The sequence below is a fragment of the Vreelandella lionensis genome (assembly GCF_044543515.1).
Classification (GTDB): Bacteria; Pseudomonadota; Gammaproteobacteria; order Pseudomonadales; family Halomonadaceae; genus Vreelandella; species Vreelandella lionensis.
In genome coordinates this window covers 1-55,840 of sequence record NZ_JBITWC010000025.1, presented here as the reverse complement: position 1 = coordinate 55,840, position 55,840 = coordinate 1, and the positions used below count along the sequence as shown (strand labels likewise).

54 protein-coding genes, 1 tRNA gene and 3 pseudogenes (1 of these 58 cut by a window edge) are annotated in these 55,840 nt (G+C 51.2%); 27 read left to right on the top strand and 31 right to left on the bottom strand.

What is annotated here, in order from left to right; genetic code table 11:
* Window positions 1-1,118: pseudogene (gene tnpC / locus ACIGG6_RS15030) on the bottom strand (IS66 family transposase) (it extends 431 nt beyond the left edge of the window).
* Window positions 1,119-1,163: 45 nt separating this feature from the next.
* Window positions 1,164-1,520 (bottom strand): IS66 family insertion sequence element accessory protein TnpB, encoded by a 357-nt coding sequence (gene tnpB, locus ACIGG6_RS15025; protein WP_399845469.1) that lies wholly within the window; start codon window positions 1,518-1,520, stop codon window positions 1,164-1,166.
* A 222-nt stretch (window positions 1,521-1,742) separates the two neighbouring features.
* Here tnpB and ACIGG6_RS15020 point away from each other — a divergent pair, with 222 nt between their 5' ends.
* Together ACIGG6_RS15020 and ACIGG6_RS15015 are read left to right on the top strand one after the other, a co-directional pair.
* Window positions 1,743-2,054: a transposase gene (locus ACIGG6_RS15020; RefSeq protein ID WP_399845468.1), complete on the top strand. Its 312-nt coding sequence runs from the start codon at window positions 1,743-1,745 to the stop codon at window positions 2,052-2,054.
* Window positions 2,018-2,869 carry an IS3 family transposase gene (locus tag ACIGG6_RS15015; protein WP_335598339.1) on the top strand — a complete coding sequence of 284 codons (852 nt, stop codon included), beginning with the start codon at window positions 2,018-2,020 and terminating at the stop codon, window positions 2,867-2,869. Before ACIGG6_RS15020 ends, ACIGG6_RS15015 begins: the two co-directional genes overlap by 37 nt.
* Window positions 2,870-3,213: 344 nt before the next feature.
* Here ACIGG6_RS15015 and ACIGG6_RS15010 read toward each other — a convergent pair whose 3' ends face one another.
* The 12 genes from ACIGG6_RS15010 to ACIGG6_RS14955 form a co-directional block, all read right to left on the bottom strand.
* Window positions 3,214-4,008, bottom strand: coding sequence for an IclR family transcriptional regulator domain-containing protein (locus tag ACIGG6_RS15010; RefSeq protein ID WP_399845466.1), 795 nt, complete (start codon window positions 4,006-4,008; stop codon window positions 3,214-3,216).
* A 428-nt stretch (window positions 4,009-4,436) separates the two neighbouring features.
* Entirely contained in the window at window positions 4,437-5,573 is a 1,137-nt protein-coding gene (locus ACIGG6_RS15005) for an alpha/beta fold hydrolase (protein WP_399845464.1), read from the bottom strand.
* The gene (locus ACIGG6_RS15000) at window positions 5,551-6,495 is read right to left on the bottom strand and encodes an IS5 family transposase (protein ID WP_399845462.1); all 945 of its coding nucleotides are present in this window, start codon (window positions 6,493-6,495) and stop codon (window positions 5,551-5,553) included. The genes ACIGG6_RS15005 and ACIGG6_RS15000 overlap by 23 nt, the downstream gene beginning before the upstream one ends.
* 658 nt (window positions 6,496-7,153) lie before the next feature.
* Entirely contained in the window at window positions 7,154-8,464 is a 1,311-nt protein-coding gene (locus ACIGG6_RS14995) for a TRAP transporter large permease subunit (protein ID WP_399845460.1), read from the bottom strand.
* 1 nt (window position 8,465) lies between these two features.
* A complete protein-coding gene (locus tag ACIGG6_RS14990; RefSeq protein ID WP_083023968.1) occupies window positions 8,466-8,963 on the bottom strand; it encodes a TRAP transporter small permease in 498 nt (165 codons plus the stop codon).
* Window positions 8,964-9,015: 52 nt separating this feature from the next.
* Window positions 9,016-10,020, bottom strand: a complete 1,005-nt coding sequence (gene dctP / locus ACIGG6_RS14985) for a TRAP transporter substrate-binding protein DctP (protein WP_399845458.1) — start codon at window positions 10,018-10,020, stop codon at window positions 9,016-9,018.
* 23 nt (window positions 10,021-10,043) lie between these two features.
* The gene (gene accC / locus ACIGG6_RS14980) at window positions 10,044-11,378 is read right to left on the bottom strand and encodes an acetyl-CoA carboxylase biotin carboxylase subunit (protein WP_399845484.1); all 1,335 of its coding nucleotides are present in this window, start codon (window positions 11,376-11,378) and stop codon (window positions 10,044-10,046) included.
* A 50-nt stretch (window positions 11,379-11,428) separates the two neighbouring features.
* On the bottom strand, window positions 11,429-11,953 hold the full coding sequence (gene accB, locus ACIGG6_RS14975; RefSeq protein WP_399845456.1) for an acetyl-CoA carboxylase biotin carboxyl carrier protein: 525 nt from the start codon (window positions 11,951-11,953) through the stop codon (window positions 11,429-11,431).
* A 26-nt stretch (window positions 11,954-11,979) separates the two neighbouring features.
* A complete protein-coding gene (locus tag ACIGG6_RS14970; RefSeq protein ID WP_399845455.1) occupies window positions 11,980-13,497 on the bottom strand; it encodes a pyruvate carboxylase subunit B in 1,518 nt (505 codons plus the stop codon).
* A gap of 128 nt (window positions 13,498-13,625) precedes the next feature.
* Window positions 13,626-14,828 carry a 3-oxoadipyl-CoA thiolase gene (gene pcaF, locus ACIGG6_RS14965; protein ID WP_399845453.1) on the bottom strand — a complete coding sequence of 401 codons (1,203 nt, stop codon included), beginning with the start codon at window positions 14,826-14,828 and terminating at the stop codon, window positions 13,626-13,628.
* 10 nt (window positions 14,829-14,838) lie between these two features.
* Window positions 14,839-15,612, bottom strand: coding sequence for a CoA-transferase subunit beta (locus tag ACIGG6_RS14960; protein WP_058577220.1), 774 nt, complete (start codon window positions 15,610-15,612; stop codon window positions 14,839-14,841).
* Window positions 15,612-16,472 (bottom strand): CoA transferase subunit A, encoded by an 861-nt coding sequence (locus ACIGG6_RS14955; RefSeq protein ID WP_058577219.1) that lies wholly within the window; start codon window positions 16,470-16,472, stop codon window positions 15,612-15,614. Before ACIGG6_RS14955 ends, ACIGG6_RS14960 begins: the two co-directional genes overlap by 1 nt.
* Before the next feature lie 349 nt (window positions 16,473-16,821).
* On the opposite strand from ACIGG6_RS14955, the gene ACIGG6_RS14950 reads away from it, so the two are divergent.
* Both ACIGG6_RS14950 and ACIGG6_RS14945 read left to right on the top strand, forming a co-directional pair.
* Entirely contained in the window at window positions 16,822-17,355 is a 534-nt protein-coding gene (locus ACIGG6_RS14950; RefSeq protein WP_058577218.1) for a 2,4'-dihydroxyacetophenone dioxygenase family protein, read from the top strand.
* A 16-nt stretch (window positions 17,356-17,371) separates the two neighbouring features.
* Window positions 17,372-18,547 carry an amidohydrolase gene (locus ACIGG6_RS14945; protein ID WP_399845450.1) on the top strand — a complete coding sequence of 392 codons (1,176 nt, stop codon included), beginning with the start codon at window positions 17,372-17,374 and terminating at the stop codon, window positions 18,545-18,547.
* A 142-nt stretch (window positions 18,548-18,689) separates the two neighbouring features.
* Here ACIGG6_RS14945 and ACIGG6_RS14940 read toward each other — a convergent pair whose 3' ends face one another.
* Both ACIGG6_RS14940 and ACIGG6_RS14935 read right to left on the bottom strand, forming a co-directional pair.
* Entirely contained in the window at window positions 18,690-18,941 is a 252-nt protein-coding gene (locus ACIGG6_RS14940) for an adenylyl-sulfate kinase (RefSeq protein WP_340638683.1), read from the bottom strand.
* An 855-nt stretch (window positions 18,942-19,796) separates the two neighbouring features.
* Window positions 19,797-20,828 (bottom strand): annotated as a pseudogene (locus ACIGG6_RS14935) (IS256 family transposase); the annotation flags it as partial.
* Between the two features lie 458 nt (window positions 20,829-21,286).
* Between ACIGG6_RS14935 and ACIGG6_RS14930 the strand changes: the two are divergent.
* The 4 genes from ACIGG6_RS14930 to ACIGG6_RS14915 all read left to right on the top strand — a co-directional run bounded on the left by ACIGG6_RS14930 (window position 21,287) and on the right by ACIGG6_RS14915 (window position 27,418).
* Complete coding sequence (locus ACIGG6_RS14930; RefSeq protein ID WP_399845448.1) at window positions 21,287-21,802, top strand: hypothetical protein; 516 nt, start codon at window positions 21,287-21,289, stop codon at window positions 21,800-21,802.
* Between the two features lie 14 nt (window positions 21,803-21,816).
* Complete coding sequence (locus ACIGG6_RS14925) at window positions 21,817-22,776, top strand: hypothetical protein (protein ID WP_399845446.1); 960 nt, start codon at window positions 21,817-21,819, stop codon at window positions 22,774-22,776.
* A 503-nt stretch (window positions 22,777-23,279) separates the two neighbouring features.
* A complete protein-coding gene (locus tag ACIGG6_RS14920) occupies window positions 23,280-24,206 on the top strand; it encodes a hypothetical protein (RefSeq protein ID WP_399845445.1) in 927 nt (308 codons plus the stop codon).
* A complete protein-coding gene (locus tag ACIGG6_RS14915; protein ID WP_399845443.1) occupies window positions 24,203-27,418 on the top strand; it encodes a site-specific integrase in 3,216 nt (1,071 codons plus the stop codon). The genes ACIGG6_RS14920 and ACIGG6_RS14915 overlap by 4 nt, the downstream gene beginning before the upstream one ends.
* Window positions 27,419-27,460: 42 nt before the next feature.
* On the opposite strand, the gene ACIGG6_RS14910 is transcribed toward ACIGG6_RS14915, so the two are convergent.
* The 3 genes from ACIGG6_RS14910 to ACIGG6_RS14900 are packed head-to-tail and all read right to left on the bottom strand — an operon-like array spanning window position 27,461 to window position 30,184.
* Window positions 27,461-28,750: an ISL3-like element ISPpu12 family transposase gene (locus tag ACIGG6_RS14910; RefSeq protein ID WP_301720752.1), complete on the bottom strand. Its 1,290-nt coding sequence runs from the start codon at window positions 28,748-28,750 to the stop codon at window positions 27,461-27,463.
* Window positions 28,751-28,771: 21 nt separating this feature from the next.
* On the bottom strand, window positions 28,772-29,284 hold the full coding sequence (gene lspA, locus ACIGG6_RS14905; protein WP_004863699.1) for a signal peptidase II: 513 nt from the start codon (window positions 29,282-29,284) through the stop codon (window positions 28,772-28,774).
* 3 nt (window positions 29,285-29,287) lie between these two features.
* Window positions 29,288-30,184: a cation transporter gene (locus tag ACIGG6_RS14900; protein WP_004574643.1), complete on the bottom strand. Its 897-nt coding sequence runs from the start codon at window positions 30,182-30,184 to the stop codon at window positions 29,288-29,290.
* Window positions 30,185-30,279: 95 nt separating this feature from the next.
* On the opposite strand from ACIGG6_RS14900, the gene cadR reads away from it, so the two are divergent.
* A complete protein-coding gene (cadR, locus tag ACIGG6_RS14895) occupies window positions 30,280-30,687 on the top strand; it encodes a Cd(II)/Pb(II)-responsive transcriptional regulator (protein WP_004364961.1) in 408 nt (135 codons plus the stop codon).
* A 303-nt stretch (window positions 30,688-30,990) separates the two neighbouring features.
* Here the strand turns inward: cadR and ACIGG6_RS14890 are convergent, their stop codons facing one another.
* Genes ACIGG6_RS14890 through ACIGG6_RS14875 form a run of 4 tightly spaced genes read right to left on the bottom strand, consistent with a single transcriptional unit; the run spans window position 30,991 to window position 32,988 of the window.
* Window positions 30,991-31,275: a hypothetical protein gene (locus ACIGG6_RS14890; RefSeq protein ID WP_399845440.1), complete on the bottom strand. Its 285-nt coding sequence runs from the start codon at window positions 31,273-31,275 to the stop codon at window positions 30,991-30,993.
* Entirely contained in the window at window positions 31,266-31,586 is a 321-nt protein-coding gene (locus ACIGG6_RS14885) for a hypothetical protein (protein ID WP_253504767.1), read from the bottom strand. Before ACIGG6_RS14885 ends, ACIGG6_RS14890 begins: the two co-directional genes overlap by 10 nt.
* A 9-nt stretch (window positions 31,587-31,595) precedes the next feature.
* Window positions 31,596-32,759, bottom strand: a complete 1,164-nt coding sequence (locus tag ACIGG6_RS14880; protein WP_399845437.1) for an Arm DNA-binding domain-containing protein — start codon at window positions 32,757-32,759, stop codon at window positions 31,596-31,598.
* Window positions 32,752-32,988: a hypothetical protein gene (locus ACIGG6_RS14875; protein WP_399845436.1), complete on the bottom strand. Its 237-nt coding sequence runs from the start codon at window positions 32,986-32,988 to the stop codon at window positions 32,752-32,754. The genes ACIGG6_RS14880 and ACIGG6_RS14875 overlap by 8 nt, the downstream gene beginning before the upstream one ends.
* A 147-nt stretch (window positions 32,989-33,135) precedes the next feature.
* Between ACIGG6_RS14875 and ACIGG6_RS14870 the strand changes: the two genes are divergently transcribed.
* Both ACIGG6_RS14870 and ACIGG6_RS14865 read left to right on the top strand, forming a co-directional pair.
* Window positions 33,136-33,348 carry a helix-turn-helix domain-containing protein gene (locus ACIGG6_RS14870; RefSeq protein WP_273423762.1) on the top strand — a complete coding sequence of 71 codons (213 nt, stop codon included), beginning with the start codon at window positions 33,136-33,138 and terminating at the stop codon, window positions 33,346-33,348.
* Between the two features lie 119 nt (window positions 33,349-33,467).
* On the top strand, window positions 33,468-33,794 hold the full coding sequence (locus ACIGG6_RS14865; RefSeq protein ID WP_399845434.1) for a hypothetical protein: 327 nt from the start codon (window positions 33,468-33,470) through the stop codon (window positions 33,792-33,794).
* Between the two features lie 598 nt (window positions 33,795-34,392).
* Here ACIGG6_RS14865 and ACIGG6_RS14860 read toward each other — a convergent pair.
* The 5 genes from ACIGG6_RS14860 to hsdR all read right to left on the bottom strand — a co-directional run bounded on the left by ACIGG6_RS14860 (window position 34,393) and on the right by hsdR (window position 41,366).
* Window positions 34,393-34,881, bottom strand: coding sequence for a hypothetical protein (locus tag ACIGG6_RS14860; RefSeq protein ID WP_399845432.1), 489 nt, complete (start codon window positions 34,879-34,881; stop codon window positions 34,393-34,395).
* A gap of 2 nt (window positions 34,882-34,883) precedes the next feature.
* Complete coding sequence (locus ACIGG6_RS14855; RefSeq protein WP_399845431.1) at window positions 34,884-35,585, bottom strand: DUF3800 domain-containing protein; 702 nt, start codon at window positions 35,583-35,585, stop codon at window positions 34,884-34,886.
* Window positions 35,582-37,333 carry a restriction endonuclease subunit S gene (locus ACIGG6_RS14850; protein WP_399845429.1) on the bottom strand — a complete coding sequence of 584 codons (1,752 nt, stop codon included), beginning with the start codon at window positions 37,331-37,333 and terminating at the stop codon, window positions 35,582-35,584. Before ACIGG6_RS14850 ends, ACIGG6_RS14855 begins: the two co-directional genes overlap by 4 nt.
* Window positions 37,330-38,826: a type I restriction-modification system subunit M gene (locus ACIGG6_RS14845; RefSeq protein ID WP_399845427.1), complete on the bottom strand. Its 1,497-nt coding sequence runs from the start codon at window positions 38,824-38,826 to the stop codon at window positions 37,330-37,332. The genes ACIGG6_RS14850 and ACIGG6_RS14845 overlap by 4 nt, the downstream gene beginning before the upstream one ends.
* Before the next feature lie 89 nt (window positions 38,827-38,915).
* Window positions 38,916-41,366, bottom strand: coding sequence for an EcoAI/FtnUII family type I restriction enzme subunit R (gene hsdR / locus ACIGG6_RS14840; protein ID WP_399845426.1), 2,451 nt, complete (start codon window positions 41,364-41,366; stop codon window positions 38,916-38,918).
* 499 nt (window positions 41,367-41,865) lie between these two features.
* Here hsdR and ACIGG6_RS14835 point away from each other — a divergent pair, with 499 nt between their 5' ends.
* From ACIGG6_RS14835 to ACIGG6_RS14775, 13 genes are all read left to right on the top strand, one after another.
* Window positions 41,866-43,164 (top strand): tyrosine-type recombinase/integrase, encoded by a 1,299-nt coding sequence (locus tag ACIGG6_RS14835; RefSeq protein WP_399845425.1) that lies wholly within the window; start codon window positions 41,866-41,868, stop codon window positions 43,162-43,164.
* 670 nt (window positions 43,165-43,834) lie between these two features.
* A complete protein-coding gene (locus tag ACIGG6_RS14830; RefSeq protein WP_399845424.1) occupies window positions 43,835-44,047 on the top strand; it encodes a helix-turn-helix transcriptional regulator in 213 nt (70 codons plus the stop codon).
* A complete protein-coding gene (locus ACIGG6_RS14825; RefSeq protein ID WP_399845421.1) occupies window positions 44,044-44,187 on the top strand; it encodes a hypothetical protein in 144 nt (47 codons plus the stop codon). Before ACIGG6_RS14830 ends, ACIGG6_RS14825 begins: the two co-directional genes overlap by 4 nt.
* Entirely contained in the window at window positions 44,184-44,432 is a 249-nt protein-coding gene (locus ACIGG6_RS14820) for a hypothetical protein (RefSeq protein WP_399845420.1), read from the top strand. The genes ACIGG6_RS14825 and ACIGG6_RS14820 overlap by 4 nt, the downstream gene beginning before the upstream one ends.
* Entirely contained in the window at window positions 44,429-44,605 is a 177-nt protein-coding gene (locus tag ACIGG6_RS14815; protein WP_399845417.1) for a hypothetical protein, read from the top strand. The genes ACIGG6_RS14820 and ACIGG6_RS14815 overlap by 4 nt, the downstream gene beginning before the upstream one ends.
* Entirely contained in the window at window positions 44,602-44,832 is a 231-nt protein-coding gene (locus ACIGG6_RS14810; RefSeq protein WP_399845416.1) for a hypothetical protein, read from the top strand. Before ACIGG6_RS14815 ends, ACIGG6_RS14810 begins: the two co-directional genes overlap by 4 nt.
* On the top strand, window positions 44,817-45,323 hold the full coding sequence (locus ACIGG6_RS14805) for a CHC2 zinc finger domain-containing protein (RefSeq protein WP_399845414.1): 507 nt from the start codon (window positions 44,817-44,819) through the stop codon (window positions 45,321-45,323). Before ACIGG6_RS14810 ends, ACIGG6_RS14805 begins: the two co-directional genes overlap by 16 nt.
* The gene (locus tag ACIGG6_RS14800; RefSeq protein WP_399845411.1) at window positions 45,316-46,821 is read left to right on the top strand and encodes a YfjI family protein; all 1,506 of its coding nucleotides are present in this window, start codon (window positions 45,316-45,318) and stop codon (window positions 46,819-46,821) included. Before ACIGG6_RS14805 ends, ACIGG6_RS14800 begins: the two co-directional genes overlap by 8 nt.
* Window positions 46,821-47,201: a hypothetical protein gene (locus ACIGG6_RS14795; RefSeq protein ID WP_399845408.1), complete on the top strand. Its 381-nt coding sequence runs from the start codon at window positions 46,821-46,823 to the stop codon at window positions 47,199-47,201. The genes ACIGG6_RS14800 and ACIGG6_RS14795 overlap by 1 nt, the downstream gene beginning before the upstream one ends.
* Window positions 47,194-47,772, top strand: coding sequence for a hypothetical protein (locus ACIGG6_RS14790; protein ID WP_399845405.1), 579 nt, complete (start codon window positions 47,194-47,196; stop codon window positions 47,770-47,772). Before ACIGG6_RS14795 ends, ACIGG6_RS14790 begins: the two co-directional genes overlap by 8 nt.
* A 154-nt stretch (window positions 47,773-47,926) precedes the next feature.
* On the top strand, window positions 47,927-48,916 hold the full coding sequence (locus ACIGG6_RS14785) for a hypothetical protein (RefSeq protein ID WP_198348821.1): 990 nt from the start codon (window positions 47,927-47,929) through the stop codon (window positions 48,914-48,916).
* Between the two features lie 40 nt (window positions 48,917-48,956).
* Window positions 48,957-49,361, top strand: a complete 405-nt coding sequence (locus ACIGG6_RS14780; RefSeq protein WP_399845403.1) for a hypothetical protein — start codon at window positions 48,957-48,959, stop codon at window positions 49,359-49,361.
* A complete protein-coding gene (locus tag ACIGG6_RS14775; RefSeq protein WP_399845401.1) occupies window positions 49,348-50,721 on the top strand; it encodes a phage terminase large subunit in 1,374 nt (457 codons plus the stop codon). The genes ACIGG6_RS14780 and ACIGG6_RS14775 overlap by 14 nt, the downstream gene beginning before the upstream one ends.
* 570 nt (window positions 50,722-51,291) lie before the next feature.
* Here ACIGG6_RS14775 and ACIGG6_RS14770 read toward each other — a convergent pair.
* A tRNA-Arg gene (locus ACIGG6_RS14770) sits at window positions 51,292-51,368 on the bottom strand.
* A gap of 155 nt (window positions 51,369-51,523) precedes the next feature.
* Here ACIGG6_RS14770 and ACIGG6_RS14765 point away from each other — a divergent pair.
* Genes ACIGG6_RS14765 through ACIGG6_RS14755 form a run of 3 tightly spaced genes read left to right on the top strand, consistent with a single transcriptional unit; the run spans window position 51,524 to window position 54,302 of the window.
* Window positions 51,524-52,522 carry a TRAP transporter substrate-binding protein gene (locus tag ACIGG6_RS14765; protein ID WP_399845399.1) on the top strand — a complete coding sequence of 333 codons (999 nt, stop codon included), beginning with the start codon at window positions 51,524-51,526 and terminating at the stop codon, window positions 52,520-52,522.
* A complete protein-coding gene (locus ACIGG6_RS14760; protein WP_399845398.1) occupies window positions 52,522-53,046 on the top strand; it encodes a TRAP transporter small permease in 525 nt (174 codons plus the stop codon). Before ACIGG6_RS14765 ends, ACIGG6_RS14760 begins: the two co-directional genes overlap by 1 nt.
* Window positions 53,043-54,302, top strand: a complete 1,260-nt coding sequence (locus ACIGG6_RS14755; RefSeq protein WP_399845397.1) for a TRAP transporter large permease — start codon at window positions 53,043-53,045, stop codon at window positions 54,300-54,302. Before ACIGG6_RS14760 ends, ACIGG6_RS14755 begins: the two co-directional genes overlap by 4 nt.
* Here ACIGG6_RS14755 and ACIGG6_RS14750 read toward each other — a convergent pair.
* Window positions 54,269-54,718 (bottom strand): carboxymuconolactone decarboxylase family protein, encoded by a 450-nt coding sequence (locus tag ACIGG6_RS14750; protein ID WP_399845396.1) that lies wholly within the window; start codon window positions 54,716-54,718, stop codon window positions 54,269-54,271. The two genes, ACIGG6_RS14755 and ACIGG6_RS14750, sit on opposite strands and share 34 nt — an antisense overlap.
* A 3-nt stretch (window positions 54,719-54,721) precedes the next feature.
* Window positions 54,722-55,610 (bottom strand): annotated as a pseudogene (locus tag ACIGG6_RS14745) (D-2-hydroxyacid dehydrogenase family protein).
* Window positions 55,611-55,840 lie beyond the last annotated feature (230 nt).

The following is a 55,840-nucleotide window of genomic DNA, read 5'->3' as shown; positions in this document are numbered from 1 at the left end:
CAAGAGCCTTCGCCTGTTTTCCACACCATACAGCTTACGGATCTGGTTCAGTGCCCAGTCTGCTTTGCCGGTTTTGCCTTTGGGCTGTACTTTCTGGGCGTCCACGAACTTACGCCGGGCATGCGCCCAGCAGCCTGCATGGGTGATTCCATTACGGCGAACGATCTCGGCATAGCCTTCATAGCCATCGGTGAGTAAGCGACCCGCATAGTCGCCCAACAGATCAACGGGCACCCGTCCGGCGCGGCTGGCGGCGTAGTCGAACAAGACGACTTGCTGGCCCGGTGGGCCACCGCGCTGCACCCACATGTACGAGGTGGCACTGGCAGAACGGTCCGTTTCTTGGTTGACCTGGAGCGTTGTCTCATCCATGTGGATCAGCGGGGCATTTAAGCGGTGTTGACGCAACGTATCGATCAGCGGGGTGATCCGTTCTCCCACCTGCACCATCCAGCGTGCCAGGGTATTACGGGGGATCTCGGCGCCATGGCGGGCAAAGATCTGGCTTTGCCGATACAGCGGTAGCGCGTCCTGGTATTTGGCCGTCGCGATATAGGCGAGCAGCGTGGCGCTGGCATTGCTCTTGGGCAACAGCTTGGCCGGCGCTGGGGCCGTGTTGACGCCCTCTTCGCAACACGGGCAGGCACCACGTGCAGTTCCTCACTAACCTCTTCACCGATCACCTTGAGCGCGGTGCCGTCCTCGTGGCAGTGGCGAGCATGATCGGGTAATTCATGCACCACCTCGACGCGCGGCAGCTCCGGTGGTAGCGCCACCCGCCCGCCGCGCGGGCGACGCTTAACAGGCATGGTGGTGTCGGTCGTCGCGTCATCAGCCGTGGTGTCGCACGCCGATGCATCGCCGTCTTCCTCGTCAACCGCCACTTCAGCTTCATTGATCAGAAGATCCTGCTGGTCGACACGGTACTTCTCGGTAGAGGGGCCGAACTGACGTTCCAGGGCAAGCCGGAACTGTTCAAACAGCGACTGTTTGGTGGCCTCCCACTGCGCTTCTTTTTTCTCCATCAACGCCAACAGCCGCGCATTTTCAGCGTCAGCAGCAGCCAGCTTGCGCTCAAGCTGGGTGACCGTCGGTGAGGAAGCGTTGGTGTTTTTCATACTGCCTAGTGTACCAAAAACGTCACCAACATAGGAGCGTTACGGCTATCCAACCCGCTGAAAATTCAACGCTTTGTGAGGTTGCATAGCCTTCAGGTTATAGCCATCCAGCAACCAGTTAAGTTCTTGACCGGTTAACGTCACGGTCTCGTCCTTCAGGTGGGTGGGCCATTTAAACCGCTCACGTTCCAAGCGCTTGTACCACACCACAAAGCCCTTACGTTCCCAGAATAGCAGCTTCACTTTATCGCGCTGTCGATTACCGAACACGAACAGCGCTTGATCAAACGGGTTCAAGGCCATGGCTTCCTGCACCAACAGCGCCAAGCCATCGATTTGCTTTCGCATATCGACGGGCTCTGGGCACAGGTAGATCTTTAGGTCAGTGCCTGGACGAATCATGTGACGACCTCCACCGCGACAAACCGTGCGGGACGACAACGCGGAGGCACGGGGAAGCCTTGCACGATTAACCGTTTTTCCCACGCCATCAGGTCGGCGAACGTCACGGCTTGCGCTTGAGCATACGCACTTAACGGCAGCGGCAACGCGGCGGCATAAGACAGGTTGAAGTGACCCCCTCCAAAGCTGCACAGGCTATAGTGCAGCTATCAGGAGGACGAGATGAGCAACGAACCCACCGTCAAACGCTGGACCGCCAAGCGTAAAGCCGCCGTGGTCATGGATATCTTCAAGGGCAAGACCACCGTCGCTGAGGTGGCTCGACAGCATGACCTCACCGTCTCCGAAGTCGAGGGCTGGATCGAAGAGGCCAAACGCAACATGGAGAACGGGTTCCGAGCCCGGCCCAAGGATATCCGTGAGCAGTACGAATCCGATCTGCGGGAAACCAAGGAGGCGCTGGGCGAGGCTCACCTGCAGATCTATGCATTAAAAAAGTGGCGCCGCCTGCTCGACGAGGACGACAACTCGTAGTGTCGTTGCAGGCGGAATTGGCCAACGAGGGCCATTCGGTATCGCTATCCAAGCTCTGTCGCTGGCTAGGTGTACCCAGGCGGAGCGTCTATTACCGGCCCAGGAGACGGCAGCGCTTGATCAATACAGAGCTGGAAGCGCGCGTAAAGCTGACCTTGGAACGCTTCCCTACGTATGGTTATCGACGATTGGCCTGTGTCCTGGGCGAGAATCGCAAACCCGTACAGCGCATCCTGCAGCTCAAGGGCTGGCAGGTGCGCAAGCGTCCCCAAGGTTTTCGGCCTCGTGCCAAGAGCTTGCCATCAGTGACCACGCAGCCTGATGAGCGCTGGGCCACTGACCTTACTCACGTCTGGTGCGGCAAGGATCGACGGGCCAGCCTGGCAGTCATTATTGACTGCTGCACGCGGGAGATCCTCGGTTGGCGATTATCGGACAATGGCAGCAGCAATACAGCGGAAGCCGCCCTGGAAGAGGCCCTGATCCAGCGACTCGGCGCTCTGGGACGAGTCCATCAGCCTCTGGCGCTACGCTCGGATAACGGGCTGGTTTTCAGCAGCCGGCACTACACGGCGACGGTGAAGGCGTATGGCCTGAGCCAGGAGTTCACGACGCCGTACACGCCAGAGCAGAATGGCCTCGTAGAACGCTTCTTCCGTTCATTGAAGGAAGAATGCATCTGGCTTCATCGCTTCGAGTCACTAGGCCAGGCAAGAGCCGTCATCGGTCGCTGGATCCGGTATTACAATGAAGAGCGGCCGCATCAGTCCCTGGGCTATGTGGCACCCAAAGCTCACCCGGCATTAGTCGCTTGAGGTGAGCAAAAACCAGGGGGTCATTACAAGGTGGCCTAACCAAAACGCTTGAGTGGAATTGAGTTCGCGGCTCATGATGATCTCCAAAATCAAAGAGACCATCAGTGTGATCAGCCAACGTTAAGGTGGGTAGATGGGTTTTATGGCGCGCTTACGGAAGAGCTGGACGCTATTGCCTTGGAGCTGAATATGCGGCCTCGAAAATGCTTTGATTTTAAATGTCCAATAGAAGTGATGAGCGAGCTGATGGCTAAGTACCGTGAAAGCTCATCAACCATCAATGAGTGTGTTGCACTCAGAGTCTGCATCCGCCATTGTATATCCTGATAACTTTTAAACACCATTTAAGAAGTAATTGAAGTACAGATTTCTGATGCAGTCTCTTGTAAAATTGGTAAGTAGGTTTTTAGTAAGGTGGAAATATTGACACGAACAGCGTTAGTACTGATATTAATTGCGCCAAGCAGTTTTCCGTTAGCATCAAAAGCTGGCACGGCTAGTGAGCGAAGCCCTGAATCCAGCTCTTGGTCTACAATGGCGTAACCCTGCTTACGTACTTTTTTGATGCAGTTCTTGAGAGTGAGAGTGTCAATTATAGTTTTATCGGTATAGCGCTTTAAGGGTAAATTATTAAGATATGTGTCGAGTTCCTGGTTAGATAACTGTGCAAGTAGTACACGACCCATTGATGTATGTGCGGCAGGTAAGCGCGTGCCTACTGATAGCGTAATTGCCATCAATCGGTGCGGAGCTGAAGAGCGAGCCAGATAAATCACTTCATCGCCGTCTAGCACACCGAGTGAGGATGACTCCCCACACTGGGCAGTAATCCTTTCTAGGAACTTCTGAATAACGCTACGATGATTATTGCTCGCTAGATAAGAGTACCCTAACTGCAATACCTTAGGTGCCAGTTCAAAGTAACGCTGTTCTTTATATACATAACCAAGAGCATGAAGTGTGAGTAGAAAACGGCGTGCTTTGGCGCGGTTCATCCCTGTGCGTTCGGCTACTTCGCTAAGGGTCATACGCGGATGGGCATTATCAAATGCCATAATGATATCAAGCCCACTAGCGAGAGCTGATACATAGTCGCGATCAGCTGGTTGTAACGGATTACCCTGTGAAGTGCTGTCCATGTTTTACCTGCAAACTTTAGCTTTGATTAATTTAATTAGCACTAACTAGAATGATGAAATCAATATAGTTCGAATAGCGAACAAAATAATATCCTCTCTACGCTACATCTTGCAATGGATATGTGTGATTATGTATCACTGCGTTACGATTTGAACTGAGAAAACGGTAGCCATCAACATCAGCGATGGCGGGAATGATCACTGATCCTCTTTAATTAGGCAATGATTCAGAACTATAAAACATTGGCACTAAGCCAATAAATTTTGAGTTTTATAGGAAATCTAGGGCAATACCTCGCAAAATGCAAATAATTAAAAAATTTAATAAAGTCGAGGATCCACTTAAAAAATCTATCCAAAACAAGGTTAAAGCACACCGTTAATAGCACAACAAAATAAAATTTATTACTGGAATTTAAATTTAATATTTATTTAAGAAACTGTACAACCTCACTAAATATAAGAGAAAATTTCTTTTCTAAAATAGCAAAATGCGAACCACTGGGAATGCTTAAATATTTCTTATCCTCGCTACCGATTTCATTATAAAAATTAATTGAAGAAGAATAAGTAGAGGTCAAATCATGCTCAGCTCTTATGACCAAAGAAGGAATATTAATAGCAGCAGGATTATGGACTTTTTCACCAGAAAAGATATCATATAAGTCAGCTAATGGGCCTGTGGGGACTATAAAGCTTTCTCCTATTGAAATAGAACTTTTCAAGGTATTTTTAATAACAGAATCTAAAACCTTTTCTTTTCTCAATGTTGTTTTTTTATTAAAAGGAATTTCTTCATCCCATCTTTTAATAAAATTCTTTTTTTCAACAAAGACATAACCTATCTTGCAACCACCACTCTCCGGTATCGCATCATACTTCGACTTCCAGTAGATACCAGCATTACTATCATTATAAATTGGTGCAAAAAACACTGCTTTATTTATTTTATCTTGTTTAAATAAAGAAAAATATTTGGTTAGAACTACTGTCCCCCAAGAGCATGAAATTACATCAACTGTTCTTTTTCCTGTACGATTCTGAACATATGAAATTATATTAGCCAAGAAAACTGATGTATTACTCACTCTCGTGTCCGAAATAGACAAATGATCATAGTTTTCTACTCGTGACATTCTAAAACCTAGAGAGTCATATGTAAAAACCCTAAAACCTTTTTCAGCTAGTTGATGGCACCAAGATACATCTTTATGATCATTTACCCAAAGCTCGGATGCAATTGTCGCTCCGTGTATCAAAATTAATGGTCGTTTATCTATGTCTAAACATTCATCATCGAAAAACTCCCTCACATGCAAATTATAGTTATTATTAACATCAACCAAAATATTAAAGTTGTTCTCTATGATCATAATTACCTCAATATCAAAAAATATTTTTAAGGAAGACCTGAATAACTGTCGATATTCATCAACGCTCACTTGAGCCAACAAAAAATCGAAAATGCAGACACGCTTCTCCCGTTCTTTGTGTATTTTTGCCCCTTTCCCGCTCATTGAGCGGAAAACGGGCGCAATCGCCCTATTCCCATAGGTATTTCTCACTGATCAGCAGGTTGCTGAACGCAGCCAGCCAGTGCAGGCGCTGAGTGTTTTTGGTCAGTCCACGATAGCGAGCCTTGCCATAACCAAAAACTTGTTTGATGTACCGAAAGTGGTGCTCCACCTTGGCACGGATACTGGCTTTGATTTTTTTGACTTTCTGTCGCCTGGCATCTAGCTTCTTGCGGGTGCCAGGCCGTTTGGCAATATACCAAGAGACATCGTTGCGGTGCTTGTGCTCGTCGCGTTTTTGAATACCCAGGTAACCGACATCACCGAAGACGCGTTGCTTTTCACTATGAAGGAGCTTATCGGCAGGCACAATGTCATGGACATTGGCAGCCGTGGTCTCGATGCTGTGAATCAGCCCAAGCTTATCGTCGACACCTATGTGCATTTTCATGCCAAAGTGCCAAGAGCTACCTTTTTTAGTCTGGTGCATTTCCGAATCCCGCTCGCCTTTTTTGCTTTTGGTGGAACTAGGCGCAGAGATGATCGTGGCGTCGACAATGCTCCCTTCGCGCAGCATCAGGCCATTTTTCTCCAGGTGGTTGTTCACTTCCTGGAACAGCACCTTGCCCAGGCCGTGGCGTTCCAGGAAATGGCGAAACTTGAGAATCGTGGTGTCGTCCGGCAATCGGTCCAGTTTCAAACCGGCGAAGTGGCGCATGGACTCGATCTCGTAGAGGGCGTCTTCCATGGCCGGATCGCTCAGGTTGTAAAACAACTGCATGCAATGGACGCGGAGCATGGCAGACAACGGATACGGAGGCCGCCCGCTCTCGCCCTTGGGGTAATAACGGGCTACCTTCTTCTCCAGCTGCGTCCAGGGGATCAGCTTGTCCATCCGCTCCAGAAAGGTTTCGCAGCGGGTCTTTCGCTTCTTGTTCTGGTACTCGGCTTCGGAGCAGGCGATTTGATCCATGGAAGCACTGAATCCTATGCAGTTGACGATAGCCGTATTATTGCTGATGGTAGTGACTTTTCAGAGCTTCCTTAATACAAATATTAAGATAAGCACCTACCTTGGATAGCGCAACAATAATTTTAGGATCACTTCTGAAAAACTGGCAGAATAATGCCTTAAATTTGTTGTGGTAGTTGCGCTGGTAGTCCGGTTATCGAATTAACCTCTATAGTTTCCAACACCAAGTCTGTTATTTTGTATGCATATCGCTGAAAATTTTGGTAAATTCCGCCAGAATAATCAATGAAATAAATACTTTCGAATTTAAACCAACACGGACTGACCAAAATCAAGCGAATTGCCAGCAATCGATCGTCGATTTCAAAAGTGATCACTAACACTGGTACGCACTTTAATAGGCTTTCCAAAAGTATAGCTCTCAGATAATACACTGCTCTTTACCTCTTGCCTATTATTACTGATGTACTCCCGATAGCAACGCCTATCCGTATCCATTTGACAATTCGATTCTTAACTTAAAAACGACACTGCACCAGATTATAACTCAATTTTTAAAATAAAAAGCAGGAGGGTCTTATCGCTACTCCTCCTGCTTATACAAAGCAACGGAAATAATTTTAGTTAATTTTAAAATTAACACTTAACCTTCTCTTAATTAAAGAAGATTTGGCAGAAAAGTAATAATTGACGGAAAGAAATAGAACGCTGCAATTGATGCCATAAACAAAGCAACAACTGGCCATGCACTTTTATATACGTCTGAAATTAATACATTATCTGCCGCACCTTTTAAAGCAAAAAGCGTATAACCGAAAGGCGGGGTTAAACTACCGACAGTCAAGTTTATCAAGAAGATAGTCCAAAACCAAATAGGATCAAAATCATATGCACTTACAACCGGTGCATACAAAGGGATTGCTAACAAAATGAAAGCAAATTGATCTATAAACATACACAGTACAAAAGGAATGAGCATTAATATAAAAAACATCATCCAATCACTAAGCTCAAGCGTACTTACGAAGTTAATTAAGCCTGACGTAGCTCCCATAAAAGAAAGTAACTGCCCAAAAAGTTTAGAACTAGCGACAATGATAATAATCATTAAGCTAATTTTTGCGGAAGACTGCAAACTATCCCACAACATTTTAAGATCAAAAGACTTATATATAGCTGCAGTGATAGCAGCTCCTACAACTCCAGTAGCAGCAGCCTCTGAAGGTGTAGCGACACCCAATAAAATAAGTCCCATAACAGAAAAAATAACAATAAAGAAAGGAGATACTTTAGCAAGCTCCTTCATTTTTTCTCTTAAAGAATAGGTCTCCACTTCTTCACTGCTAGATGGGGAAAGATCAGGTTTACGTGAAATGCTAAAATATACATATAGAAAAAGAATAAATGATATTAGGAGTCCTGGGATAATCCCTGCTATTAAAAGGCCAGCAATAGAGGTATCACGCACTAATGAGCCTATTACAATTACTAACAAGCTGGGTGGAATAATTGGAGCTAAAGAAGCGCCACCAAGAATGGTGAAATTTGTTAAATTTGTGTCATAACCTAGTTTTTGCATTTTAGGTAAAACAGAGCGCCCCAGCATGGCAGCTACTGCTGCGGCTGCACCAGATAAAGCACCAAAAATAGTTGACAGCCCAATAACTAAGTAATACATCCTACCATTGACCTTACCTATCCATTTATCAAGGGCGATTGACAAAACATCAACAGACCCAGATCTAAATAATATTTCGCCCATAAGAACAAAAAGTGGAATAGTAACAAAACTTTCTGAGGTTAAAGTTTCGTACATGCTATTACTAAACATGCCGAACCCTCTTTCTCCTAATGTCACTAAGACACCAGCAACGTTAGCGATTAAGAAAGCAACAAAAACCGGCAGCCCTGTCCCCATCAGCACGAATAGCAATAGAAAAGAAACCGCAAGTATCGTGTACCATTCCATTTTAAGCTCCTTTCTTATACACAAGATTTTCAGACAATTGTTTTTTTATTAAAACAACAAATTGAATAGCAGACAGCCCGAGGCCGAAAGGTATAAAGCCGAATACTATCCACTTAGGAACGCGAAATGAGCCTAGTGTATTAATCCCAGTTTCAAACAAACGCACAAACTCTATCATTGATACGTAGAAAACATAAGAAACAACACAAAAAGATACAGCATAAAGCACTAGCTTAAATTTTTGTGCAAAGCTGTGCGGAGAAAAATCCAGTATAATCGAGACAGCTATGTGGCTATTTTCCCGCGTTACTTCAGGCATTGCTAGCATTAAGGAAGCACAAAAAAGAAAAGTAACCGTATCTGGCCCCCATGAGGTAGGAGCTGCAAAGAAATAGCGCATTATTATTTCCATACAGAAAATAATAACAATTAATGCTAAAGCTAAGGACGCTACAAAAAAACTGGCTTTAGTAACACTGTCGATAATTTTTATAAACATAACTAAAGACCTTGATGTGGCTGAGAAATACCCAGCCACAGTTTAGTAAATATTAGTAAGACATATCAGCCGATACTGCCATTTCACGTAGTTGGCGAGCATCATCACCGCTTTGCTCTTCAGCTACTTTCCAGACGCCTTCCGCCCAAAGACGCTCGTGGTTATCAGACTCTGATTGGCTAAATGAAGTAATCTGCATCCCATTTTCAATAAGGAAATCTTCTTCTTTTTCCTGTAATGCATCAAAATGGGCTACAGAATCAATTTCAATTTGCTTACCTGCTTCGATAAGCACTTCTTGTGCATCACTATCTAGAGCATTCCAACGGTCAAGATTCATAAAAATCATGACTCCGACCTGGCCAAACTCAGGATCTGTCATGTACTCAATAATTTCATGCCACTGAAGATCACTCGCGCCAGTTAACCCCCAAGCTGCACCGTCAATAACCCCTCGTTGTAATGCTGTATAAATATCCGTAACAGGCATATTTACTTGAGCACCACCAAGTTCCTCAATCATAGATTGGTACGAAACAGTTCCACGAATACGGCGTCCTTCTAGACCTGGCTCACCAGTAATGGGTTCACGAAGATAGAAACGGAACCCCTTGGTGCCTGTTGACGGAGCTGAAATCAGCTTTAATCCACGCTCTTGGTAGTGCTGATCAATATACTCAATGATGCCTTCCTCATGACGCTTAACGGGGTCTACGTCAATAGCATCAATAGCAAGGCCGACTGCCGTCGTACCTGAATGATAAGCAGGATGGGTGAACAGCAAATCAAATGCACCAGCTTGAACAGGTTGAAGTTGTTCAAATGTCGGTACAACATCAGGCCCCTGTACATTAATTTGAATACTTCCTTCAGACATTTCTTCGACCATTTCGATAAAAGATGGGCCGATTTCGCGATACCATGCAAAATTAGAAGGATAGCCAGCAAGCATATTTAGCTCTTGTGCTTCTACTTCTGAAGAGAAGCCCGCGCCTGCTGTACTAGCTACAGCCAGTGCAATTGCACAATGTTTAATTTTTTTTGTGATCATCTTCATTTTCATAATCCTAGTTTTTGTATTTAACGCTTCTTTTCAAGCAAACTGGCAACAAAAACAGTATTAAAGTCTCCTGACTTGAACTGTTCACTATTAATCAGTTTACTATGAAACTTTGCCGTAGTTTTAACGCCTTGAACTTCCATTTCTGAAAGCGCTCTTGTCATTCTAATGATGGCTTCATTTCGATCATAGCCCCAACAAATTAACTTGCCAATCATCGAATCATAGTAGGGAGGTATTTTATAGCCACTTTCCAAATGGCTATCCATACGAATACCAAATCCACCTGGTGGGCGGTAATACGTAATCGTACCAGGACAAGGCATAAATCCATTTTCAGGATCTTCTGCATTCAAGCGGCATTCTATAGCATGGCCATTAAGAACAATGTCTTTTTGTTCAATCTCCAACGACTGATCATCAGCAATTTTAATTTGCTCTTTAATAATATCTATTCCTGTAATCATCTCTGACACAGGGTGTTCAACCTGAACACGAGTGTTCATTTCTATAAAATAAAATTTTCTTTCAATATTATCAAAAACATACTCAACTGTGCCTGCACTCTTATAACTAACTTTTTCAGCTAGGCGTACAGCCGATTGACAAAGTTCGTTACGTTGTTCATCACTTAATGCTGGAGAGGGCCCTTCTTCCACTAATTTTTGGTTACGACGCTGAGCAGTACAATCACGCTCTCCCAAGTGAATGCATTTTTTACCATCAGCAAGCACTTGTACTTCAATGTGACGTATATCTGTTAAGTATTTTTCAATATAAACAGATGAGTCACCAAAAGCCACTTCTGCTTCTGACATTATTTCGTTAAGATCTTGCTCTAAGGTATCTCCTGACTTAACAACCCTCATGCCACGACCACCACCGCCAGCAGAGGCCTTTATGAGTAATGGAAATCCGACATTCTCAGCTATTTCAAGTGCCTTGTTAAATTCTTTAACGACTCCATCGGATCCAGGTATTGTAGGAACAGAAGCGGAATCTGCAATTTTCCTAGCTTCTATTTTGTCACCCATCTTTCCAATAATTTCTGCAGATGGCCCAATAAAAATTATGCCATTTTCTTCACACTTTCTTGCAAAATCAGCTTTCTCGGATAGAAATCCATATCCAGGATGGATAGCATCTACTCCAAATGCTAAAGCAGCGCTAATGATTGCATCCTGATTTTGGTAACTTGCTTGAGCTGAAGCAGGTCCAATACAAACCGACTCATCAGCCAGTTTAACGGCTAAAGTATCTTTATCAGCTTCTGAATACACAGCTACACTTTTCACACCGAGCTCTTTACAAGCTCGGACTATACGGAGCGAAATTTCGCCCCGATTTGCAATCATGACACTTTTTATTTTGTTTAACATAAAAAAACCTATTTTTAGAAAAAATATTATTCTTTTTCAATAAGCATAATGGGCTGACCAAATTCTACGGGCTGCTGATCTTCAACGTAAATTTCTTTTACGCGGCCATTCACTTTAGCTTCAAGGTTATTCATGAGCTTCATAACCTCAATAATACATACAATTGTCTTTGAAGTTACTTCCTGCCCCACTTCAACGAATGCAGGAGCACCAGGCTTAGGCGATTTGTAAAAAGTACCCACCATTGGTGCTGTAATTAAATGCTCATTTTCACCAACAGAAATATCTTTTTCTGACGATGCCTTCGTTTCAGTTGGTACTACACTAACCGCTTCGTTAACTTCTACTTTTTTTGACGTATTAGTCTTAGGGGCTGCTGCCGGTAGGGCTACTGGAGTTTCACTAACAGCTGGACGATGTGTGTTTTCATTACGGCTAATGAAAAGCTCAAGTCCATTATACGAAAGCGATAGCTCACGAATATCATTGCTTTCTTTTACCCATTTTGTCAGTTGCTTAAGATCGTTGAGGGTAATGTTTAGATCATTCATTTTAAATTCTCCTGTTTATTTCAAAATTAACGTGAAATTGAAACTTTAAAGTTTCCAGTTGACAAACTTACTTGCTTTTCATCTCCACCAGCAAGCCCTTTAATGAAAGAAACTAATTCGCCATTGTACTCATCTCCAGATTCTCCATTGGCAATAGCCTCTTTCATTCCATCGACTTGGTTACCAGCAAACATAGCTCGTAGCAACAACTCATCTTTTGTTGCATTTGGATACTGAGCAGCTAAGTCCTTCATCATGGGCTTGGGTGAGGTTGGCTTCTCACTAATTTCTGAAGAACCATTCTCAATTATTTTCTTGTAGACCTCTGAGTCTACTGGACCTAGCAAACGCCCGTAATACCCAAGCACGTATTTTTTAATTTCGTTTGGAACTGTGCCGTATCGCTCCCCAGAAATAACATTCATTACTGCCTGGGTGCCTACAAACTGAGCAAAAGGGGTAATCATAATAGGCCATGCGAGCTCTTTTCTTACTGTAGCAATTTCTTCAAGCAGCTCTTCGTAGCGATCTCCCAGGCCCGCAGTTTCTAGCTGTGCATGAAAGTTAGATAACATACCACCTGGAAGCTGGTGCTTGTAATGTAACGGGTTATATTCAGCAGGTTTGCCTTCTGGCTTACCTTCTATTTCACAAATATTCTTGAAGTATTCACTAACTTCATCAATCTTTTTATCATCGACTTTTACAACATAACCTAGCTCACGTAATGATTTTACGATTGTTTGCGTTGCCGGTTGAGCAGCGCCATTTGCTAAAGGTGCTATAGATGTATGTAAAATATCACATCCCAACTCGACTGCTTCTAAATAAACCAGTGGGCATAATGAGGTAAGGCAGTGACTATGAAGCTCTAGCGGACGGTCGCCAATGACTTCTTTAATCGCAGGTACTAAAGTGCGGATTCTTTCTGGCGTAAGCAGACCGCCAGCATCTTTAAGCATAATTGCATCAACGTTGGCTTTATCAATAAGCTCAATGGCCGTTTTGACAAACAGTTCATCTGTATGAACAGGACTTTCGCAGAAAGACAAGGCGCCAAATGTATATGCTCCAAGTTTCTTAGCTCGTTTCAAACAGCGAACAATATTTGAAACGTCATTTAGCCCATCAAAAGCCCCAATGACGCGGAACCCATTGTCATATAATTGATCAACCCACCCATCAATTACATCATCTGGTAGGAAATCAAAGGCAGCAATATTTTTTGAGCGAATCAATGCACGAAAATTAGTTTCTGGAGCAGCTTTATGTAACTCGCGTACTCGCTCCCAAGGGTCTTCTTTTAAGTAGCGAACTGAAACATCAAACTGAATAGGGGCCATCATATCTATATGATGAAACCCAATACTATTCATTGTTTCTGCAATTCCTAGCATGTGTTCAGTACGCATACGTGTTGCCCAAAGGCTTTGATGAGCATCACGGAAGGTTGTATCAATAATTTTAATTTCTCTTTGGCTGTTTTTGGGACGACCGCCCTCCCCAAAAATAGACGCAATACTTTTGTGAATTTCATTCTTCATTACTTATGACTCCTACCGGCTGTGTCTTGTATAATTTTCAATAATTGAATGATTCAGCTATATAGGATATGTACACACAGTGAACACTTGTTCGCCTATTGAAATCAACCCTATTCTTTAGTATTAAGCTAAGCTCTCTCAATTAACGTGGCGATGCCTTGGCCTACGCCTACGCACATAGTGCATAGCGCGTAGCGCTTGCCGCTGCTTTGCAGCTCGTGAGCAGCGGTTAGCAGCAAGCGTGCGCCAGACATGCCCAGCGGGTGGCCGAGCGCAATGGCTCCTCCGTTCGGATTCACCCGCGGGTCGTCATCCTTGAGGCCAAGATCGCGCATGCAGGCGAGCGCCTGGGCGGCAAAGGCTTCGTTGAGTTCAATCACGTCGATCTCATCAAGATTTATGCCGGTGCGCTTAAGTAGCTTCTGTACTGCTGGCACCGGGCCATAACCCATGATGCGTGGCTCAACGCCCGCCGTAGCCATGCCCAAAATCTTGGCTATAGGCTTTAAGCCTTGGGATTCGACCGCCGTTTGGCTTGCTACCAGCATTGCTGCTGCGCCATCGTTGACACCAGAGGAATTGCCTGCAGTAACGCTGCCACCCTCGCGGAATGGAGTGGGCAACCTTGCCAGTTTATCGAGCGTGGTCTCGCGCAAGTGCTCATCTTGATCGAAGATCAACGACGACTGCTTACGACGTGGAATCTCGATCGCAGTGATCTCTTGAGCTAAGCGGCCGGCTTTTTGGGCACTAGCAGCTTTTTGCTGCGAGCGTAGTGCGAAGGCATCTTGGTCTTCGCGAGAAATCTCGAACTCCTCGGCGACGTTCTCGGCGGTTTCCGGCATAGAATCCACGCCAAACGCTTTTTTCATCAACGGGTTGATAAAGCGCCAACCAATAGTGGTATCTTCAATTTTCTGGCCACGCGAGAATGCACTTTCGGCCTTGCCCATCACATAAGGTGCCCGTGACATCGACTCCACCCCGCCGGCGAGAGCGAGTTCCATCTCCCCTGCTTTGATCGCGCGACAGGCAGTAGCCACGGCGTCCATTCCCGAACCACACAAACGGTTCATGGTGGTGCCAGGCACGGACTCAGGGATACCGGCAAGCAGCGATGACATCCTCGCCACATTACGGTTATCTTCCCCGGCCTGGTTTGCACAGCCCATAAAAACCTCTTCGATAGCAGCCGGATCCAGGTCCGGCGCTTCGGCCAGCACGGCCTTGAAAATCGTGGCGGCAACATCGTCCGGGCGCATGCTAGCGAGCGCGCCACCAAAGCGGCCTACAGCGGAACGACGCGGATGGCAGAGAAATACATCGGTCATCATGTTCTCCTTACTGGCCGGCATGGGCGCGTTCAGTACGGGCTTTCAGCTCGCGTAGTACGCTAAGCTCTTTCCCACTCGGCTCGGGAGTACTCTCAACCTGCTCAGCGAAGCGAATTTCCCAGCCCGTGGCATCAATCACGTCTTCACGCGTAACGCCCGGATGCAGTGAGACTACCATCAGTTCTTTACTCTCGGGGTCGGGCTTCATCACGCAGAGATCGGTAATCACGCGCGTGGGGCCTTTGCCAATATTGGGTACGCCATCTCGGCCCTTACCGTCGCGACCAAAGCCGAGAGTCGTTACGAAATCGATTTCCTCGACAAATGCTCGCTTGGAGTGTTTAAGGGTAATAAAGACTTCGCCCGCGTTAGTAGCGATCTCCGGTGCCCCGCCACCGCCCGGTAGGCGCACTTTGGGTGCGCGGTAATCACCAATCAGTGTGGTGTTCAAATTGCAGTAGCGATCGATCTGTGCGGTGCCCAGAAATCCCACATCGATCTTGCCGCCTTGTAGCCAGTAGCGGAACATTTCCGGCACCGCCACGGTGGTCAAAGCAGTTTCAGCTAGCTCGCCATCGCCAATCGAGAGCGGCAGCACGTTCGGCTTGGTCTGAAGGGTGCCTGATTCATAAATCAGCACTATCTCTGGGGCGTGGGTTAGGCGCGCCAGATTGGCGGCCTCACTGGGCAGGCCAATGCCAACAAAGCAGGTAGAGCCGTTTTCTAGTGCTCGCGCGGCGGTAACGGTCATCATTTCCGAAGCGGTATATTCCAGGCTCATCAGACTTGCCCTCCTGCACTGTCACTGGCGGCGCTGTCGTTAGAAGCACCGTCACCCACGTTAAAGACGTTTTCGTTGAGCCACAAAGTAAAAGTGTCGCGATCGCGGGCGATGACATCCCACTCCTTATAGAAGCGGTTATTGCGGTCGTAATAACCGTGGGTATAGGACGGCAGCGCCCCTTTTTCGGCCACGGCAATCACGCTAATCGCCCAGCTGGGGATCACGCAGGCATTGGGATGCGTGTTTAAGTCATCGACGATTTCCTCGACGGTGACAATGCTGTGCTTCGCCGCCATTACGGCTTCTTTCTGTACGCCGACAATGCCTTCCACCAGCACGTTGCCCTGACGGTCGGCGCGCTGAGCGTGAACGATGGAAACGTCTGGACGCACCGCGGGCACCGCCGCCAACTGTTCTCCGGTGAAAGGACACTCGATAAATTTGATCTGATCGTTGACGCTGGGCAGTTCACTACCCACGTAGCCGCGCAATACCGCCAACGGCAAACCTGCAGCACCCGCTTCGAAAGCGCAGGCCATCGCGGCGTGGCTATGCTCAAGAATCTCGATCTTGCGCGGCCAGCCCTTCTCAACCGCATCGCGTAAACGGTGCAATGAGCCAACACCCGGGTTGCCGCCCCAGGAGAAGATCACCTTTTTGGCGCAGCCAGCACCGATCAATTGATCGTAGATCAGGTCGGGGGTCATGCGAATTAGGGTTAAATCACGCTTTTTTTGACGGATGACTTCATGACCCGCGGCAAATGGGATCAGGTGGGTAAAGCCCTCCATGGCAACGGTGGCGCCGTCTTCAACGAAACGTGCTACAGCGTCATGCAAGCTCAAAAACTCGGCCATATACTCTCCAGATTTTCCATCACCTATGAATCTAGTGGCAGCCGTATTTGGCCCCTCTCTTATGTTCGCTAGGTGAACATTATTTTTCTATGTGAACAATTTAGTTGCGATGGTCCAACACGTCAACATGGCTTTTATGCCTAAAAAAAATCCACAGTCAAATTATTTTCTTTATTTTCAATATCTTATGATTTTTTAACTGAATTAGTTTTATTGTTTTTTTACTAAAGTATTAATTTCATGCATAAAAACACACCATTACAACAAAAGTCGTATTTACACGGGAATGAACATATAGCATCACTCAAAAGAGATACTTGGCTTCTCTATAAAAACAAGGTAAATAAAAATGCATGAAAAAACTAATAACAACGATTTACCGTATCAACTCCTACAACCTAGCTATATGAGACCTGACTTACTTCTCGAAAAAGCCCTCACCGATTACTTAACGGATGACGAACTGTGGGTTCCATCAACTTCAGAAGGTGTATCTTTCAAACCTCTGCTTCTACATGCAAGCTCTGGTTACTATGTTAATTTACTACGCGTTAAGAAACATGGCTTTCTTTCACGCCATCGCCATTCTGGAGATGTCCAAGCATTTGTTTTAAAAGGTAAATGGTACTATTTAGAGCATGACTGGATTGCTAAAGAAGGCTCTTTTGCATATGAACCTCCTGGAGAAACGCATACTTTATTTGTTCCAGATGACGTTAAAGAAATGATTACACTATTTACCGTTAAAGGCGGCTATACCTATGTAGATGAATATGGCAAAGCCTGTGGTTATGAAGATGTTTTCACTAAAATTGAAGCCGCGAAAAAGCATTACAATAATATTGGACTAGACATCGAAGAGCTAAATAAAATCATCAGGTAATCAAAAGGAATAGTAGATGAACAAGTTTTGCAATAGTGAGAGTTTAAGAAAAATTCGCAGAGAGTTACACCAAAACCCAGAAATAGGTTTTGAAGAAAATTTTACGGCAAATAGAGTTCGAACATTTTTAGAAGATAATAACATAAGATATGTTTCTGGTTTGGGAAAAACAGGCATAGTCGCTTGGGTCACTGGACAGAAAAACGATAGTGGTAATAGTGTAGCCCTTCGGGCAGATATGGATGCCCTACCTATAGAAGAGAAAAGCGGTGTAACTTATTCTTCAGTGAACAAGGGTAAAATGCATGCTTGCGGCCATGATGGGCATGTAACCATGTTATTGGGCGCAGCTTTATTTTTAATAAAAAACAACAACTTCTCTGGCACCGTTTATTTTATATTTCAACCTGCTGAAGAAGGACTTGGCGGCAGCAAGGCCATGATTAAAGATGGTCTTTTTGAAAAATTCAGCATTAATGAAATATATAGCATTCATAATTGGCCTGATTTACCCGTAGGTAAATTTGGTTTAATGGATGGGCCTATTATGGCAAGTGGAGACCGTATAGATATTGTGATTCATGGAAAAGGAGGCCATGGAGGTCTAAGTCCGCATAACTGCATTGATCCTATACGGATTGCATCTGAATTAATCAACAAAGCTCATACTATTGTAGGTCGGGAAATAAACCCATTAAGTCCAGCCGTAATTAGCATATGCTCTATTAATGGAGGTGATATTAATGGGTTTTCAGTAATACCAAATACCGTCAAAATGAGTGGAACAACCAGGGCTTTAGATAAGGTGACTCAAGCCTCTATTCACTGTGCTCTAAGAAACCTATGTGAAAGCATTGAAAAATACTATGGAACGAGCATAGAATTAAAAATAGAGAACAAGTTCAGTATAACTTTTAATGAAAAATCAGCAACAAAAAAAGCGCTAAAAGTTATATGTGAAAATTTTGGAAGTGAGAGCATCCAAGAAAATCATCATCCAAGCATGGCAGGAGAAGACTTTTCATTTATGCTAGATGAAGTTCCAGGCGCCTATATTCATGTAGGCTCTGGTGATGACAATCATAAGCATGGACTGCATAGTCCATATTATGATTTTAATGATGAAATTATTCCTACTGGTGTAACATTGCTATCTCAACTAGCAATTAAATCTTTAGAAACACAGGTTTAAAAAATCAAGTTTAAATTAAGAATTATCTACAACGTTTATTTATGGCCGCTTAGATGGTGGCCATGTCTGATAGGCTGAGCAGGGAATTGTGAGGACGGCATATTGATGCACACAGATTAAAAGCAAGCTTTCATCAGTTGCGTCACCAACTCTTGCTGAGTGTGGTAGATAGTATTAAGTGATACAGGCCTTTCGGATCACGCTGTTCACATACTTCCAGCGGCGTGTTGACACACACCTCGATACAATCACCTTTATCAAACAGCTCACGGTCAGCACGGAAAGGCGATATAAAGGCAGTAATCACGATTATGCTGGCCTCAGCAAATAACCGTACCACTTCGCCCACGCGGCGGATATTCGTAAACGATCCACTAACCTTGCAATTACCCACAAAACATCAGCTACATAAGCATACTGTTGATAAAGTAAAGCCCGATGTGTTTTTTTGGCTTCTCAGTTCGTTCGATATGATAAGAGGTATCAATATGGGACAACACTGGGTGAACGAGGAAATGACTGGCTGCGACTTGGGGGACGCGCGACTGCATTGATCCTGCAGGATACAACCGAGTTTTCTTTCAAGCATTCGTCATCTGAGAAGATTGGTTTCATTAATGAATCAACCGGGCGCAAGATGAAAGAAGGACGGCACCTTAAACATACCGTCTGCGGGCTTTTAATGCACGCTAGTCTGGCTATCACAACGGAAGGGTTGCCCTTGGGTCTAACAGCTGCCAAATTCTGGACGCGGAACAAATTCAAAGGCACAGAAGCTCTCAAGCGCAAGGTTAATACGATCCGCGTACCCATCGAGCAGAAAGAAAGCATGCGTTGGCTTGACAACCTGCAGCGTTCTACTGAGCTTGCAGGTTCACCTGAACGGTGCGTGCATATCGGTGATCACGAGCGTGACATTTTTGAACTCTTTTGTCTGGCTCAAGATCTTAGCACTCACTTTTTGATCCGCAGTTGCGTTGATCGTCTCGCCGAGGAGGGAGGCACTACGATTTCTCAAGTGATGGCCAAGACTCAGGTCAGTGGAACACACGATATTCACTTTCGTGACAAGCGAGGCAATCAACAGGAGGCGACCCTATCGGTCAAGCATGCAACGATGACAGTTTGTCCACCGATTGGGAAACAGAAAAAGTACCCAAAACAGAAGCTTGGTATTATTTTTGCGGAAGAGAAAACCCACCCGAAGGGCGTTCCCCTATCATCTGGAAGTTGGTCACTAGAACCGCATGTTCCGGCTGCGTTTGCTCCGCAGGCGAATCGTAGCGAAGGTCGATTTGATCGGATTGGTTGTACGAATATGCAACCAGTGCTCTGCCGGATAGTCGTAGAACGCCAGCAACGCCTCCCGATTCTTCATCAAACACGCCATGGCTGTTGGGTACTTGGCGTCGAAGCGTTTCACGGTGCGATCAAACGCCTTGTGGGCATCAAAGCGTATCTCGGCCATCCATATCTCGTATAGATCAGCTTTGACCTTGCGCTGTACGGATTTCGGTAGCTTATTCAGCACATTAGCCGTCTTATGTACCCAGCAACGCTGGTGATCCGTTTCCGGATAGAGCTGGCTCAACTCCGCCCAGCACCCCATGGCACCGTCGACGATCGCAAGCTTGGGGGCATTCGCGTAACCCCGTTAGCAGCTCTTCCCAGCTGGCCTCCGATTCGCGTCGTCCATCCTCAACGGCGACCAGCTCTTTACGGCCATGCTCGGTCACACCGATGATCACCAGCAGGCACAGGCTGTCATCCATGCGCACCTTGCTGTAGATACCGTCGACCCACCAGTAGACATAGCGCTGCTCTGATAGATCGCGTTTCTGCCAGTCAGCATGCTCATCTGGCCTTTGGCCTGATCACCGAGCAGCGCGGCCAGTGCCTCTTGGTAATCGCCGGTGGAGATCCTCTTCAGGTAGAGCCAGGGGATCAACTCCTCGATACTGCGAGTCCGCTTCAAATAAGGCGGTAGCAGGCTGCTGTTAAAGCAAGCGCCATGGCTGCTGTGGTCTCGTACCTTGGGCACTTGCACGCTAACATCACCGATGCCCGTCTGGATCGTACGCTCGGGCAAGTGGCCGTTGCGGATCACGGCACGACGCCCATCCTCTAGCGTTTTGTCGGCGTATTGCTCCAGAAACGTCGTTAACTCCGGCTCCCCGGCCTTGGCGATTAAGTCTCGGGCTCCCTGGCGTAGCAGTTCATGCAGTGGGTCCGTGATGTCGTTTTCTGGCTGTGTGACGGCTTGGAGGGTCGAATCATTCATGGCGTATCCACCTGTGTTGGTTGAGATCTTGGTCGTGATCAATCAACAGGATACGCCACCCTTCCTACTTCCTCCCATACACCAGAATCGAGCTTAACTCTCGTGTTCATGAGAAGTCCTGTCCAGGTGTAACACGTCGCTGCAATGATGGCGTATTGTACGGGTAAGTGCAGGCTTCAAGACACTTGGAAGATCAGCGTGACGATGTCATGGATAACTATTAAAATTGACTACGATCATATTTAAAAAACAAATGTCGAAACTTACCTGAACAGATATATATCAACAGCCCACCTCCAAGCGCACACTTTAGAGTGACGAGGCCACACTGAATTTTTTTACACCAAAGGGGTTGCGCCATTTAAAAACCATGATAAAAAAGAAGTCACACTTACTTAAAGCATGATGCCTTTAGATAGTAAGCAAAAGCACTCCCACAAAATCAAACAGGTATTTTGATGCTAAAAGAGCGTGGTTCAAGAAAGGTTCCACTGTCGCATATCGAGGTGAGCAGATACCTATCGCCCTCGGTGCGTCGCCTTTTATTAGCCCGCCCGCCATTTTTGCAAGCGATTCAAAGGATGACCGACGATGCTCTAAAAGCCTATATCCTTCAGCACCCTCCTGTTGTCTACGAAGCCAAGAGGGGCAAAAAATATGACGATCCGCTGTTTTGTATTGCGAACCTGCATGCCCTGTATATAGCGAAAAACCGCTTTCACGGCAGTGAGAAGGTGCGCGTCACACTGGTAGAAGCACCGCCCAGTCAACAAACAAATGCGGTTGCTCTGTTTTTCGCGTTATCTGCGGAAGCGTGCCATGCACTCTCTCCCAATGAGGCAGGGCATTACTTAGCTGCTCTATGGAATGAGCTCATGTCTGATCAACCAGCATTATTAATGGATGTGTCCGAACGCTTCAGCAATAAGACCACTTTCTGTGATGCTTTTGGCCTTAATCGACGGCTGTATTAGAGGCGACTACCTTCATGGATGAAACCACTAAGCATAAGGCACTTTTAGAAGAAGTTCTTCAGCCGCGTAACGACTATTTGGGGATAGAAGCGATAAAGCCACTGCTAGTCCAGACAATTGAACACTTAGCTAGCATTGGCGATGACGCTTGGGATCTATCAGCACTCTCCGCACTGGCAACCGCCATTAATAAAAACACGCTGAATTTAACTTCACAAACTGGGAGTGGTGAAAAAGGGATTCATAGCACAAACCCTATCCATGGCGCTTTGTTTAAGCTTGCTAGCTCAAAGGTAGCGACAGAAAAGCTGGGCGAACGACTCACGCTACTCGCTCACATCATTAACGTGGCGTTTAAATGGCGCCTGGATATGCGAGCGGCCCAGAACAACCCAGCGTTTACGGAAGAGGACGAAAAGCGCCTCACACCGACTACCTACCGCCAAAATTTGGAGTCAGCTTGCAAGGTAGTAAGGCGCATTGAAGCAGATGGGATAAACCTCCTCACCCCTTTAGACCGGCCTACTATCAAAGTCAGCATATGCTGCGATGCGTATCACGTGGACGAGTATAGCCAGCAAAAAGATAAATATATTAAGGAATTAGGCCGTTTTTTAGCCTATGGACTGAATAGGCGGCAGCCGCGACGCGGGTACCAAGAAAAAACAGAGCATAATGCACAAAAAAGACCCAGCGCTCAGCGTCAGCGGCTTTTCGATGATGACCCGGACGAACACTGGGAAGCAGCAGCTGCCTCAGTATTAAAACTCGCTCCAGAACTCAATGAAGACACCGAAAGTACGCAGCGTACCGCTGGTTTATCCATCACCGAAGAGCGTCCGACTGTTGAGCTGATTCAGAGCGATCAGCCTGTCAAAACGGCTCCTCTCTGCAAGCGGTATTTCGAGCCCAAAGCCAGCAAATTTTTCAAGATAAAGCGGCACAGCTGCTGCCGGGGCGTTGGGAACAGTTAAGTACGTTTGATCTTTATCAGCTCATGCAACAGTTGAACCAGCTACCTTCAGACAAACGCCGCCGCATTGGGTGTGTCATCGGGCTGCTGTTAACCACCGGCCGCGGCCTAAACAGTGTGCTGGATGCGCAGGTGCTGCCTATGAAAAAGAAAGCACCTAGTACTCTCAATGAACACTCCATCATCGTTATGCATGGTGACAGCCCTGGGTGGCTATCTGGCATTTTGCGGCCCGAAAGCAGTCGTCAAATGACGGGGGAGTGGCCGAAGCACATGCGTACGACTCAGGTATCGTTAACACTGCCAGTCCCCACATTCAGCTGGCGGCTGATAGAAGGACAAGCCTCATATATTGTGCGACGCGTTAGGAAGCGTGCACTCCCCCTCTTCAATAAAGACGGCAGAGCAGAACTGGAAAATGATGTAAAAGAACTGCTTTCTACTATCAATCGAAAAACAGGCGCTCGGCTAACCGCGCACCGGTTAGGAGCGCACCTTTTTAATATGCTCAATACGGGCGATGCAGATTTAACAGCCGCGTGCCTGATCACAGGGCGTATGCCGTCGTTCGGCCAGCAAACGTCTTTGTATTACTACGCGCCCAGCACAAGCTATATAGAGCAGCAGTATGTCGAGGCCATGCGCGAGATTGAGCAGCAATGCGCCACCTCTTTGCCTAAATCCGATGAGATTAAACCCGTCTGTGCAGCTGCCAACCTTGCTCCATCTGGCAACCCTCAATATGTAGGCTCTAAGCTGGTACCTATAACGACATACGTTAACGATCTAGTTGCTACCCTGCAGCATCGCGTCAAATCCGCTAGAAAAGGCGTGCAACCACTAGAACTGTTCACGATGCACAACGCCTACGTTGCCTATACCGTCGCTATGCTGATGTTCTCAACCGGTTACCGTAGCATTCGCGACCCACTACCCAAGTGGAAAAATATTTCTTTATCTCGGCGCATGATTGTCATCGCAGATAAAACGGATGATAAGCAAAGCCATGCCCGCTTTTTACCGCTCACCAGCCTCATGGTTGAGCAATTAGCGCACTACCAACGCCATCGCAGGGGGCTGATAGACCGCTTGGAGTTTTATCTTCAGAAACAGTGGGAGACGCCGTTTATGTTTTTAAACCAATCCGGCACGCCACAAGAAGTTACTCCCTCTAGGCTGGAAGAGCATCTGCAATGGCGAGACACACCCCCGCTCAATATCAACCGTCACTATTTACATACTCAGCTGAAAGAGCGCGGCTTAGCATCTGAGGTAGTGGATGCGTTTATGGGGCATTGGGATGCGGGACAGGCACCGTGGGACAACTACTCAACATTTTGCCCCCGTGAGTACTGCGCGCTTATTGCCCCTGTGATTGAGAAGCTAATGAAAGCGCAAGGCTGGAAAGCATTAAAGGGTAAGGCGTTATGAGCGATAGCGATCACGCCATCTGGTCAGGTTGGAAACTATCACCCCCTAAAAAAAGCACCTCCGATGGACAAGAGGAGCGTCGCTATCAGCGAGCTTGTGAGCGCTACCAGCGCTGGAAAGCCATTCTTGCATCATTAGAACAGCAGGTTACCGGCATTATGTCTGGCCAGCGGGATATCGTGATGCCTGATGCGGTTATTGCTGCAGCGTTTGATGCTCTACACCAGCAAGCGCCGCCCAGTACGCTGAAAATAACACACAATTTTTTGGTGAAAGGGCTGGAGCGAGGTAGCCAGCAGCTGAATTGGACAGTGGCCATCCCAAGCCCACTGGTTACGGTAGACCGCGAGCCACCCGCCGTCACTACCGAATCGTTTGCTGCGCTACATAGTTGGGATGTGCTTGTTGAGGCCCACGACACGTTTCCAAGCGCCGCAGGATATAGCGGTTATGCTCTGCGTAAATGGCTGATAGGACGATGGTTATTTCAGCTTATTCGCGAAGGGGCTGTGCTGCATAAACGCCATCTTGAGCAACTGCCCGACGCCTTTGAGAAGGGTGTCACCCTGACTAACGGTGCGGTGTTTCTCACGTTGGAAGAAGGAGCGCCGCTGCCTATTGAGGACGATGACGATCAAACAGCCGATGACAGTGCATCTGCCGATCAGTCTTCAGAGACGCCGTTTGAAAAAGAGCAACGCGTTTGCTATCGCCGTCTGTTTCTCAGCCCAACCAGTCAGTTGATGCTGCTACGTACTTACCAAGAGGCGGGCAACGCGTGGCCTCGTACCGCTGCTAAAAGTCGCCTTCCGGTCGCACAATGCCTGATATTTTATCTCAAGCATATTGACGACGGTGCGTCGCTAAAAAGCATCTCCGAGCTGCTTTCAATGGCTTATACCGCCTCTTCGTTTGATAAGCCTCCCCTGCTGAATCACTACGCCAGCAGAGCAAATGTTGCGCAATCGTTACGCCCTTCATCTTGGCAGCGACTGACTCAGCGCCACGTATTAACTGATACGTTGAGGGACTCCAGCGGCAACGATGTGTATCTGGAGTTTCAGACACCCGCGCCGTCTCAAGCGCCGCCTTCGGATCAACTGAAGCAGTTTCGTCAGCTGCAGCGGTGTTTATCTAACTCATTAGGTGGCCGAGCCACCGAGCGTGAAGCAATCAGTAACATTGAAACATTTTTAAGCGCCTCCAACCGTAACGGTGCGATGGTGACGCTGCTGGCAAGATGGTGTCTGAAGCTGTTGCAGAAAGGAGGCCGTGTAAAATCTAAGCTCGCCGTTAGTTCGGTAAAAAGATACCTATCCGCGATTGGTCGCTCGCTAGTGGCTCAAAGCTCAGCGTTAGATGAGCTACAAACGGCCAGTGCTGATCAATGGGAAGCGCTATATGAGAACGTCTTAAATAGTGTCAAACCCGATGTTGAGCGAGCGACGGTGCAGAATCGCCTGTGTGATTTTCACCATTTTTTAATGGATACCATTGCAGCGCCATCGATTGACCTGGAAGGCATGCCAGGCGCTAAAAAGCGTGTGGACGTTAATATTGTGACGCCTGCTGAATTTCGTCGTGCGCTCAACTTGATCGAGTCTTCCGAGCAGCCTGAGCGCTTTCGCACCATGCAAAAGCTCGCGCTCATCTTGGGTTATCGCTTAGGGTTACGGCGAAGCGAATGTGCCGGGCTACTTGTTCGAGATGTTGTTTATATAGAGGGTACCGCCACCTTTACCGGTGAGCTTATTATCCGCTCCAACACCTATCGACGAGGAAAAAGCTATGCAGCCACGCGGCGGTTGCCGCTGTGGTTATTAATGCCCGACGAGCAGGCGCAACTAATTGCATGGGCCAAGCGTCGCCAGGGGGAAACCACTACTCAACAAATACACAAGCAACTGCTGTTTTGCAGCAGCGGTAGTGGCTATTTGTTGCTCGATGACAAAGTGCTGTTTCAGCCAGTGCACACCGCTTTAAGAACGGTCAGTGGTGATCCTAGTCTTCGTTACCACCACCTCAGGCACAGCTTCGTGACCTTTACGCTACTGCGGTTGCTGGAGCGCTCACCTTGCGAACTGCTACCTACGGCCTGGCTGCTAGATGACCACGGAGACATCGCATTACCGAACACAACCGCTGATATTTCTGTGCTGGCCGGTTTAGCGCCTCAAGATCGCCCTTCCCGCAAACGGCTTTGGCAGCTTGCACTGTGGGCAGGGCATGCAAGCCCCGAGGAAACACTCAGCACGTACTCCCATTTGCTAGATTGGGTGCTTGGCCACATCACCTTTCGACACTATAACCCTATGCTCCGTCTCGAACAGCAACTGGCATTGCTGAGCTTTCAAACAAAGACGGTACTCACCAGCTGGCGAAACCGTCGCGATTTAATCGGTAAGACACAAGCAAGCGAACTCTTAAGCCATTTGCAAACGGAGTGGCAGCCGTTTATTGCCGACGACTTGTTGAAAAATGCGTGGAGAACATACCAACCACCCGCTGTTAATCCTCTCGACAACTCCCTAGAAAGCTCGTTTAACTGGCCCGAGGCAACGACGATTTATCAGTCTCTTCGCCTTATCGAACAACAAGAGGCGCGCGAGGAATCCTTAGATAAAGCAATCCAGCAGACCGCGAAAAGGTTTGCCCTTGAGGAAGAACCACTACGCCAATGGGTAGCCAATGGCGAACGGCTAATGCAACGCAAAACGCGACGCACCAATCAGCAATTTAGCCGTGAAGCCAACCGACATGACCGGCAGCGGCGCGTCACGTCAACGCGTGTCTATATGCCAGAACTTTATCGCTGCATGGCACCGCCTGTTAAACCAACCGTGTTGAAAGAAACAGGGCAGTTTTTTCATCGCTTGCTGGATTGGCACCAAAAAGAGCCCAGCAAGGCTGAAGAGAGCCTGATCACCTTACGAAACCATATACAGCGCAGTACGGGACATATCGTGCTCCCCGATGCAGACGCTATCAATCGCGTACGTGAGCTATTGCGCCCGCTGCGCTGCTTTCAACATACGTATCTAGTTGTTGAAGTCACTGTTAATGCGAAGGCAAAGCGTGTTAAGCAGCACTGGTCAAACGCGACGAATATTCCTCACCCACGTATTGAGCTGATACCAACGCCCTCCCCTTCGGGCCACACGCGCTATTGGTACGGAAACGCCCACCTCAAAATTACGGGTATACGGATTTAATGGTTGATGGGGCACCTTCACCCCATCAATCTGATACCACCCTCAGATGGTTGATAGATCGACTCCGTAGTTGAGTTCCTCTGCGAAGTCCGGCAGTCCGTAACCGATGGTTTTCTTGTAGAAAGGAGAGACCTTCGCAGTCGGTGCCTTCTTCTTGTGCTTCGTGGTGTAGAGCATTCGTGCCCGCATCACCTCGAAGGAGTAACCGCGCCCTTCACGGTTCTTGTCCTTGGCCAGTCGGTTGATGGACTCCGTGTAAGCGTTGGTGACGGGCATGTCCGTCTCGAAGTAGGTCATGGTCTCTTCGCGCCAGTTTCCCACTGCCCTGACCAGATCGCTCCAGACTTCCTTTTGGCCCTTCGGGATGGTGGCTATCCACTCGTCCAGGGCGGCTTCTGCCTGGAGCCGTGTGGTGGCGTCCCAGATGCCGTAGAAGCGCTCCTTGTGCTCGTAGGCGGCCAGCAGTTGCGGGAACGCGCCTGTCCAGGTCTCCATGATGAGGCGCTCCCGGTCTGAGACTTCGTGAGCGCGTTTCAGCAGGATTTTCCGGTCTCCCTTGAGAGTCCGGCTCTGGGACGGTTTCAGCTCCTTTCTGAGGCCCTTGCGCACTCTCTCTAGGGCATCGTTGGCCATGCGCACCACATGGAACTTATCGACCACGATACGGGCCTGGGGCAGCACAGCCTTGACCGCTGCCCGGTAGGGGTTCCACATGTCCATGCTGACGATCTCGACCTTCTGCCGGTCTTTCAGCTTCATCAGGTAGTTGGTCACCACGTCCTGGCGGCGGGTGGCCAGCAGGTCGAGCAGGGTTCGCTCCTCAATGTTGGTCAGAATGCAGCGGTAGCGCTTGTTCAGGTATAGCTCGTCAATGCCCAGGATGCGGGGCGTCTCGAAGCGGTGCCAGCGCCCCAGGAACTCGGCGCGGGCGTTGAAGATGTCGCGCACCGTCTTCTCGCCCAGGCCGGTCTGTGCCGCCACAAAGGTGTAGGGGTGGTTGAAGGATTCCTTCTCCACGTACTCATGCAGCCGCAGTGTCATACGGAATCCGTCCACCATCTCCGGTAGCTGGGGCCTGAATGTTGTCTTGCAGGCCCGGCAGGTGTATCGGCGGCGGACCACCCAGAGAGTGACCCGCTTGCCGTGGATGGGCAGATCACGATAGGGAACGTCACGCTTGCCGAACCGTACGAACTCACCCTGCACGCCGCATTCCTCGCAGGCGATGGGATCGGGCACGTCCACCTGGAAGTGCATTTCGTCGTCGGTTGATTTGCAGCCCAGTACTTGGTATTGCGGCAGGTGAAGGATGTTGTCGGGAAGTTCGGTCATGGTGTTGTATAGGCGTAGGTGTCAGTCAGATCCATCCGGCTCGGCATTGGTGTTTGCTTTTTTACCCAACAAGCTGCTGGAAACGAAAAGTAAGGCACCGAGGACAATTGCAATATCAGCCAGGTTGAAGGCCGGCCAATGCCAGTCTCGCCAATAGAAATCAAAGGAATCCACAACATAGCCGCGAAAGACCCGGTCAATCAGGTTGCCCATGGCGCCACCGAGGATAAGACTGTAAGCGATGGCTTCTCCTTTATGACGATTTTCAAGGATCAGCTTGATCAGAAAAATCGAGACCACTACCGCGATTCCGATAAAAAAGTAGCGCTGCCAGCCTCCACCATTCGCAAAAAGACTGAATGCGGCACCGGTGTTCCATAGGTGCACCCAGTTAAAGAACGGGGTCACCGAAACATACTCGCCATAGGCCATTGATTGCTGCACCAGCCACTTTACAGCCTGATCAGACGCTGCCAGCAGGCCCGATATGGACAATAGGGCATACGGCGAGAGCTTTTTGCCAATAATGAGCATTATTTAACCCTTCAACGCCAAAATGCGTCTGGCACCGTTAAGTACAATGCCCCCCGCGATGGTGCCGATAATCAGATCCGGATAATTGGAACCGGTCCACGCGACCAGGGCGCCGGCGGTGATGACCCCCAGGTTGATCACCACGTCGTTGGCCGAGAATATCCAGCTTGCCTTCATGTGCGCCCCGCCTTCCCGATGTTTGGATATGAGCAGCAGACAACTGGTATTGGCAATCAATGCGACGAATGCGATAGCCATCATCACCAGCGATTCAGGCTCACTACCGAATACAAAGCGTCTCACCACCTCTACGAGCACGCCCACAGCCAAGATCAGTTGCAGTACACCAGCAAGATGCGCGGCACGTACCTGCATTTTCACGCTATGTCCAACCGCATAAAGGGCAAGCCCGTACACCGCCGCATCGGCAAAATTGTCCAGGGATTCTCCAATCAGGCCGGTGGACTGGGCGATCAGACCGGCAGTCATTTCCACCACGAACAGAAGTGCATTGATGCCGAGCAACCAGCGCAGGGTCCCGGATTCTTGCTTAGCAGAAGCTGCCGAAAACTCGGCGGCCTTGATGGTCTCCGGATTTGCAGCGACGGTTTCCTGAAGCGAGGCGCCTAGCCCCAAGGTCTTCAGTTTCGAGGTGACGGGCTCGACCTCGCCGTCATGCACGACCTTCAGCCGGCGGTTCGACAAGTCGAAGGACAGCGCCCGAATCTCCTCAAAGCCGTTCAGGGCTAGGCGAATCATTCGTTCTTCTGATGGACAGTCCATCTTCGGCACGGCATAAACACTGACCCATCTCCCTGGCGCCTCGGAGGAGGCCTGTATATCGGTATCCGCTGCGGACGTTGCATCACCGCCACAGGCGCCACCACAGGATTTGCTCATGATACGACTCCACTTGAACAATGTTGTGGTACCATTTAAAACTATAAAGCTACTATAAGGTCAATAGAGTAAAGAATCCGTTGGGGAGGAGGCTGATGCGCATTGGTCAGTTGGCGCAGTTGGTAGGGGTCGAAACACAGACGATCCGCTTCTATGAACAGCAGGGCTTGTTGCCGCCGCCTGATCGGCAGGACAACGGTTACCGTGTCTATACCGAGAAGCATGGTGAGGGGCTGGCCTTCATCCGTCGCTGCAGAATCCTGGGCCTGTCACTGGCTGAGATTCACGAACTACAGAGCTATCAGGACGACCCTCATCAGCCTTGTACCGCCGTCAACGCCTTGCTCGATGATCACATCTCTCATGTGCGGTCGCAGATAACCGCTCTGCAAGCGCTTGAGAAACAACTCGTTTCACTGAGAGCGAGTTGCAACGATGACCGGGAAGTTGAGGCGTGTGGGGTTCTTGCTGGAATTAGCGAAGGAAACATGCACCAGCAGTAGGTGAAGCATCAACCAGATAATCCGATGAGATGCCGGTCTGTCTCACTCTCATGCAAAGGTAAGATCAACCATTTAATCCGCTTACCCAAAATTACTCGGGATAGCTACAAAAAGGCTGAACAGCCATTATGGGAGGCGGTACGCTTTGCAGCGTTTATGGCGATGCTGGTACTAGGACTAGGGTTGTGTGGAGACGAGAACTCGGAATGAATAAAATATCAGATGAAACTATCCCCACCGACTTCGCTAAAAGAGGGTGGGGATAAGTGAGTGAATGCATCGGAAGTTGGCAGTCAGCGTCTGCTAGCCGCCTACCGCCTCATAACGGGTGATGAAGCACAGCTTTTGGCTGGCGAAGTCAGCCCAACGCACTGTTACTTGAAGCCGCTGGCCCATTCTAGGCGCCCCTTCTTCGATTACATGACGGTCGGTCAGGAAAACGCGCAGGTTACCCTTAGCAGTAATTAAGTACAGCGACCAGACTTCGTGCTGCATCAACCACTCCGGCCCTTCAACGCCGGCGACATACACCTCCCCTTCAAACTGACGGTCTACCTTTTGAGTGGCCGTTTGCGATCTTACTGCCATGCTTGATCCTCCCATGCCCATAAGGTGCGCTCTAGCTCTGCAAGCAAACGTGGAATCGCTTGGCGATTTGCATCCAGCCCCAGCTGTTTAAGCGTGCGGCCTACCCAGGTTGTTAACGCATCTAGGTTAGTGCGCTCTTGCCCGTCACCCAGCCACATCACCAAAGCACAGCCCGGTGCTAAGCTAGTGGCGGCAGCGAGCGACTCTGCCAAGCGGCGTTCAAGGCGCTGTTGCGATTGCAGTGCTGCCATTACGTGCAACGTTTCTTCGATGTCATCACGGCGCTTTACTGGCGTATTGAACGGTTTCATCGATTTCTCCTAGGCACGTTTCTGGTTCAGCATGCGCTCAAAAGCAGAGCCATCTTGGCGCGTTAGGTTGGGCACAAAGCGTGAGTACACACGGAACAGCATTTCCGTGGTGGTATGGCCCATCTGGCGGGCAATCCATTCAGGACTCTCGCCTGCCGCCAGCCAGAGCGTGGCGGCAGTGTGGCGAGTTTGATAAGGGCGGCGTTTACGCAGCCCTAGCTCCTCCAACAAGGGATACCACACCCGTTTCGTCACATTGACGTGGGATAAGGCAGTGCCTTTGCGCGTGGTAAAAACCAGCCCCGTTTTACCCGTCACCTCAAACTGCGCCTTCAGGGCATCAAAAACGGGTTGCGACATGTCGATAGAACGGAAGGAACCATCGGTTTTAGTGGGTACTACTTGGCCACGCACCAGCGCTTGGTGGACTAAAATCTGACGACGGCCAAAATCCACGTTTTCCCAGATTAAGCCGTCAATCTCGCCGGTACGCATGCCGGTGAAGAAACGCACAGTGTAGTACTGACGAAAGTCTTCCCGAACGCGCTGGATGATCTGCTGCACCTCCTCAAGCGTAAAAGGCTCCACATCCGTGCGCGGCACATTGAGCGATTTAATCCCGCGGTAGGGTGAGCTAAACTCATAGCGGTCGGCGGCTTCATTCAACATCATGCGCAATGGCGTCATGATGTGGTTGATACGGCTGGCAGAGAGTTTCTTGCCGCTCCGGGAATTAACTTTGGCGAGTGACGCCCGGAACTCAAGAATTTCTGCACGAGTGATGCTGCCGACTTCCTTATGCCCTAACGCGGGCAAGATATGGCGATCTAAACAACCCTGCACGGTGACAATTTGTGATTCACGCCATTCGATCTCTTTCTCTGCAAACCACGTTTCGGCGAACTGGCGTAGCAACGGCGTGGCGTGATAACCCCCAACCGCCGTTAATGCACGCTTGCTTAACGTCTCGGCACGCGGACTATCTGGAAAGTAGCGGCCATAATCAAACGACCCCAGCGTAATCTCCGCCTCGATCTTCTCCAGAATCCGCTCTAATTTCTTACGGTTAGCTGCTGTGTTATCCAGCGTTGTTTGCTCACGACAGCGTTTACCCAAATAATTGAAGTCAAAAAATAGCTTCTGAGTTTCTTTCCTGATTGCAATTCTACCCATGGCATACACCTCCACCCGCCATCGGTACGCCAAGACTTTCTTCTTTCGAGTGCAGCTGCATATCGCGCTCAATGGGCTCCCAGAGATATAAAATCTTGCGGCCGCCAAATGGGCGAATGTAATGAATACCTTCCAGCAGCACGTCATCTTTTAAGCGTTCACGGATGGTGCGTGCGTCATACTTGATGCGCTCCGCTAGCTCGGCTGTAGTGAGGTAACAATAGGACATTTTTGCTCTCCTTATGATATTGTCTTGAAGATCATTAAGCGCATCAAAAAGCCCTTATGACCTCCTGAAGAACATAATAGCCTATAAAAGACCTATTGCAACCATTTTTGACCTATAGAAGATCAAATAAATTTATAGAGAGACATTATGATTAAGTGCCACCTATCTCGGATCATGGGAGAAAGAAAGTTGAAGATTGTCGATGTGGCACGTGAAACGGGCATTAATCGAGGAACGATTACGAGGCTCTATCACGAATCAGCCAGCCGCATCGAGCTTGAAGCGGTGGAAGCGCTATGCCGATACTTTGACTGTCAGGTTGGAGACTTATTTGAGTATCAACCCAGCGACAACGACTGAGCTTTTGGCACAACACCCCATCACTGGAGCGCTATCCGCCACTTGCCACGCCCTATACTGCACCAGTTGGTAAGGCGCTTCAGGCAAGTAGCAGTCAATCGCAGATAAGGGAGAACAAGATGAAAGTGACTGAAAAAGTAGAAGTCGATGCAGTGACTGACGTGCGCTGTGATGTCTGCCTGACCTCTACACAAACAGTAAACGGCGGTCTTGAATTTGCGACACTTCAAGCGCATTGGGGCTATGGATCTCAACATGATGGCGAACGCTACGAAGCCCATCTTTGTGAAGACTGCTTCTTCCGCACTTTGGCTTACTTCAAGCAGGAACGTCGTGTGCAAAACTTATCCAGTGAAGAGGGTGATGCTGGATTACAGACAGGCGATATTGGGCTGGTCGCTAAAGACGATTACTTCAGTGATAATGGTGGAAGCACAAGGCAATAGATACTCTGCTCGGCTGTTGCAGCCCCCAGAGACACGTTGCAAGCAGCGTTTTTCTTTCAGTTGGCCCAATATCGCCAAATTTCATCGCTCGCCTGTCATCCCAGCCAGCCTCCTTGTTCGATGACCAGATGTACGTTTTATGCTATTTGGCTATACAAAACCGATTGCTAGTGACTCACGAGGGGACTATGGTTGATATCAACACGGCCCCTATCGATGAGACTGCTAACCAGTCGAGTTGCTTAGGGGTTTTTTATTGATCCTGTAGACAAAGCTTTGTGCCATAACTGCACCTTAGCCGTCGATATCGCGGGGACTCTTTTGCGGTTACAGGCCCTGGGTTAGTTGCAAACTCACTTTGGTCGGCCTACCACTCTTGGTAACACGACCCTGCCCTCTTGGCTGCTTGCAACCTACGCTGTTTTTTTATTTTTTAGACCCTACAGCACAATATTAGCGTCCAATTTGGCAAAAGATGCTAGATGATCATTGAAATCAGGCTGCGGTGTCACTATAGTTCATGCAGCTCATCTACCAGCCTGCGGGCGTAAGTGTGGAAGGAGTTACGGCCCCGTTCTCTTAGAGGGCGCGGCCAGCCTTATTTCCTCCCAGTGTTCCTTTTCCAACGCTTCGTGTACTTGTCCCGCTGGTGTTGGCGTTCGATATAAAAAGCTGTCCAAGGGAGCGTATATGTCGCTCGTTCGGCTAGAACCACCAAATAGCCCTCTGCCTCAAACCATAGATGAATACGGTTTTCGTTGCCCCGTTTTTCTGACCACACTTTCAAAGCCAAGTCTTGCTCGTTTTCGATGACGGGACGAGGCCAGCGGATTCGCTCGCATCGTCTGAAATCTGGTGTTCTCTCGGATTCCACGCTGCCTTCGCTGGTCATATGCCAGAAGGTTGCTTCTTTTCCGTCTAAAACCGGGCGTCTTTTCAACGCCAAACGCTGACCTCGGAAGAGGGGCTTTGAGTCTACGAAATCCCGGCAGAAAATTCTGTAAATCGCATCAAGGTATTGCTCCCAGTCACCGCCATAGTCGGTAAACAGCTCCAGATCGGGTAGCCACTCGGGTGCTCCATCCATGGTCAAATCCTGCTGCTCCAAATCAAAAGATTGAACTTGAGCTCTCGCATCATGGTATTGAGTGTTAGCCGATAGCCGCTGCGGTGCCTGATTCTGGCGATAAGGGCTTCTTTGGCGCTGTTTCCGGATAATTCGCGGTGCAGATAGGACAGGGCACCTATCAGCAAGTCCGCTACCTGCAGGTGCTCGACTTCATGGGAGTGGACCCGTTTTACGTCTGCAATCATTTTGCGCGAGAAGTCGTATGCGTTGGTGCACAGAATGTCCTGTAGTTTTTCGACCTTCTCATGGCCCAGGGTGTCCTTGATATCGATATAGACGTAGTAGCGCGAATCCGGGTCAAAGACGGTTTTCAGCATGGTGAAGTACATCTTGTAGTACCACTCGTCGTGGTCCTGCTGATGCCTTTCATGGTCGAGCACACTTTTGTCCGGGACGACCAGCCCGCGGAAATGCAGGTCGTCATCGTCGAAAAAGTAATCAACGATGTCCTGATAGAAGGCCAGCTTCGACGGGCTCACCTTGGTCCATTTGATTTCAAAATCCCGTTCGAGGCCGTGCTTCTGTTTGATTTCGCGAATCCGCTCGGCAATTTCCAGCCGTTTGTCTTTCGGGCACCAGACCGCGCCCAACACCATCGCCTTCTGGCGGTCATTTTCCAAATGGCAGGATTCGTCGCAGTAGACGTTGTATTCGATGGTCATGCTGAAAGTCCTTTTTCAACAACGGCCTCGGCCAGTTGGCAGCGGGTTTCGCTGGCTTGGTTTATCCGCTCCTTGAGCTGGTCGCAGAGGGCCATGAGTTCATCGACTTTTTGGACGATGCGGTTTTGTTCGGTCAGCGGAGGTAACGGAATTAGAGTGTTGGCAATTTTCCCAGTGTTGAGATTTGGCTGGGCGCCTCCAGCTGCGACTTCACGAATCTCGTCATAAAGCTTTATAAAACATAGCTTTATATATCGCCTGTGGCTTTCATCTTTTATTATCGGTTGGATTGCTGCGCAGGCCTGATTCGTTCCAGCTGCAACTTTAAGTTCAGTTATCTGGCCCCGCGTCTTCCCTTGGCCATACATGGCGACTATCAATGTTCCGGCCGGATAGATTGAGATGTTGGTTTCCTTTACTGCGAGACTGGAAACGCGCTCTTTTGTGTCGCAGATAAACGCCTGACTTGTCTCCCCGCTGGTTACCCATGGGTATTCTGGTGGCGAATAATAGTCTGGACGACCTCTTGAGGGGGTCGCTCCGGTGCCAATCAGGGTAAACCTGCCAAGTTTTTCCCATCTCCATCCCTTTGGTAAATCATAAGGGAAGCTTCCTTCGACCATAGCTAACGCTTTGGGTTTCCTGATAGTGCCTTCGCTAACTCGTTGGCCTATTTCTTTGTCTATGCACTTGAGAAGATGGCTGGCAGGCTCATCTTCATCATCCTGCTCCACCAACCGCCCCATCACCGCCAGTTGCAGGATGGTCTGCTTGAGCTTGTCGATGCTCTGTTCGGTGGTGAACAGGGTATCGAAGTGGGCGGCGAGGCGGGCCCAGTTGTCGGCAAGTTCGGTGGCATTTTCGGATTGGGTGAGGGTGCCGAGCAGGGTGTCCACGAGGGTTTCGTGGGCTTCGAGTTGGTCGCTGGTTTGCTGTTCCAGCCGGTCGCAGAGGGCCATGAGTTCATCGACTTTTTGGACGATGCGGTGTTGTTCCTCAAGTGGCGGTAGAGGTACAGGAATGGACTCCCACTTGCCCTTGTTTAGTATTGATATGGTCGTACTTGATGACTTTTCCCATGCTGCCGCTTGAAAATATGGCGATTTTAAGCAGAGCATAAGGAAACGCGATACTTCTGGAATGTATGGGGTAACGGAGTTGATTTGCTGATTAAAAGTGCACTGCTGTTCAATCAATCCGCACTTGCCGATTGTGCCGATACAGACCATTAAAATAGAGCCTTTCTCAGCCCACTTGCCCAAGGTGGCTTTCCCTGCTTCGCTAAGGCCCTCATTCTCATAGAAGATATCACCATTATCAGAGATATCACCCGGCTTTAGAAACGGAATATCAGAACCGAAAAGCTCATTTTGTGACTTTGAAGGTGTAGAGCCTGTTTGTGTATATCCGAGCGCACCCAGCGAATACCACCCCCAAGCCTTTGGAATGTCGAAGGGGTAACTTTCCAGTTGTGTAGAGCAAACAGCCTTTGGCTTTTTTATCCTTCCGGATGCGACGAGCCTAGATTTTTCTTGCTCCATGAGAGCAACAAGGTTGGGGCTTGATTCAGTGGGTATACCCTGCTCGACAAGCTTGCCGCGAACAGCTAGCTCCAGAATCAGCTCCCGCAGCTTCTTAACCCCAGTCAGCTCAACCTTGCCCTTACTCCCCCGGCCACTGCTAGATTTCTTCGTAACCGCACCGGACCACAAGTCCAGATGCTCGGTAATCAGCTCCCGCGCACTCACGCCACACCTCCGTCGGTGTTCTCGTCGCTGTTGTGAGAAAGCGCATCGGCCAGGATGTCCCGCAGCTGGTGGCGGATTTCCTGGATTTCGGCCTGCTGCTGTTCGTACTTGGCCAGCAGTTCGTCCGGGTCGTGGCTGACCTGTTCGCCTTCGTGGGGGTTCTTGATGTCCAGGTTGTAATTGCGGGCCTTGATGTCGTCGATGGACACTTTCCAGGCCTGCTCGGTTTCCTCGCGGTTGGCGAAGCCGTCCGCCTCGGTGCCCCACCAATCAATTTCGGTCTGAAATTCCGAGAACTTCATGGGCTTGGTTTTGCTGTAGCTTTTGTAGCCTTCCGGGTAGGGGTGTTCGTAGTACCACACGGTTTCCGTGGGCTTGCCCTTGGTGAAGAACAGCAGGTTGGTCTTGATGCCGGTGTAGGGGTTAAACACGCCGTTGGGCAGGCGCACGATGGTGTGCAGGTTGCACTCTTCCAGCAGCTTTTCCTTGAGACGGGTTTTCATGCCTTCGCCGAACAGGAAGCCGTCTGGCAGCACCACGGCAGCGCGGCCACCGTCCCGCAGCAGGTGGATGAACAGCGTCATGAACAGGTCTGCGGTTTCCCGGGTGCGGAAGGCGCTGGGGAAGTTGGTTTCAATGCCGTCTTCTTCCATGCCGCCGAAGGGCGGGTTGGCCACGATAACGTCTACCCGCTCTTTCGGGCCCCAGCTGATGAGCGGGCGGGCCAGGGTGTTGTCGTGCTTGATCTGGTCCGGCACTTCGACACCGTGCAGAATCATGTTGGTGGTGGCCAGCAGGTGCGGCAGGGGCTTTTTCTCCACGCCGTGGATGCTCTTCTGCAGGGTTTGTTCGTCCTGCGTGCTGTTTACGTAATGCTTGCGCTTGTGCTCGATGGTGCAGGTGAGGAAGCCGCCGGTGCCGCAGGCCGGGTCCATCACTTTCTCGTCCAGCTTCGGGTCTACCCGGTTGACCATGAACTCGGTCACCGCCCGCGGGGTGTAGAACTCACCGGCGTTGCCGGCGCTCTGCAGGTCTTTGAGGATTTGTTCGTACATGTCGCCGAGCTCGTGGCGCTCGGCGGATTTGTTGAAATTGATGCCGTCCTGCAGCTTGTTGATGACCTGGCGCATGAGCTGGCCGGACTTCATGTAGTTATAGGCATCTTCGAATACGTTGCGGATAACCACGCCCCGGTAGTCGTCACCGGCTGGCTCCAGGTTCTGCAGGCCTGGGAACAGGGTGTTGTCGATGAAGTCTTTGAGCTCGTCGCCGGTCATGCCTTCCGGGTCGGCAGCCCAGTTACGCCAGCGCAGCTTTTCTGGAATCGGAGATTTGTAGTCGTCGTAGAACAGCTCCCACTCCTGTTCCCGGTCGTCGAAGATTTTCAGGAACAGCATCCAGACCAACTGGCCGATGCGCTGGGCATCGCCGTCTACGCCCACGTCTTTGCGCATGATGTCCTGAATGGATTTGATGGTGGTGCTAATTGACATGATGAGATGTGTTCCATTGGTGTGTTATCTGTTGACATGCTAATTGCGGCCTACACAGGGTGCAGGTCGCTAGCAAAAAGGCAATGGTATCAGGCGGGGGTCTGGTAAAGAGCGTCTTCCAGTTCATGCAGGGCGCGCTGGTAGCCCGGCTTGCCACCAAAGGCGTTGATCAGCTCCATGGGTGCACCTAGCTGGCTGAAGGGCGAGAGCGTCAGCACTTTGGGGTCTTCGATGGGTGCTATGCCCGCATCGGCGTATTTATCCACCAGGGATTCAAGCACCTGGCGGGCCTGACCTTCATAGCGGTTGAAGATATCGCGCTTTCTGACCTGTTCGGCGCGCTCGCGGCGGGTCAGCGGCGGGCGGTCGAACGCGATATGGCAGATCACATCGAAGGGGTCGGGTTCTTCGCCCCATTTCTGGCCCAGCTCGGCGACCAGCGCATCCCAGAAGATACCTTCTTCGGCCAGTTCATCGAGGATCGCCTGCTTGCGCTCGGCATCTTGCCAGCGGCGCAAAAAGTCATCCAACGAGGCGAACTGGGCTTTCACTTGCTTGCGGGTGTAGTCACGCAGACTTTCGGTGATCAGCTTGCCATCCGGCCCTAGATACTGCACCCGCTCGGCGACAATGCTCACTTCCACATCATCCACCACGTATTTGCGCCGAGGTTCCGGCCCTTCGGTGGTATCCAAGCCGCCCGCATCGTCAGATTCCCAGGTGGCGTTGTCGTCTACGTCGTAATCGGCCCAGTCCGTCTCGACGCCTGCGGCGGCCTCGTCTTCTGCCTCTTCGCCGTTATCCGCGCTTTCATCCAGCCCGCTGTCTTGCTCATCCGCTGGCACAATGGGGGCGTCATCGGCATAGGGTTGGTAGACCTGAACCGGCTCTCCGTCAAAATCCGGGTCGGCGAACAGCTCGGTGGCTTTCTTGAAATCCAGAATGGTGAACCAGTGCTTGTGGTAATCGTCGTTGATGCGGGTGCCCCGGCCAATAATCTGCTTGAACTCGGTCATCGACTGGATGCGCTGGTCGAGCACGATCAGCTTGCAGGTCTGGGCATCCACGCCGGTGGTCATCAGCTTGCTTGTAGTGGCAATCACCGGGTAGCGCTCTTCCGGGTTGATGAAGTTATCCAGCTCGGCCTTGCCTTCCTGCTCGTCGCCGGTAATCCGCATCACGTATTTACGATTCTCGGCTACGCGCTTGGGGTTGGCGTTGACCAGCGCTTGGCGCATACGCTCGGCGTGGTCGATATCCTCACAGAAGACGATGGTTTTCTGATAGGGGTCGCTGCTTTCCAGTAGCTCGGTAATCTTGGCGGCTACCAGGGTGGTGCGCTTTTCCAGCACCAGCTGTTTATCGAAATCCTTCTGGTTGTAGATGCGGTCTTCAATCTCCTGACCAAGCTTATCCCGCTGGCCCTTGCTGGGCCGCCAGCCTTGCAGATCCTTGTCGATATCCACCCGCACCACTTTGTAAGGGGCCAGAAAGCCATCCTCGATGCCCTGCTTGAGCGAGTAGGTGTAAAGCGGCGCGCCGAAGTAATCGATGTTGGAGACTTCTTTGGTCTCTTTTGGCGTAGCGGTTAAACCGATATGCGTTGCCGCGCTGAAGTAATCCAGAATTTTGCGCCAGGCGGAGTCCTCCGCTGCGCTGCCCCGGTGGCACTCGTCAATTACAATCAGGTCGAAGAAGTCCGGCGAGAACTGCTTGTAGATATTCTGCTCTTCTTCGCTGCCGGTCACCGCCTGATAGAGCGAGAGATAAATCTCGTAGGAGGCATCCACCGTGCGGTTGGTGACCTTAGTCATCGCCTGGCCGAAAGGTTTGAAGTCGTTGTTCTTGGTTTGGTCGACCAGGATATTGCGGTCAGCGAGGAACAGGATTCGCTTCTTCTGGCGTGACTTCCACAGCCGCCAGATGATCTGAAACGCGGTAAAGGTCTTGCCGGTGCCGGTGGCCATCACCAGTAGGATACGATCCTGCCCCCGCGCCACGGCTTCAACAGTGCGGTTGATGGCAATGCGCTGGTAGTACCGCGGGCTTCGGCCACTGCCATCATCGTAATAGGGCTGCTCCACCACCGGGCGAGCATCGGGCTGGATGCCTTTGTATTGGCAGTAGCGCTCCCATAGCGCATTAGGCGACGGAAACTCTGCCAGCGTCAGGGTAGTTTCGGTTTGCCCACCCAGCCCGCTGCGATCGTGGAAAAGAAAGCCGTCGCCATTGCTTGAAAACACAAAAGGCACATCCAGCGCATCGCTATACGCCAGCGCCTGCTGCATGCCATCGCCCAGGCTGTGCTTATTGTCTTTCGCCTCTATCACCGCAATCGGCTGGTTTTTCTGGAAGCTAAGTAGGTAATCTGCCCGGCGCTTTTTGCCCCGGGTATGCAGCCGCCCCCGCACGATAATCCGCCCGGCGGTAAAGGTCACCTCTTCACGAATTTGCGTTTGGATATCCCACCCCGCCTGCACCAGGGCCGGGGTAATGAACTTGGTGCAAATATCGCGTTCGCTGAGGGCCTTCTTATCCATGGCAGCATCCTGCTTATTCTGGCGGGTGAGCTTATAAGCACTAGCTTACGATACTCAGCCGACTTAAGCATCTTGTGCTAAGCGGACGTGAGAATATCGATAGTTATACCCACAAGCGACACACTGGGTAGCAGAACACTAATATGCGTGTGACACACCCGTGTCAGATTAAAGCCGCAGGTCAACGGCTGAGTAGCAGGGTTTGAAGGCAATATTGGCAGGCGTGGCACATGGATGACACAGATTTGACACAGCCAAAACAAAAGGGCTTACGCGTTAACGTAAGCCCTTGATATGTTTGGCGCGCCCGGTAGGAATTGAACCTACGACCTTCGGCTTCGGAGAACTAAACTCTTTAACTTCCACATACTTCCATAGACAAATAAAACCCAATAAAACAAGGCATCTATAATTTTTTATTGTCTATGCTTGTCTATTCATGTCTGTGGTTATAGACTCAAAATGCAGTTACCAGAGTGGTACTGAACAGGAGTCAGCCATGATAACCACCGACCGCCAGCTTCAAGCACTCAAGCCCAAAGGCACCGTTTATTGGGAAAGCGTGAAGTCACCTCATGGTGGCGGCTTGGCTATTCGTGTGCAGCCCACTGGATCAAAGGCGTGGTATTACCGCTACCGCTACAATGGCAAGCAAGACACCTACAGCCTTGGCCGCTACCCAAGCGTGGGCTTGCAAGAGGCGAGGGAAAGCCACGGTGAAGCCGTCACCTTGCACGCTCAAGGCATTAACCCAAAGCACGCACAGCGCGATGAAAAGGCACGAAATGAGTCAGCCTGGACAATGGCCGAGCTATTCGAGTATTGGCTTCGGAGCTACGCCAAGACCCCCACGGTACGGACTAAGCGCGTGCCTTCGCCGCTTGTTGTAGAGCAAGCGCGCTGGCGTTGGGGCCACTACCTAAAAGACCGTGTAGGTACCCTGTTGGTCAAACACATGGATGCCCGCACAGTGAAAAGCACCGTCTCAAAAATAGCGGACACACAGTCGCGCAACCAAGCGAGCAAGTGCCTAACCATGTTGCGGGCCATGCTGGCGCATGCTGAGGCACATGGGCAAATTGATACCAACCCCGCGCAAGGTATCCAGCCAAGCCAGTTAGGCGCTACCAAATCGGCACCACGTGACCGTGTGCTAAGCCTTTCAGAGATCAAGCGCCTATGGGATGCGATAGAAAGCGCTCGCCTGGACACTAGCGCCGCCGCTGCGCTCAAGCTGCTAATACTGACCGGGCAACGCCGAGGGGAGCTACTGCAAGCTAAGTGGCAGCATATCGACCTAGACGGTGCCACCTGGACACTGCCAGCCATAACCACCAAGTCACGCCGGGAGCATACCGTTTACCTTTCAAGCGCCGCCGTTGACCTGCTACGGGAGCAGCAAGCCGTAACGGGCAACCTGGAATACGTGTTTGAAAGCCAGCGTGCCAGCGGCCAACCGATTGGTGACGCCAGCCTAACCACTGCCATTGCGCGCTTACAGGGGCGCAAGCTGGCAAAGCAGGACATGAAAGCGCCACTTGCCGACATGCCACGCTTCAGCGTTCACGACCTGCGCCGCTCGATGGCTACGGGCCTGCTAAAGCACTTTGGCACCGCGCCGCATGTTGTCGAGCAAATGCTGAACCATGCGCCGACGGATCGCTTAATTGAAACCTATCAGCGCCACGACTACGCCAAGGAGCAGCGTTTAGCCTGGCAGGCATGGGGGCAGTTGATCGTGAGCGCAGAGGCAGCCGAGCAAACAAACGTGGTACCAATGCGGAAGGCCAAACGATGAAAAATTTCAGAAAAGGCCCATCTACCTCCCCCCTAAACCCCCTAAAGGTGCCGAAGCTGACCAAGAAGGTCAAATTGCTAAAGTCAATCTTATGAAAAATTTTTTGGTTTTAGAGAGCGTGCATGAATGCAGCTCACTCCCTATAGTAGCAATTGGCATCACTGGGAATCACTGCGCGTCACTGGGCAGCAAAAAAAGGGGAGGTACCAGATAGCGAGGAGAGGAAAAACGTGTGAAACATTCCGTGAAACAACTATATGGATTGAATTCTTATAGAATGCAGTTAGCATTAAGAAGTGATCACTGTTCGTCTATACAGACATGCAGTGATTAAAAAAGAAGGCCAGAACCCGGTGAAAGTTTGCAGACCCTACCCGTGGTTCTGGCGTTACACCCAAGCCAGTGAGACTGACAAGGGAAAAGCGGATGCTCAGCAACACGAAAACGCACCACTCCCTAATGCTTGACGTTGGCGCGTCAAGCGGAGCAGTGCGTAGTCGAGTTAAAGAGCGTGGAACTAGTTCCTTTAAATGGAACGATGTTCCTGTACCTAATGTTAGGACACATGAACCTCAGGTACAACAAGAAAAGGTAACTCAGATACCATCTGTGGTTATCACTCCCCGCCTAATCCTGTTAGTCCAACTGGCCTCGATCGAGGAAAGCCAGCATGGCTACAGCACTTCAAAAGAAGCTACTCACCGAACGCGAAGCCGCCGAATACCTCGGCTATCGCCCCGCCTCGCTTCGCCAATCCCGCTTTATGGGGGCGTTGGCCGGAGCAAAACCACCCAAACATATCAAGCTAAACCGCGCTGTTCGTTACAACATTGCTGATCTAGACGCCTGGATCGAGCGAGTAGCCAAGGGGGAAACGGCATGAGAGTTACCCGTGATCAACTCGCCCGTCTGACGGCAATCCTCGCCCCCTATCGTGGGGAAAAGCTAACGCGCCCGGTTATAGACCTTGCCCTAGCGCTAGCCAAAGGGAATAGCCACGGCAACGCAGAGGTGAGCCAATGAGCCTATTCAAAATCACCTTCGCCCGCACTGGTCAAGAAACCGTCATTGAAGCCACCGATTGGCGTGATGCTGTGCGCCAGACTGGCCGTAGTGACGCTTGCCATATCACCCACCACGAAAAGGCCGTCGTCCCAGTAGCTGCTTGGTTTGATGCCGATACGCCGCACGGTATCGGTGCACACACCGTAGAGAGCGCGCTGGCTGGTGCTGTTGCCTACCTGGATTCTCAGGAGGTGGCCCAATGATGCCCATCGCCATTAACTGCGACCTACGCACCCGGATCATCCGCTTTCACTTCACCAACCCGGATCGCTTCTTAACAGCCGAGCAGGCGCTTGCTAGCGGTTTAGTCAATCGCCTTGAGTTCGAGGAGATTCAGCGCGAAGCCCAGGCATTTAGCAAGGAGACTGGCCTATGACTCCTCAAGATCAAACCTACCTGCTGAAAGCTGCCCTTACTGGGGACGTGCGCCAAATGGAACAGGCGTCAAAAATCCTCGCTGGCGTGGCGATGCTGCTTAACGACCATGACATTGATGGGCTGAAACGTGAGGCGCTTATAGAAACGCTGTGGCTGCTGTCTAGCACCTTCGAGGAGCGCCGCGACTGGCTGCAAGAGGAGGGCTATGTATGCGAGGAGCAATAAAAACGCCCGACCGAAGCCGAGCGCATAAAAGTACTGTTCAAGCCAATAATAGCACCCGCCCGGACGTTTACGCCATCTTGGATCGACTCGACAAGGTGAAAGAAAACGGGCCAGGGCGTTGGCTGGCGTGCTGCCCGGCACACCAAGACCGCTCGCCTAGTCTGGCGGTGCGTGAAACCTCAGACGGCACCATCCTGATGAAGTGCTTCGCAGGATGCCCAACGGGGGACGTGCTAGCCGCTATCGGCTTAGAGCTTAAAGACCTATTCCCTCAGCGTGATAACGACGCATACACCGCTAGCAAGCGCCCTGGGGAGCGTTGGGTTCCCCGTGACGTATTGGCAGCGGTAGCGCGTGAAGCACTGATTGCACTGTTAGCGGCTGAGGCGGTGCATAGCGGGACGCTGCTATCTGATGACGACCGCAACCGCTTGGCGGTGGCCGCTGGCCGTCTGAGGGCTGCCGCAAAGGAGGTGGGCGCTCATGTTTAACGCGGCTGAAAACTGGCTAGACCAGCAAGTCGATAAGGTGACGCCCCCGAGGGCGTTACCGCAAAGCCTCCCCGAAGTGCCGAGCTTTCAACCGGAAATGTTGCCGGAAGAGCTGCGCGACTATGTGCTCGACGTTGCCCAACGTATCCAGTGCCCGCCGGAATACTGTGCAGTATCGGCGCTAGCCCTGTTAGCTGGCTTGGTAGGCCATAAAGTGCGTATGCGCCCGAAGCAGCATGATGACTGGGAAATTGTCATTGTGCTGTGGGCGGTGCTGGTGGGCGACCCTTCAGCAATGAAAACCCCGGCAATCAAGGCAATGCGCTTTGCTATTGACGCCATTGAAGCGGAAGCAAGGAGAGAGCACGAAAAGGGCGTTAAGGCTTACAAGGAAGAGATTGAGCTATTCGAGATCGCTAAAGCAGCGGTTAAGAAAAAGGCTAAGGATCAAGCCGCTAAAGGAGAAATGGGTGCAGCCAAGGAGACCTTGGGCAGCCTCAAGGAGCCTGAGCCCCCTGAGCCTGCTGAGCGCTACATTTTGAACGATGCAACGGTGGAAAAAGCGGGCGAACTGATGAACCAGTTTGATCACCACTTAACCATCTTACGGGATGAACTGGCGGGCCTGCTGGCAAAACTTCAGCAAGAAGAGAACGCCGCTGAACGCGCCTTCTACCTAGAGTGTTTCAATGGTGATTCACGATTTACTTATGACCGCATTGGCCGGGGAACGGTGGCTATTGAACGGTGTGCCTTAAACATCATTGGCGGCATTCAGCCAAGCAAGCTAGCGCCTATCGTGCGAGGTGCTAAGGGGACGGTTAACGATGGCTTGATACAGCGTTTCCAACTGGCTGTTTGGCCAGACGGCAAGTCTTCTTGGAAATGGATCGACCGCAAACCTGACCCTAAAGCAAAGGAGCGCTTTTCCCAGGTCTTTTACCGCCTGCACTCGCTGGAATTGGGTACTGATGAAGATGGAGACCCACCCGCTTGGCGCTTCACCGCCGATGCTCAAGAGCTATTCATCGAGTGGATGACAGAGATCAACGTCGAGTGCCGTTCCGGCAATCTTTCCCCACTAATGTCTGAGCACCTACTGAAGATGCCTAAAACGGTAGGTAGCCTGGCGCTGCTTTTCGCGGTGATAGATGGCGAGCAAGGCAGCGTGGGCAAGACCTCTACCGCCCGCGCCCTTGAGTGGGCCGACTTCCTGCGCGCTCATGCAGAGCGCTTGTATAGCGCAGCCACCAACAGCGGCATCCAGGGTGCCAAGTTGATTTTGAAACGTCGCCAGAAGCTACCTAACCCTTTCAAGGTTAAGCAGGTACAGCAACGCGGTTGGCAAGGATTGGACACGACCGAGGCCGTGCAAGGGGCATTAGATGTGCTTGTTGAACATGGCTACCTGACTGAAATGGAGGTGCCGACAACCGGAAGGCCACGCATCGACTTCTATTGGCATTCGGAGTACGTGCCGAATCAGGAGGGCGAGTAATGGGACGCTGGCTTGAAAAAATAGAAAAAGGGGATGGTGACACCCCCCGTAAACCACCTAGAAGCCCTTTAGGGGCTTTAGGGGGGGAGGTAGATGGGCCTTTTCCAGAAAAAAGCGAAGATAGCCGCCCGGTAACGTCTACCGATTGGCTGGAGTGGATCGCTGAACGCTGCCCCCTGGTGCCGGAAGATCGCCGCCATGTAGCTACGGGCCTGCTACGCCTTCACCCACGAATGCAGCAACGCCTGGCTGAACGCTACGTCGAGACATGGCGGTCTGCTGCCGATGATGAACCTACCTATCACAAACGCGACAACGCTGGCCGCCATGCCGCCAACCTAATCATTACACGCCTAAAGAGAGGTGCCGAGTATGTCTGAAGTCACTATTGAGCAACTGCAAGCCGATAACGAAAGCCTTACTGCTGAACTGGAAAAGGTGAAAGCCAAAAATGCCGAGCTATTGGGTAAAGTGAAAAAAGCCCAACAAGGCAGCGGTGAATACTCTGAACGCCTGGAAGCCCTAGAGGCCGAAAACCAGAGCCTAAAATCAGAGCTTCGCTCCTTTACCTTCGACAGCCCGGTTAATGCTGTATTTAAGGAGGTTAGCGGCGCTGGATCTATCTTTAGAGAATCCTTTGAAAAGCACTTCAGCATTATTCAAGATGAATACGAGGGCCGTTTCTGGATTCACGATAAAGATGGCAATCCAATTTATAAAACGGTGAAGCAAGGGAAGTACGGCAATAAAGAGGAGCCGAGAGAATTGACGTTTAACGATATTCGAGACGTTATTGATGAATACGGCCTCGAGGAGCTGCAATTTTTCCTTCCCAAGCCTATAGGGAGTGGCGCGCCCGGTAATGATGGTCGCAATTATTCCCGCGCCGCTCCTGCTGCTGAAAAGCCTAAAGAAGCATCGGATAACGTGCCAACCTTCGGCATGCGGTGATATAGTAAACGGGTGGCCCTAATGGGGCTGCCCTTCTCGCCCTAATGGGGCAAAGCCCACTAACCGCTTAGCGTTAGTAACTTAGCCCTGATGGGGCACCCTCCAAGACTAATGGTCTGTGAGAATCACTTAACCCATATTTTATGGTGATTCCATGGCTACTGTACGCCTAACCGATATTATTGAACCCGCCACTTTCACTGGCTACACGCTGCAAGAAACCATGCAAAAAACCGCCCTGGTGCGTGCTGGTGTTGCAGTCCGAAACAATGTGATTGCCGAGCAACTTAAAGCGGGGTCCCATAGCTTCACCGTGCCTTTCTGGCGTGACCTGGAAGACGACGAAGCCAATATTGTTAACGATGACCCGGATATTCACTCCACCCCTAAGAAGATTGGCAGCGGGAAGCAGATTGTGCGTAAAAGCTATCTGCACCAAAGCTGGTCTGCCATGAACCTAGCGTCTGAAATCGCCGGGGATGACGCCCTAGCGAAGATTCAGAGCCGTGTGGTGGCCTACTGGGATCGACAGCTTCAAAAGCGCCTGGTGGCGTCTTTGCGCGGCATCATGGCCGACAACATCGCCAACTTTGACGGTGATATGGTGCTGGATATTAGCGCCGAGACCGGGGCCGCTGGTGTGTTTGGTGCTGAAGCGGTGATTGATGCCACTGGCACCCTTGGCGACTCGATGAGCAACCTAGTCTCTATCGCCATGCATAGCGATATTTACCGGCGCGCCCTCAAGAATGACCTAATCGAGTTTATCCCCGACTCCCAAGGCGGAACCATTGCCACCTTCCGAGGCTTGGCGACCGTGGTAGACGATGGCTTGCCAGTGAACGAAGGCGCTTATACCTGTGCGCTGTTTGGTGCTGGTGCCGTGGGCTATGGCGCTGCTGAGCCGAGCATTGCTGATGGCACGGAAGTTGAAAACCTACCGTCTGCTGGTCGTGGTGGCGGTCAACAAATCCTGCACAGCCGCATGAACATGGGTATGCACCCTGCTGGCTTTACGTGGGTGGAAGATACCGTTGCCGACGAATCCCCCAGCCTTTCCGAGCTAGCCCTTCCCGCCAATTGGAGCCGCGTGGTAGAGCGTAAGGCCGTACCCCTGGCCTTCCTTATCGCCCGCGCTCAATAACCGACCTTGGCCCCTACGGGGGCCATTTAGGAGGCAAGATATGGCGAAGTGCGCCGGAACCCAAAAGAAGCCCCCCAAGGGCACCGAAAAGAAAATTCTTGATATGAGTCAGCGGGGCTTGTCACTCAAAGCCATGGCCCGTGGGCTAGGTATCAGCACCGCTTTATTCCAAGCATGGCGGGAAAATCACCCCGAGCTACAAAACGCGCTCGATGAAGGCCGAGAAATTGAGCATACCAAGCTAAGAAGCGCCCTGATGGATCAGGCAGAGAGCGGCAACGTAACAGCGGCCATCTTCCTGCTGAAGTGCCGCCATGGCTACCGTGAAGGCGACCAAGGCGAATTGGCCAACCGTGTGAGCGTGACCTTCCAGCTACCAGGGCCGCAATCACTGGAAGACTTCAGCCGAACCATAGATGGGGAGGTGGTACGTGGAAGCGATTGAGCTTAACGACTTTCAACAGCGAACCCTTGCTGCCCCTGAAGAACTCGACCTGTTTCTAGGCGGTGGCCGGGGTGGTGGTAAGTCTTACGGCTTGGCCCTGCTGTGCTTACGTCACGTTGAAATGTATGGGGAGCAGGCCCGCATTCTCTACCTGCGCAAAACCTACAAAGGGCTGGCTGACTTCGAGCTGATAACTCGCACGCTGTTTGGCATGGTGTATGGCACCAGTGCCCGGTATAACCAAGGCGAGCATGTTTGGAAATTCCCCAACGGGGGATATTTAGAGCTTGGCCAGCTAGAAACCCAAGGCGATTATGCCAAGTACCAAGGCCGTAGCTTTACGCTGCTGATTATTGATGAAGCGGGGCAGTACCCTACCCCCGACCTTCTCGACCTGATGCGCTCCAACTTGCGCGGCCCTAAAGATATGCCTATTCGCGTAGTGGTAGCGGCCAACCCTGGCGGCCCTGGTCATCATTGGATCGCCCGCCGCTATGTGTTTCAGGCTGAGCCCTGGAAACCGTTTTACGAGGAAAAGAGCAAGCGGCAATGGCTGTATTGCCCCTCCACCTTCCAAGGCAATCATTTAATCGACCGGGAGCAGTACAGAGATCAGCTAGAAAGCGCGTGTCCTGATGATCCTGAACTATTGCGGGCATGGGTAGAGGGCGACTGGGCCGTTAACCGTGGCGCCTACTTCGCGTCTGTGTTGGAGGAGAGCCGCAACGCCGTATCCACCTGGCAGGAAATCCCCGACGATTGGACGGTATACCTTACCCACGACTTTGGGAGCAGCGCCCCCAGCGTGACGTATATCTGTGCTGTATCACCGGGTGGCTTTGGGCCTGATGATCGCTTCTACCCGCGTGGCTCTATTGTGCTGGTGGATGAAATGCACACCGCCAGACGTGAGAACCCAGACCGGGGACTAGGCTGGACAGTGCCCGTGCTTGGTGAGGAGATCGTCAAGTGGTGCCAGCAATGGGGAGTGAAGCCTGAAGGCGTGGCCGATGATGCGATATTTGCCAAGACAGGATCAGGGGCCGGAAGTATTGCCGATGAATTTCATAATGCAGGCGTTACCTTCCACCCTGCTAAGAAGGCCGACCGTATCACCGGGTGGAACATCATGCGCCGCCTTTTGGGGGATGCTGGCAAACCTGACCGCCCCGGCCTGTATATCGCCCGGCACTGTGAGTATTTCTGGGATACCGTGCCTTACTTAGCGCGTGACCAGAAGCGTATAGAGGATATGGAAACTACGGGGCCGGATCACGCCGCCGATGCTGTGCGGTATGGCTGTCTGAGGAAGGAGCCGCAAAGGGCAGGGATGAGACGTATTAGAGGGCTTTGCGCTTAGTAGTGATGGGGATTAGTCGGAGAGTGCCCCAGACATAGAAAACCCCGACAGCCTGCGCGTCAACGTTCCGAGTAGTAGTGACGGTGGTAGGCGCTTCAAGCCCTGGCTATCGCTGGGGCTTTTTCATTTGAAACCGGAAAAGAGGAGGAATCCCATCTTTTAATTGTGAGCCTGAGTCACTTCAAGCCGTGGTCAAGCTGACCACCCCCAGACGGCCAAATTGGCGTTCCCGGCGATGCCCGTTTATTGGGTAACGCTAATGGGCTTGGAACCTAGCCGATTCCCTAGGCGCTAACAGAGTCGCTTAAAGACATTCTGTCCTAATGTGTGGAGGTTATTCCATCTAATCCCCCCAATGCCGGGTATTACGAAAGTTTCGTAGTGCTAGCTTTCCCGCACTTCCCCCAGCTTAAAAAAAGAGCGCGCAACGGCCAAGGCAACAAAACACAACACCAAACAAGGCCGATTCAAAACGCTTTGGGATTGCCGCTTGTGGTTACTAGCGTGGTTATAGCCACTGGCAGACCAAAACAAAAGGGCTCACGCTTTAACGTAAGCCCTTGATATGTTTGGCGCGCCCGGCAGGAATTGAACCTGCGACCTTCGGCTTCGGAGGCCGACACTCTATCCAACTGAGCTACGGGCGCTTTGGGTGCGTATCGTACCCGGGTGGGCGGGCTGTGTCTAGCGGCGGGGCGGTTTTAGGCTGCCTTGTGATTGACCGTTTTCCCTGCGGTGGTGCATGCTCTGGGGGCACTTTTGCACCTCTTACCCCCCCTTGGTCATATTGGGAACATAATAAATGAAAACATTTGCACGTAGTACGCTGGCACTGGGCATCTCACTGGCGCTGGTTAGCGCCGCGAACGCCAACGATTTTGCGGATATGGACCCGGTCACGCTGCGTTTGGCCCACGTGGTGAACGAGCAGGATGGCTTCCATATCGCTGCCACCAAGTTTGAAGAGCTGGTGGAAGAGCGCACTGATGGCAAGGTGAATATCGAGATCTTCCCCAACGCCTCGCTGGGCGATGAGCGCACGCTGCTGGAAGGCATGCAGATTGGCACCGTGGATATGGGCGTGATTACCAACGGGCCGGTGGCCAACTTTGTGGAAGAGATGGCGGTGTTTGAACTGCCGTTCCTGTTCCCCTCTCCGGAAGCCGCTTATAGCGTGCTAGATGGCCCCATCGGCCAGGAGCTGTTAGATAAGCTGGCGGACGTGAACCTGAAAGGCTTGGCTTACGCCGAGCGTGGTTTCCGTAACCTGACCAACAGCGAGCGGGCGGTAAATTCCCCAGAAGACCTGGATGGCCTGCGCATTCGCGTGATGGAAAACCCAGTGTACACCGATACCTTCCGCGAGCTGGGTGCCAACGCGATTCCGATGGCGTGGACCGAAGCGCTCACCGCCATGCAGCAGGGCACCATCGACGGCCAGGAAAACCCGGTGAACGTGATCCACTCGTTCAAACTGGATGAAACCCAGACCTACATGACGCTCTCTCGCCACACCTACGCCCCGGCGATTTTTGTGATGGGCATGCCCGCCTGGAACCAGCTCCCCGAAGCCGCCCAAGCGGTATTGGAAGAAGCCGCCCAGGAAGCCGCCGAGCATGAGCGCCAAGTGAACGCGGATATGGAAGCCGAACAGCTGGCAGCACTGCGCGAAGCAGGCATGGAAATTAACGACACCCCGGATATGGAAGCCTTCCAAGCCGCCGTTGCGCCGGTGTATGAGAAGTACGGCGAGCAGTTTGGTGATTACCTGCCGCGTATCCAGGAGGCGCTGCAACAGTGATGTCGTTTGCACAGCCTCTTTTGACGCTGCTGCAACGCATTGAACGCGGGCTGGATGCCATCATCCAGCCCGTGGTATTTGCGGGCATGGCGGCTTTAATTGGCGTAATCACGCTACAGATTGTCTCGCGGGTGCTGTTCAGCGCCGTGGGCTGGACCGAAGAGGTCGCGCGGTTTCTGCTGGTGTGGATCACCTTTTTAGCGGGTACGCTGGCGTTTCAGCGCGGGCGGCATATTGCCGTCACCTTTGCAGTAGATGCCATGCCACTGCCGCTGCGTAAGCTAGCCAGGCTCGCGGCGCTGGCAATTGTAGTGGCGTTTATGATCACACTGATCGTGATTGGCTACCGCTATATGCAGGTGCAGAGCTTCCAGAAATCCGCCTCGCTGCGGCTCTCGATGACCTATGTGTATGCGGTGATGCCGCTCGCAGCGGGCATCATGGCATGGTACGCCCTGGTGGATATGGTTGAGGTACTGGTGAACGGTGAACCCACGGCAGCCGACCAGGAGGAGCCGCTATGACGCTGGTACTCTTTGGGCTGTTCTTCCTGTTTATGCTGCTGGGCGTGCCGATTGCCTTCGCGATTGGAGCCAGCTCGCTGTACGCGCTGTATCAATCCGGCGTGCCGTTGATGGTAGTCACCCAGCAGATGTTCCAGGGCATTAACTCCTTTGCTCTGGTGGCTATTCCGATGTTTATCCTAGCCGGGGATTTAATGGCCCAGGGCAAAGTCAGCGAACGGCTGGTGAGCTTTGCCGATTCCCTGGTGGGCTTTATGCGCGGCGGGCTGTCGGTGGTGTCGGTCATGGCGGGCATGTTCTTTGCGGCTATTTCCGGCTCCGGCGCGGCCACCACGGCGGCGGTGGGTTCAAGCCTAGTGCCGGAGCTTAAGCGCAAAGGCTACGACCCCGCCTCAGCGGCTAGCTTAATTGCCGCTAGCGGTACCATTGGCGTAGTGATTCCCCCGTCGGTGCCGATGATTATCTACGCGGTCATTGCCCAGCAGTCGGTGTCGTCGCTGTTCTTGAACGGCTTTTTGCCGGGGCTGGCGATGGGTATAGCACTCATGGCCATTGCAATTACCCAGGCGTATAAACGCAAGTACCCGAAAGGTACGCCGCTCTCACTGGACACTATTTGGCGCACGTTAAAAGCGGCCAGCTGGGGGCTGATGACGCCGGTGATTATTCTGGGGGGGATCTTCTCGGGGATTTTCACGCCGTCGGAAGCGGCCGTGGTAGCGGTGAACTACGCGCTGCTGGTGTCGCTGTTTGTGTATCGGGATTTAACCCTACCTCAAGTGTATAAGCTGTTGATTCGCTCAGCGATGACCACGGCGGTGATCATGCTGGTGATTGCTATGTCGGCGGTGCTGAGCTGGACGCTCTCAAGCTGGCAGGTGCCCGGCGCGATTGCCCAGGCGGTACTGTCGCTCTCCACCAACCCCTACGTGATTATGCTGCTGGTGGTGGCGGTGATCCTGCTGACCGGGGTGTTTATCGAAACGGCCAGCGCCTTGATCATTCTGACCCCGGTGCTGCTGCCGCTAGTGCTGCAGCTGGGCATCGACCCGATCCACTTCGGGCTGATCATTGTGGTGGGGCTATCGGTTGGCATGATTACCCCACCCGTCGCCATCAACTTGTACGTGGCGTCGTCCGTTACCCAACTGCCGCTAGAGCGGATTACCCGCGCCATTATCCCTTACCTACTAGGGCTGATTGGCGTGCTGCTGCTGGTGGTTTACGTGCCCATACTGCTGGGCTGGTCGGGCTGAGGCGCCGCGTTAAACACCTCGCGGGCCGTGCGTAGCCCATCTATTGCGGCAGGGAAGCCGCAATAGGGCACGCACTGCAGCAGCACCTCGCGGATTTGCTCTTCGCTACAGCCGTTATTCAGCGCCCCACGTACGTGTACTTTGAGTTCGTGGGGCCTGTTCAAGGCCACCAGCATGGCAATGTTAATCAGGCTGCGAGTGTGCCGCTCTAGGCCAGGACGGTTCCAGATATCGTTCCAACACTGCTGCGTCACTAGCTCCTGCATCGGCCAGCCAAACTCGTCGGCTTGAGCCAACGCGGCGTCGACGTACTCATCCCCTAACACTTCGCGGCGGGTGGCTAACCCATCGGGGTTGAGCGCATCCCGCTTGCTCTGCAAAGAGCGCTCTGCTGAAGCATCACTGTTTGACGTCATGACTTAGCTCTCCTCGGCCAAGTTACGCCCTGGCGTGCCGGCATCAAACGCCAGCACGTTATCGAACGCATCGCCAAAGTAGAGCTCGTAGCTGTCTTTCTCCACGTAGCCCAGGTGCGGCGTGGCCAGGAAGTTGGGCAGCGCCAGCAGTGTATGTTCGATCACTGGCTCTTCATCGAATACGTCCACAGCGGCCATGCCGGGCCGCCCGGCTTTTAGCGCAGCCTCTAACGCGCCCGCCTCCACTAACGGCGCGCGGCTGGTATTTACCAGCACGGCCGTGGGCTTCATGCTGGCCAAATTCGCCGCTGTGACGATGCCGCGGGTTTCCGGGTTTAAGCGCAGGTGCAGGCTCAGCACGTCACTGCGCTCGAAAAACTCCTCTTGCGAAACCGCGACCTCTAGCCCTGCCGCTGCGGCCCGCTGACGGGTGCCTTCGCGGCCCCATACCAGTACGTTCATTTCAAACGCTTGGCCGTAGCGGGCCACTAACTGGCCTATTTTTCCATAGCCAAATACGCCCAGCGTGCGCCCTTTCAGGCCGGTGCCCAGGGTGCGCTGCCAGCGGCCTGCCTTGAGGTTTTCCACCTCTTCAGGAATGCGTCGCATGGCAGAGAGCACCAGCCCCTAGGTGAGCTCGGCCGCCGGTTTGGCTGATCAGCTTGAGCTTGGGCAGCCGCGCCAGCAGCGCCGCGGTGATCGGCGTACGCTCCCGAATCAGCACCAGCGCATCGGCATCTTGAAAGCGCTCAACCAACTCGTCTTCATCGCTCACGGTGTCGGTGTCGGTGTCGGTGTCGGTGTAAATCGTGACGTGGTGCCCCGCCAGCTTGGCGAAGGCGTCTAAGTCACGAACACAATCCTGGTAATCATCGGGGATGACAATGTGCATTAAAGCGGCTCCTTGCTCGGTGAGCGCGCTAAAGGGCGGCCCCCTTTAGCAGCGTGGCTGAAATACCGCTGCCAGGCAAACAACCGTACACCAATGTAGATATTAATATTCAAGATTGAGCTATGTATCGAGTGACTAAGGAGGCTCTGAAAAAGTCTCTGCCTTCAGCGATAATACGAACATCGTCAACTGCATAGGGTTCAGTGCTGCCATGGATCAGATCACCTTCT

What these genes read in the sequence shown, in the direction of transcription:
- lspA (WP_004863699.1), bottom strand. Translation starts at nt 29,284, where the DNA reads ATGCTCATTATTGGCAAAAAGCTCTCGCCGTATGCCCTATTGTCCATA.
- tnpB (WP_399845469.1), bottom strand. Translation starts at nt 1,520, where the DNA reads ATGATTCGTCCAGGCACTGACCTAAAGATCTACCTGTGCCCAGAGCCC.
- ACIGG6_RS14845 (WP_399845427.1), bottom strand. Translation starts at nt 38,826, where the DNA reads ATGTCAATTAGCACCACCATCAAATCCATTCAGGACATCATGCGCAAA.
- ACIGG6_RS14820 (WP_399845420.1), top strand. Translation starts at nt 44,184, where the DNA reads ATGAGCCTATTCAAAATCACCTTCGCCCGCACTGGTCAAGAAACCGTC.
- ACIGG6_RS14920 (WP_399845445.1), top strand. Translation starts at nt 23,280, where the DNA reads ATGCTCAATACGGGCGATGCAGATTTAACAGCCGCGTGCCTGATCACA.
- dctP (WP_399845458.1), bottom strand. Translation starts at nt 10,020, where the DNA reads ATGAAGATGATCACAAAAAAAATTAAACATTGTGCAATTGCACTGGCT.
- ACIGG6_RS14880 (WP_399845437.1), bottom strand. Translation starts at nt 32,759, where the DNA reads ATGGGTAGAATTGCAATCAGGAAAGAAACTCAGAAGCTATTTTTTGAC.
- ACIGG6_RS14860 (WP_399845432.1), bottom strand. Translation starts at nt 34,881, where the DNA reads ATGGATGGAGCACCCGAGTGGCTACCCGATCTGGAGCTGTTTACCGAC.
- ACIGG6_RS14950 (WP_058577218.1), top strand. Translation starts at nt 16,822, where the DNA reads ATGCATGAAAAAACTAATAACAACGATTTACCGTATCAACTCCTACAA.
- ACIGG6_RS14995 (WP_399845460.1), bottom strand. Translation starts at nt 8,464, where the DNA reads ATGGAATGGTACACGATACTTGCGGTTTCTTTTCTATTGCTATTCGTG.
- ACIGG6_RS14910 (WP_301720752.1), bottom strand. Translation starts at nt 28,750, where the DNA reads ATGACCGAACTTCCCGACAACATCCTTCACCTGCCGCAATACCAAGTA.
- ACIGG6_RS14900 (WP_004574643.1), bottom strand. Translation starts at nt 30,184, where the DNA reads ATGAGCAAATCCTGTGGTGGCGCCTGTGGCGGTGATGCAACGTCCGCA.
- ACIGG6_RS14855 (WP_399845431.1), bottom strand. Translation starts at nt 35,585, where the DNA reads ATGACCATCGAATACAACGTCTACTGCGACGAATCCTGCCATTTGGAA.
- ACIGG6_RS14810 (WP_399845416.1), top strand. Translation starts at nt 44,602, where the DNA reads ATGACTCCTCAAGATCAAACCTACCTGCTGAAAGCTGCCCTTACTGGG.
- ACIGG6_RS14830 (WP_399845424.1), top strand. Translation starts at nt 43,835, where the DNA reads ATGGCTACAGCACTTCAAAAGAAGCTACTCACCGAACGCGAAGCCGCC.
- ACIGG6_RS14780 (WP_399845403.1), top strand. Translation starts at nt 48,957, where the DNA reads ATGGCGAAGTGCGCCGGAACCCAAAAGAAGCCCCCCAAGGGCACCGAA.
- ACIGG6_RS14790 (WP_399845405.1), top strand. Translation starts at nt 47,194, where the DNA reads ATGTCTGAAGTCACTATTGAGCAACTGCAAGCCGATAACGAAAGCCTT.
- ACIGG6_RS14925 (WP_399845446.1), top strand. Translation starts at nt 21,817, where the DNA reads ATGGATGAAACCACTAAGCATAAGGCACTTTTAGAAGAAGTTCTTCAG.
- ACIGG6_RS14945 (WP_399845450.1), top strand. Translation starts at nt 17,372, where the DNA reads ATGAACAAGTTTTGCAATAGTGAGAGTTTAAGAAAAATTCGCAGAGAG.
- ACIGG6_RS14970 (WP_399845455.1), bottom strand. Translation starts at nt 13,497, where the DNA reads ATGAAGAATGAAATTCACAAAAGTATTGCGTCTATTTTTGGGGAGGGC.
- ACIGG6_RS15010 (WP_399845466.1), bottom strand. Translation starts at nt 4,008, where the DNA reads ATGGACAGCACTTCACAGGGTAATCCGTTACAACCAGCTGATCGCGAC.
- ACIGG6_RS14765 (WP_399845399.1), top strand. Translation starts at nt 51,524, where the DNA reads ATGAAAACATTTGCACGTAGTACGCTGGCACTGGGCATCTCACTGGCG.
- ACIGG6_RS14865 (WP_399845434.1), top strand. Translation starts at nt 33,468, where the DNA reads ATGAAAGTGACTGAAAAAGTAGAAGTCGATGCAGTGACTGACGTGCGC.
- ACIGG6_RS14805 (WP_399845414.1), top strand. Translation starts at nt 44,817, where the DNA reads ATGCGAGGAGCAATAAAAACGCCCGACCGAAGCCGAGCGCATAAAAGT.
- ACIGG6_RS14870 (WP_273423762.1), top strand. Translation starts at nt 33,136, where the DNA reads ATGATTAAGTGCCACCTATCTCGGATCATGGGAGAAAGAAAGTTGAAG.
- ACIGG6_RS14760 (WP_399845398.1), top strand. Translation starts at nt 52,522, where the DNA reads ATGTCGTTTGCACAGCCTCTTTTGACGCTGCTGCAACGCATTGAACGC.
- hsdR (WP_399845426.1), bottom strand. Translation starts at nt 41,366, where the DNA reads ATGGATAAGAAGGCCCTCAGCGAACGCGATATTTGCACCAAGTTCATT.
- pcaF (WP_399845453.1), bottom strand. Translation starts at nt 14,828, where the DNA reads ATGACCGATGTATTTCTCTGCCATCCGCGTCGTTCCGCTGTAGGCCGC.
- accC (WP_399845484.1), bottom strand. Translation starts at nt 11,378, where the DNA reads ATGATTGCAAATCGGGGCGAAATTTCGCTCCGTATAGTCCGAGCTTGT.
- ACIGG6_RS14930 (WP_399845448.1), top strand. Translation starts at nt 21,287, where the DNA reads ATGCTAAAAGAGCGTGGTTCAAGAAAGGTTCCACTGTCGCATATCGAG.
- ACIGG6_RS14990 (WP_083023968.1), bottom strand. Translation starts at nt 8,963, where the DNA reads ATGTTTATAAAAATTATCGACAGTGTTACTAAAGCCAGTTTTTTTGTA.
- ACIGG6_RS15020 (WP_399845468.1), top strand. Translation starts at nt 1,743, where the DNA reads ATGAGCAACGAACCCACCGTCAAACGCTGGACCGCCAAGCGTAAAGCC.
- ACIGG6_RS14835 (WP_399845425.1), top strand. Translation starts at nt 41,866, where the DNA reads ATGATAACCACCGACCGCCAGCTTCAAGCACTCAAGCCCAAAGGCACC.
- ACIGG6_RS15000 (WP_399845462.1), bottom strand. Translation starts at nt 6,495, where the DNA reads ATGGATCAAATCGCCTGCTCCGAAGCCGAGTACCAGAACAAGAAGCGA.
- ACIGG6_RS14955 (WP_058577219.1), bottom strand. Translation starts at nt 16,472, where the DNA reads ATGGCCGAGTTTTTGAGCTTGCATGACGCTGTAGCACGTTTCGTTGAA.
- ACIGG6_RS14815 (WP_399845417.1), top strand. Translation starts at nt 44,429, where the DNA reads ATGATGCCCATCGCCATTAACTGCGACCTACGCACCCGGATCATCCGC.
- ACIGG6_RS14915 (WP_399845443.1), top strand. Translation starts at nt 24,203, where the DNA reads ATGAGCGATAGCGATCACGCCATCTGGTCAGGTTGGAAACTATCACCC.
- ACIGG6_RS14960 (WP_058577220.1), bottom strand. Translation starts at nt 15,612, where the DNA reads ATGAGCCTGGAATATACCGCTTCGGAAATGATGACCGTTACCGCCGCG.
- ACIGG6_RS14825 (WP_399845421.1), top strand. Translation starts at nt 44,044, where the DNA reads ATGAGAGTTACCCGTGATCAACTCGCCCGTCTGACGGCAATCCTCGCC.
- ACIGG6_RS14795 (WP_399845408.1), top strand. Translation starts at nt 46,821, where the DNA reads ATGGGACGCTGGCTTGAAAAAATAGAAAAAGGGGATGGTGACACCCCC.
- ACIGG6_RS14800 (WP_399845411.1), top strand. Translation starts at nt 45,316, where the DNA reads ATGTTTAACGCGGCTGAAAACTGGCTAGACCAGCAAGTCGATAAGGTG.
- accB (WP_399845456.1), bottom strand. Translation starts at nt 11,953, where the DNA reads ATGAATGATCTAAACATTACCCTCAACGATCTTAAGCAACTGACAAAA.
- cadR (WP_004364961.1), top strand. Translation starts at nt 30,280, where the DNA reads ATGCGCATTGGTCAGTTGGCGCAGTTGGTAGGGGTCGAAACACAGACG.
- ACIGG6_RS14755 (WP_399845397.1), top strand. Translation starts at nt 53,043, where the DNA reads ATGACGCTGGTACTCTTTGGGCTGTTCTTCCTGTTTATGCTGCTGGGC.
- ACIGG6_RS14890 (WP_399845440.1), bottom strand. Translation starts at nt 31,275, where the DNA reads ATGGCAGTAAGATCGCAAACGGCCACTCAAAAGGTAGACCGTCAGTTT.
- ACIGG6_RS14885 (WP_253504767.1), bottom strand. Translation starts at nt 31,586, where the DNA reads ATGAAACCGTTCAATACGCCAGTAAAGCGCCGTGATGACATCGAAGAA.
- ACIGG6_RS14875 (WP_399845436.1), bottom strand. Translation starts at nt 32,988, where the DNA reads ATGTCCTATTGTTACCTCACTACAGCCGAGCTAGCGGAGCGCATCAAG.
- ACIGG6_RS14785 (WP_198348821.1), top strand. Translation starts at nt 47,927, where the DNA reads ATGGCTACTGTACGCCTAACCGATATTATTGAACCCGCCACTTTCACT.
- ACIGG6_RS14750 (WP_399845396.1), bottom strand. Translation starts at nt 54,718, where the DNA reads ATGACGTCAAACAGTGATGCTTCAGCAGAGCGCTCTTTGCAGAGCAAG.